Source organism: Actinobacillus lignieresii, from assembly GCF_900444945.1.
Taxonomy (GTDB): domain Bacteria; phylum Pseudomonadota; class Gammaproteobacteria; order Enterobacterales; family Pasteurellaceae; genus Actinobacillus; species Actinobacillus lignieresii.
Window position 1 is genome coordinate 1,527,501 of sequence record NZ_UFRM01000001.1, and the last position, 57,671, is coordinate 1,585,171.

General features: G+C 41.1%; 51 protein-coding genes, 1 rRNA gene and 1 pseudogene (1 of these 53 only partly in view). 34 read left to right on the top strand and 19 right to left on the bottom strand.

Annotated features, from left to right (window positions below; genetic code table 11):
- Nucleotides 1–381, bottom strand: a 16S ribosomal RNA gene (locus tag DY200_RS07070); it reaches 1,161 nt to the left of the window's first position.
- 483 nt (nt 382–864) lie between these two features.
- Here DY200_RS07070 and DY200_RS07075 point away from each other — a divergent pair.
- Nucleotides 865–1,698 (top strand): DUF5718 family protein, encoded by an 834-nt coding sequence (locus tag DY200_RS07075; protein ID WP_115587476.1) that lies wholly within the window; start codon nt 865–867, stop codon nt 1,696–1,698.
- Nucleotides 1,699–1,811: 113 nt separating this feature from the next.
- On the opposite strand, the gene DY200_RS07080 is transcribed toward DY200_RS07075, so the two are convergent.
- A complete protein-coding gene (locus DY200_RS07080) occupies nt 1,812–2,789 on the bottom strand; it encodes a LysR family transcriptional regulator (protein WP_115587477.1) in 978 nt (325 codons plus the stop codon).
- 230 nt (nt 2,790–3,019) lie between these two features.
- Here DY200_RS07080 and ttdA point away from each other — a divergent pair, with 230 nt between their 5' ends.
- The 13 genes from ttdA (at nt 3,020) to DY200_RS07145 (ending at nt 16,754) form a co-directional block, all read left to right on the top strand.
- Entirely contained in the window at nt 3,020–3,922 is a 903-nt protein-coding gene (gene ttdA / locus DY200_RS07085; RefSeq protein WP_197718021.1) for a L(+)-tartrate dehydratase subunit alpha, read from the top strand.
- Nucleotides 3,919–4,533, top strand: coding sequence for a L(+)-tartrate dehydratase subunit beta (ttdB, locus tag DY200_RS07090; RefSeq protein WP_115587478.1), 615 nt, complete (start codon nt 3,919–3,921; stop codon nt 4,531–4,533). The genes ttdA and ttdB overlap by 4 nt, the downstream gene beginning before the upstream one ends.
- Nucleotides 4,534–4,630: 97 nt before the next feature.
- Nucleotides 4,631–5,902, top strand: a complete 1,272-nt coding sequence (locus DY200_RS07095; protein ID WP_115587479.1) for an SLC13 family permease — start codon at nt 4,631–4,633, stop codon at nt 5,900–5,902.
- A gap of 184 nt (nt 5,903–6,086) precedes the next feature.
- Nucleotides 6,087–6,344: an oxaloacetate decarboxylase subunit gamma gene (locus DY200_RS07100; protein ID WP_005618986.1), complete on the top strand. Its 258-nt coding sequence runs from the start codon at nt 6,087–6,089 to the stop codon at nt 6,342–6,344.
- Nucleotides 6,345–6,359: 15 nt separating this feature from the next.
- On the top strand, nt 6,360–8,162 hold the full coding sequence (gene oadA / locus DY200_RS07105; RefSeq protein WP_115587480.1) for a sodium-extruding oxaloacetate decarboxylase subunit alpha: 1,803 nt from the start codon (nt 6,360–6,362) through the stop codon (nt 8,160–8,162).
- A 16-nt stretch (nt 8,163–8,178) separates the two neighbouring features.
- Nucleotides 8,179–9,483, top strand: coding sequence for a sodium ion-translocating decarboxylase subunit beta (locus DY200_RS07110; protein WP_005598530.1), 1,305 nt, complete (start codon nt 8,179–8,181; stop codon nt 9,481–9,483).
- Nucleotides 9,484–9,615: 132 nt separating this feature from the next.
- On the top strand, nt 9,616–9,939 hold the full coding sequence (locus DY200_RS07115; protein ID WP_005598532.1) for a zinc ribbon domain-containing protein YjdM: 324 nt from the start codon (nt 9,616–9,618) through the stop codon (nt 9,937–9,939).
- A gap of 171 nt (nt 9,940–10,110) precedes the next feature.
- Nucleotides 10,111–11,511 carry a cytochrome c peroxidase gene (locus tag DY200_RS07120; RefSeq protein WP_115587481.1) on the top strand — a complete coding sequence of 467 codons (1,401 nt, stop codon included), beginning with the start codon at nt 10,111–10,113 and terminating at the stop codon, nt 11,509–11,511.
- Between the two features lie 238 nt (nt 11,512–11,749).
- The gene (gene ugpB, locus DY200_RS07125) at nt 11,750–13,057 is read left to right on the top strand and encodes a sn-glycerol-3-phosphate ABC transporter substrate-binding protein UgpB (protein ID WP_115587482.1); all 1,308 of its coding nucleotides are present in this window, start codon (nt 11,750–11,752) and stop codon (nt 13,055–13,057) included.
- Between the two features lie 68 nt (nt 13,058–13,125).
- Nucleotides 13,126–14,001 (top strand): sn-glycerol-3-phosphate ABC transporter permease UgpA, encoded by an 876-nt coding sequence (gene ugpA / locus DY200_RS07130; protein WP_115587483.1) that lies wholly within the window; start codon nt 13,126–13,128, stop codon nt 13,999–14,001.
- 2 nt (nt 14,002–14,003) lie between these two features.
- Nucleotides 14,004–14,852 (top strand): sn-glycerol-3-phosphate ABC transporter permease UgpE, encoded by an 849-nt coding sequence (gene ugpE, locus DY200_RS07135; protein WP_115587484.1) that lies wholly within the window; start codon nt 14,004–14,006, stop codon nt 14,850–14,852.
- A 20-nt stretch (nt 14,853–14,872) separates the two neighbouring features.
- A complete protein-coding gene (locus DY200_RS07140; RefSeq protein WP_115587485.1) occupies nt 14,873–15,973 on the top strand; it encodes an ABC transporter ATP-binding protein in 1,101 nt (366 codons plus the stop codon).
- Between the two features lie 46 nt (nt 15,974–16,019).
- Nucleotides 16,020–16,754: a glycerophosphodiester phosphodiesterase family protein gene (locus DY200_RS07145; protein ID WP_115587486.1), complete on the top strand. Its 735-nt coding sequence runs from the start codon at nt 16,020–16,022 to the stop codon at nt 16,752–16,754.
- A gap of 38 nt (nt 16,755–16,792) precedes the next feature.
- Here the strand turns inward: DY200_RS07145 and yggU are convergent, their stop codons facing one another.
- From yggU to yceD, 8 genes are all read right to left on the bottom strand, one after another.
- Nucleotides 16,793–17,098: a DUF167 family protein YggU gene (yggU, locus tag DY200_RS07150; protein WP_115587487.1), complete on the bottom strand. Its 306-nt coding sequence runs from the start codon at nt 17,096–17,098 to the stop codon at nt 16,793–16,795.
- Nucleotide 17,099: 1 nt separating this feature from the next.
- Nucleotides 17,100–17,633, bottom strand: coding sequence for a YggT family protein (locus DY200_RS07155; RefSeq protein WP_115587488.1), 534 nt, complete (start codon nt 17,631–17,633; stop codon nt 17,100–17,102).
- A gap of 120 nt (nt 17,634–17,753) precedes the next feature.
- Nucleotides 17,754–18,095 (bottom strand): YggL family protein, encoded by a 342-nt coding sequence (locus DY200_RS07160; RefSeq protein WP_005598541.1) that lies wholly within the window; start codon nt 18,093–18,095, stop codon nt 17,754–17,756.
- Between the two features lie 55 nt (nt 18,096–18,150).
- Complete coding sequence (trmB, locus tag DY200_RS07165; RefSeq protein WP_005617860.1) at nt 18,151–18,903, bottom strand: tRNA (guanosine(46)-N7)-methyltransferase TrmB; 753 nt, start codon at nt 18,901–18,903, stop codon at nt 18,151–18,153.
- A gap of 31 nt (nt 18,904–18,934) precedes the next feature.
- A complete protein-coding gene (locus tag DY200_RS07170) occupies nt 18,935–19,885 on the bottom strand; it encodes a beta-ketoacyl-ACP synthase III (protein ID WP_115587489.1) in 951 nt (316 codons plus the stop codon).
- Between the two features lie 11 nt (nt 19,886–19,896).
- The gene (gene plsX, locus DY200_RS07175; RefSeq protein ID WP_115587490.1) at nt 19,897–20,931 is read right to left on the bottom strand and encodes a phosphate acyltransferase PlsX; all 1,035 of its coding nucleotides are present in this window, start codon (nt 20,929–20,931) and stop codon (nt 19,897–19,899) included.
- Between the two features lie 24 nt (nt 20,932–20,955).
- Entirely contained in the window at nt 20,956–21,126 is a 171-nt protein-coding gene (gene rpmF / locus DY200_RS07180) for a 50S ribosomal protein L32 (RefSeq protein ID WP_005598552.1), read from the bottom strand.
- A gap of 17 nt (nt 21,127–21,143) precedes the next feature.
- Nucleotides 21,144–21,668, bottom strand: coding sequence for a 23S rRNA accumulation protein YceD (gene yceD, locus DY200_RS07185; protein ID WP_005601997.1), 525 nt, complete (start codon nt 21,666–21,668; stop codon nt 21,144–21,146).
- A 212-nt stretch (nt 21,669–21,880) separates the two neighbouring features.
- On the opposite strand from yceD, the gene DY200_RS07190 reads away from it, so the two are divergent.
- The 10 genes from DY200_RS07190 to DY200_RS07235 all read left to right on the top strand — a co-directional run bounded on the left by DY200_RS07190 (nt 21,881) and on the right by DY200_RS07235 (nt 31,290).
- A complete protein-coding gene (locus tag DY200_RS07190) occupies nt 21,881–22,672 on the top strand; it encodes a cytochrome C assembly family protein (protein ID WP_115587491.1) in 792 nt (263 codons plus the stop codon).
- A gap of 95 nt (nt 22,673–22,767) precedes the next feature.
- Nucleotides 22,768–24,027: an HlyC/CorC family transporter gene (locus tag DY200_RS07195; RefSeq protein WP_115587492.1), complete on the top strand. Its 1,260-nt coding sequence runs from the start codon at nt 22,768–22,770 to the stop codon at nt 24,025–24,027.
- Between the two features lie 378 nt (nt 24,028–24,405).
- A complete protein-coding gene (locus DY200_RS07200; protein WP_115587493.1) occupies nt 24,406–25,920 on the top strand; it encodes a sodium-dependent transporter in 1,515 nt (504 codons plus the stop codon).
- A 12-nt stretch (nt 25,921–25,932) separates the two neighbouring features.
- Nucleotides 25,933–26,025, top strand: coding sequence for a methionine/alanine import family NSS transporter small subunit (locus DY200_RS07205; protein WP_115587494.1), 93 nt, complete (start codon nt 25,933–25,935; stop codon nt 26,023–26,025).
- 288 nt (nt 26,026–26,313) lie between these two features.
- The gene (manX, locus tag DY200_RS07210) at nt 26,314–27,291 is read left to right on the top strand and encodes a PTS mannose transporter subunit IIAB (protein WP_115587495.1); all 978 of its coding nucleotides are present in this window, start codon (nt 26,314–26,316) and stop codon (nt 27,289–27,291) included.
- A gap of 12 nt (nt 27,292–27,303) precedes the next feature.
- Nucleotides 27,304–28,104, top strand: a complete 801-nt coding sequence (locus tag DY200_RS07215; protein WP_005598566.1) for a PTS mannose/fructose/sorbose transporter subunit IIC — start codon at nt 27,304–27,306, stop codon at nt 28,102–28,104.
- 13 nt (nt 28,105–28,117) lie between these two features.
- Nucleotides 28,118–28,954 carry a PTS mannose transporter subunit IID gene (locus tag DY200_RS07220; RefSeq protein WP_005598569.1) on the top strand — a complete coding sequence of 279 codons (837 nt, stop codon included), beginning with the start codon at nt 28,118–28,120 and terminating at the stop codon, nt 28,952–28,954.
- A gap of 98 nt (nt 28,955–29,052) precedes the next feature.
- Nucleotides 29,053–29,511, top strand: coding sequence for a DUF986 family protein (locus DY200_RS07225; protein WP_005618984.1), 459 nt, complete (start codon nt 29,053–29,055; stop codon nt 29,509–29,511).
- Nucleotides 29,508–30,713: a mannose-6-phosphate isomerase, class I gene (gene manA, locus DY200_RS07230; RefSeq protein WP_115587496.1), complete on the top strand. Its 1,206-nt coding sequence runs from the start codon at nt 29,508–29,510 to the stop codon at nt 30,711–30,713. Before DY200_RS07225 ends, manA begins: the two co-directional genes overlap by 4 nt.
- A gap of 61 nt (nt 30,714–30,774) precedes the next feature.
- Nucleotides 30,775–31,290 (top strand): hypothetical protein, encoded by a 516-nt coding sequence (locus DY200_RS07235; protein ID WP_115587497.1) that lies wholly within the window; start codon nt 30,775–30,777, stop codon nt 31,288–31,290.
- 82 nt (nt 31,291–31,372) lie between these two features.
- Here the strand turns inward: DY200_RS07235 and apxID are convergent, their stop codons facing one another.
- From apxID to apxIC, 4 genes and pseudogenes are all read right to left on the bottom strand, one after another.
- On the bottom strand, nt 31,373–32,809 hold the full coding sequence (apxID, locus tag DY200_RS07240; RefSeq protein WP_115587498.1) for an RTX toxin T1SS ABC transporter adaptor subunit ApxID: 1,437 nt from the start codon (nt 32,807–32,809) through the stop codon (nt 31,373–31,375).
- Nucleotides 32,810–32,817: 8 nt separating this feature from the next.
- Nucleotides 32,818–34,941 carry an RTX toxin T1SS ABC transporter permease/ATPase subunit ApxIB gene (apxIB, locus tag DY200_RS07245; protein WP_115587499.1) on the bottom strand — a complete coding sequence of 708 codons (2,124 nt, stop codon included), beginning with the start codon at nt 34,939–34,941 and terminating at the stop codon, nt 32,818–32,820.
- A 77-nt stretch (nt 34,942–35,018) separates the two neighbouring features.
- Nucleotides 35,019–38,088, bottom strand: a pseudogene (locus DY200_RS07250) (RTX family hemolysin).
- A gap of 9 nt (nt 38,089–38,097) precedes the next feature.
- Nucleotides 38,098–38,616, bottom strand: a complete 519-nt coding sequence (apxIC, locus tag DY200_RS07255; protein ID WP_115587500.1) for an RTX toxin-activating lysine-acyltransferase ApxIC — start codon at nt 38,614–38,616, stop codon at nt 38,098–38,100.
- A 291-nt stretch (nt 38,617–38,907) separates the two neighbouring features.
- Between apxIC and DY200_RS07260 the strand changes: the two genes are divergently transcribed.
- The 3 genes from DY200_RS07260 (at nt 38,908) to fbpC (ending at nt 43,214) form a co-directional block, all read left to right on the top strand.
- Nucleotides 38,908–39,948, top strand: coding sequence for an ABC transporter substrate-binding protein (locus tag DY200_RS07260; RefSeq protein WP_115587501.1), 1,041 nt, complete (start codon nt 38,908–38,910; stop codon nt 39,946–39,948).
- Nucleotides 39,949–40,053: 105 nt separating this feature from the next.
- Nucleotides 40,054–42,117 carry an ABC transporter permease gene (locus DY200_RS07265; RefSeq protein WP_172539915.1) on the top strand — a complete coding sequence of 688 codons (2,064 nt, stop codon included), beginning with the start codon at nt 40,054–40,056 and terminating at the stop codon, nt 42,115–42,117.
- Nucleotides 42,118–42,167: 50 nt separating this feature from the next.
- Nucleotides 42,168–43,214 carry a ferric ABC transporter ATP-binding protein gene (gene fbpC, locus DY200_RS07270; RefSeq protein WP_115587502.1) on the top strand — a complete coding sequence of 349 codons (1,047 nt, stop codon included), beginning with the start codon at nt 42,168–42,170 and terminating at the stop codon, nt 43,212–43,214.
- Nucleotides 43,215–43,304: 90 nt separating this feature from the next.
- Here fbpC and mpl read toward each other — a convergent pair whose 3' ends face one another.
- Nucleotides 43,305–44,669: a UDP-N-acetylmuramate:L-alanyl-gamma-D-glutamyl-meso-diaminopimelate ligase gene (mpl, locus tag DY200_RS07275; protein ID WP_115587503.1), complete on the bottom strand. Its 1,365-nt coding sequence runs from the start codon at nt 44,667–44,669 to the stop codon at nt 43,305–43,307.
- Between the two features lie 122 nt (nt 44,670–44,791).
- Here mpl and fbp point away from each other — a divergent pair, with 122 nt between their 5' ends.
- A complete protein-coding gene (gene fbp / locus DY200_RS07280; protein WP_115587504.1) occupies nt 44,792–45,796 on the top strand; it encodes a class 1 fructose-bisphosphatase in 1,005 nt (334 codons plus the stop codon).
- A 72-nt stretch (nt 45,797–45,868) separates the two neighbouring features.
- On the opposite strand, the gene DY200_RS07285 is transcribed toward fbp, so the two are convergent.
- A complete protein-coding gene (locus tag DY200_RS07285) occupies nt 45,869–46,603 on the bottom strand; it encodes a glutathione peroxidase (RefSeq protein WP_115587505.1) in 735 nt (244 codons plus the stop codon).
- A gap of 125 nt (nt 46,604–46,728) precedes the next feature.
- On the opposite strand from DY200_RS07285, the gene oxyR reads away from it, so the two are divergent.
- The 6 genes from oxyR (at nt 46,729) to tyrS (ending at nt 53,294) form a co-directional block, all read left to right on the top strand.
- The gene (oxyR, locus tag DY200_RS07290; RefSeq protein ID WP_005598715.1) at nt 46,729–47,622 is read left to right on the top strand and encodes a DNA-binding transcriptional regulator OxyR; all 894 of its coding nucleotides are present in this window, start codon (nt 46,729–46,731) and stop codon (nt 47,620–47,622) included.
- Nucleotides 47,615–48,247: an HTH-type transcriptional repressor FabR gene (gene fabR, locus DY200_RS07295; RefSeq protein ID WP_005598713.1), complete on the top strand. Its 633-nt coding sequence runs from the start codon at nt 47,615–47,617 to the stop codon at nt 48,245–48,247. Before oxyR ends, fabR begins: the two co-directional genes overlap by 8 nt.
- A complete protein-coding gene (locus DY200_RS07300; RefSeq protein ID WP_005618991.1) occupies nt 48,247–48,762 on the top strand; it encodes a protein disulfide oxidoreductase in 516 nt (171 codons plus the stop codon). Before fabR ends, DY200_RS07300 begins: the two co-directional genes overlap by 1 nt.
- A gap of 67 nt (nt 48,763–48,829) precedes the next feature.
- Complete coding sequence (rnr, locus tag DY200_RS07305; RefSeq protein WP_115587506.1) at nt 48,830–51,181, top strand: ribonuclease R; 2,352 nt, start codon at nt 48,830–48,832, stop codon at nt 51,179–51,181.
- Nucleotides 51,182–51,294: 113 nt separating this feature from the next.
- Complete coding sequence (locus tag DY200_RS07310) at nt 51,295–51,759, top strand: hypothetical protein (RefSeq protein ID WP_115587507.1); 465 nt, start codon at nt 51,295–51,297, stop codon at nt 51,757–51,759.
- 344 nt (nt 51,760–52,103) lie between these two features.
- Entirely contained in the window at nt 52,104–53,294 is a 1,191-nt protein-coding gene (gene tyrS / locus DY200_RS07315; RefSeq protein WP_115587508.1) for a tyrosine--tRNA ligase, read from the top strand.
- 152 nt (nt 53,295–53,446) lie between these two features.
- Here tyrS and rpoD read toward each other — a convergent pair whose 3' ends face one another.
- The 3 genes from rpoD to rpsU form a co-directional block, all read right to left on the bottom strand.
- On the bottom strand, nt 53,447–55,309 hold the full coding sequence (rpoD, locus tag DY200_RS07320) for an RNA polymerase sigma factor RpoD (protein ID WP_280523266.1): 1,863 nt from the start codon (nt 55,307–55,309) through the stop codon (nt 53,447–53,449).
- A 101-nt stretch (nt 55,310–55,410) separates the two neighbouring features.
- Nucleotides 55,411–57,153, bottom strand: a complete 1,743-nt coding sequence (gene dnaG, locus DY200_RS07325) for a DNA primase (protein ID WP_115587510.1) — start codon at nt 57,151–57,153, stop codon at nt 55,411–55,413.
- A gap of 176 nt (nt 57,154–57,329) precedes the next feature.
- Nucleotides 57,330–57,545: a 30S ribosomal protein S21 gene (rpsU, locus tag DY200_RS07330; RefSeq protein ID WP_005598703.1), complete on the bottom strand. Its 216-nt coding sequence runs from the start codon at nt 57,543–57,545 to the stop codon at nt 57,330–57,332.
- Between the last annotated feature and the right edge of the window lie 126 nt (nt 57,546–57,671).

Below are 57,671 nucleotides of genomic sequence, written 5' to 3' on the forward strand. Positions count from 1 at the left end.
CCCCATTGTGCAATATTCCCCACTGCTGCCTCCCGTAGGAGTCTGGACCGTGTCTCAGTTCCAGTGTGGCTGGTCATCCTCTCAGACCAGCTAGAGATCGTCGGCTTGGTCAGCCTTTACCTAACCAACTACCTAATCCCACTTGGGCTCATCTTATGGCAGGTGGCCCGAAAGTCCCACCCTTTAATCCTAAGATATTACGCGGTATTAGCTACAGTTTCCCGTAGTTATCCCCCTCCATAAGCCAGATTCCCAAGCATTACTCACCCGTCCGCCACTCGTCGGCAAAGAAAGCAAGCTCCCTTCCCGTTACCGTTCGACTTGCATGTGTTAAGCCTGCCGCCAGCGTTCAATCTGAGCCATGATCAAACTCTTCAATTCAAAAAGTTTAATCGCTCAATATTCTGCTTAGCTAAGTTCACTTCCCTTACCTAACCAAGTTAAGCAAAAAGAAAAATATGAATTTCTAGTTTAAGCACCTATTAAGACTTCAAGTTTTAAATAATATTTTCAAAATCAAGTCAATCAACAAGTGCCCACACAGATTGTCTGATATATTGTTAAAGAGCAAAAAAGAACGACGCACCGCATTTACTTCTCGTTCACAACAGTGCGTCGTTGTGTGGGTGCATTATAGAGAAATCTAAATTCCTTGCAAGTACTTTTTTCAAAAAAATCTTGAAAAAGTGATTGAAAGAACAGATTTAATACAATTCGAGTGTTTTTTATTACTTTTCTGATAAAAAAGTAATAAATCTTATAAGTTAGCTAAAATAATTCTAGCTTACTTCGCATAAAATTCCCTTTCTTTTTCTTCTATTAATCGCTACATTTGTAGTACTTAATCATATAGAGGTAGATATTATGCAAAAAGAACATTTTATTGGTTTAGGTGTTGCTGGCAATTTTGCCGGTCATTTAGAGCAAGCGGGTGAAGAGGCGGATTTCTTACAGGTAAAAACAGAAGAAGCGATTCAGCCAAAAGCGATTTTTCCTTTCTATGTCCCAAGCCAAACCTTAACCCCAACGGAACAATTCCTTGCAACTTATCCCCTATCCCACGATACCATTACCTTTCCAAATGATGCTGACAATCTACAAATTGAACCGGAAGTTGCATTGATTTGCGAAATTGAATATCGAAACAATCAAGTCATTGCCCTTAAACCTACTCATTTTGCCGCTTATAACGACTGCTCTATTCGCCGTCCGAATGCACGTAAAATTTGTGAAAAGAAAAACTGGGGCAATGCGTCAAAAGGGATCTCTGAAACATTGATTCCTTTAGATCATTTCACACAAGGCAGTATTTTGGATAATTACAATATTGCTTGTTTCCATAAACGTGACGGTAAACTGAACGTATATGGCGAAGATAGCCCGGCGGTAAGCTATAGTTATTTTCATCAAAAATTATTGAACTGGATTGTAGATAAGATAAATAACCAACCGGATCAAGGACCGATGAACCATATTGCCGAATTACTTAAACAAGCGGATTACCCGACAAAAGCAGTAATCAGCATCGGTGCTACTCGCTATACTGAATTTGGCGAGCAAAACTTCTTACAAATTGGTGATACAAGTATTGTGGTGGTTTACAATGCTAAAAAGTATTCATTCGAACAAATTACGGAAATGGCTGAAGAGGAACAATTTTCAGCAGAAATCTCAGCATTAGTTCAAACTGTTCGCTAACCAATCTTAAGCGACAGCTATACAAGCGGTCTATTTTAGTAAAACCTTATTAAAATATGACCGCTTATCAATTTAATGAATAGATCTATACTTTTTATATTAACTTACATGAATTAATTATTATTGAAGACTAATTGCTTAGGGGAAACCTCATTTTGCCACATTTTTTCGGATGAAAACGGACATCGGGTTAATTCACGTAGTGACTGAATAAATGCACGCGTTGCACGTGATAAATAACTATTTTTACGATAAATGATTACAACTGTTCGACGTATATCTAGCTCTCCATAGCATGGTTCTTTATCAAAATGATTTTTTGACACTAATGTTTCAGGTAATAATGCTACACCTAACCCTGCTCCTGCTAACGCTTGAGCCGTAGTCATACTTTCTGTTTCCAATACAATTTCAGGTACATAACCGGCTAATTCACACTGCTTAATAAGCATCTCATGTAATTTGTGATTTTTATTCATTTTAATAAAACGGCTCTGTTTAAATTGTTCTAAACATACTCTTTGACTAAAAGAATGATCACCGGCTTTTAACCCCAGTTCTTTAGCAATTCTATGTTCCGGAGGGATCGCCAACAACATTCGTTCTTCAAATAATATTTCATAATCAAAATATTTTTCGTTAACGGGTAATAATGAAATAGCACAATCAACATACCCATGTGTAACCATTTCTTCTAAATTACGGGTACTATCTTCTTTTAAAAATATATCAATTTTTGGATATTGTTGGCTAAAAAGCGGCAACACTCTCGAAAGTAAGTAAGCACTACGGAATGGTGTACTACCGATCGTCACTCTTCCACGTTTGACATTCAAAATATCATCTACTTTTTGCTCAAATTGGTGTTGAAGATCCATCATTGCTTTAGCGTTTTCTACATAAAGCTCCCCGACGTAAGTTAATTTTAACGGTGAAACACTACGATCAAACAATGGTGCACCAACCTCTTCTTCCACTTTTTGAATAAATTGACTCAGTGATGGCTGAGAAATGAATAATTTTTTCGCTGCATTGGAAAAATTACGCTCTTCTGCTACTTTTAATACATATTTAAATTGCCGAAATTCCATCTTTTTTCCTCTTTTTTAGCTTACAAGCGGTTAAATTCCATCAAAGATTCTCAAAAAACTCATAAAATTCAACCATTTATCATTATATAGGTATTTACCTATACCCAGTATGTAAAAAATCGTATTGGACTTATTTTATACCTCTTCAGTACTATTCGCCATATCAAAGCTTTGTTTAATTTAGTGGGAAGCCGAAAGGCTAAACAAATCAAATCCAAATGGGGTGATCTATGATGACAAAAGAAGAAGGCATACGTTATCTAACTGATACCATTGCTAAATTTGTCGGTTTTACCGGTAAAGTATTACCTGACGACGTAATGGCAAAATTAGAAGAATTACGTAAGAAAGAGGAAGAACAATTACCAAAAATTATTTACGGTGCAATGTTCGATAACCAACGTTTAGCCAAAAAATTAAATCGTCCAAGTTGCCAAGACACTGGTGTAATTCAATTTTTTGTGAAATGCGGAGCTAATTTCCCTTACATTGGTGAGCTTGAAGCACTATTAAAAGAATCGGTTATTCAAGCGACTAAAACAGCTCCGTTACGCCATAACAGCGTGGAAACCTTTGATGAATATAATACCGGTTTGAACGTAGGTAAAGGCACACCAAGTGTATTTTGGGAAATTATACCGGACAGTGACAAACTGGAATTAGATACTTATATGGCAGGCGGTGGTTGCTCATTACCGGGACAAGCCAAAGTGCTTATGCCGGGTGAAGGCTACGAAGGTGTAACAAAATTTGTGTTAGACGTGATGACTAGTTACGGTTTGAATGCCTGTCCGCCATTATTAGTTGGCGTAGGAATTGCGACTTCCGTTGAAACTGCAGCAGTACAATCGAAAAAAGCATTATTCCGTCCGTTAGGTGAACGTAACCCAAATGAAAAAGCGGCTTATATGGAGAAATTGTTAGAGGACGGAATCAATAGCATCGGTTTAGGTCCACAAGGCTTAATGGGAAGAATGTCAGTGTTAGGGGTAAACATTGAAAATACCGCTCGCCATCCGTCAGTTATCGGTGTAAGTGTAAACGTGGGCTGTTGGGCACACCGCAAAGGACATATTATTTTCGATAAGGATCTCAACTATACCATTACTTCACATTCGGGGGTAACACTATGAGCGACAAAAAAATCTTGACCACTCCAATCAAAGCAGAAGACTTGGAAGATATCAACATTGGCGACATCATTTATTTGAACGGTTATATCGTCACTTGTCGTGATGTGGCACACCGTCGTTTAATCAATAACGGACGTGAATTGCCGGTGGATCTCAACGGTGGTGCAATATTCCATGCAGGTCCAATTATTCGACCACTTGGTGATGATAAATATGAAATGGTTTCGGTCGGTCCAACTACTTCAATGCGAATGGAAAAATTCGAGAAAGAATTTATCAAGCAAACCGGCGTGAAGGTAATCGTTGGTAAAGGCGGTATGGGGCAAGGTACAATGGAAGGCTGTCGCGATTATAAAGCATTACATTGTGTATTCCCTGCTGGCTGTGCAGTGTTGGCGGCAGAATGTGTAGAAGAAATTGTTGATGCACAATGGAAAGACCTCGGTATGCCCGAAACACTTTGGGTATGCAAAGTAAAAGAGTTCGGTCCGTTAATTGTGTCTATTGATACCCACGGTCGCAATATTTTTGAAGAAAATAAAGTTATCTTCAACGAACGCAAAGACAAAGCGATTGAAGAAATCTGTAAACACGTTGATTTCATCAAATAGTAAATAACGTCTTATCAAAAAAATCCCCCCATACATACACTTGTGTGTATGGGGTTTCTTATACCCAAAATTCAGAAATTCACTCTTGGAGGCAATTATGGCTGCAAGTACGATAACGCTACTCTTTTTACTTTTCGCCGTCGTGATGTTTGTATGGGAAAAATTACCTCTCGCTGTTACCGCAATGATTGTTTGTATTGGTTTAATTTTAACTGGTGTGCTGAGTCCGAAGGAAGCCTTTCTAGGTTTTATAGATAGTAACGTGATTTTATTTGTTGGAATGTTTGTCATTGGTGGAGCATTGTTTGAAACAGGTATGGCAAATAAAATCGGAGGTTTAGTTTCAAAATTTGCCAAAACAGAACGCCAACTCACTATTGTTTTAATGCTCGTTACAGGGCTAATGTCCGGTATATTATCCAATACCGGTACGGCAGCTATTCTAATTCCTGTTGTCGTAGGTATTGCTACCAAATCAGGTTTTGCCCGTTCACGCCTGTTAATGCCATTGGTTTTTGCTGCGGCAATGGGCGGTAACTTATCACTTATCGGCGCACCCGGTAACTTAATTGCACAAGGGATTTTAGAACAAGTAAATCTCAAATTCGGTTTTTTTGAATATGCCAAGGTAGGATTACCTATTCTTATCGTTGGGATTCTGTACTTCGTGCTGATAGGTTATCGTTTTTTACCTAATTCAGAAAATTTAAGTATTGAAAATTCTATATATAGCAATAAAAAAGAAACGGCAGATGTAGCTGTTTGGAAGCAGTGGCTTTCACTTGTCATCTTAGTCGGTACTTTATTAGCAATGGTACTTGAAGATGTTATAGGTATAAAACTCTATGTATCAGCTTGCGTAGGTGCATTATTATTGATCGTCACAGGAGTAATGAGCGAAAAACAAGCCTATGCATCGATTGACAGTCAAGTCATTTTCTTATTCGGTGGTACTTTAGCTCTTGCTACAGCATTAAACAACACTGGCGCAGGTAAAGATATTGCTAATTTTGTCATTGGTTTATTAGGTTCAAATCCAAGTCCGTTTGCATTATTGACTACCGTCTTTATCATTAGCTGTGTACTGACTAATTTTATGTCAAATACTGCGACCGTAGCACTACTCGCACCGATTTGTTTATCAATTGCGAGTTCTTTAGGAGCTGATCCACGAGCAGTATTAATGGCAACTGTTATCGGTAGTTCCTGTGCCTATGCAACACCAATCGGCATGCCGGCTAATACAATGGTATTATCAATTGGCGGTTATAAATTTATGGACTATGTTAAAGCAGGTTTACCACTCATTATCGTATCTACGATTGTAAGTTTGATTTTACTGCCTATTTTCTTCCCATTTTTTCCATAAGAGAAGATACAAGCGGTCATATTTGGAGTGAAATTTGCAAAAAAATTGTTAAATTTGACTATTTATTTTTCATCATGAGATAAAAAATGTGAGCCGCTTGGCATTTCTCGGCTAAATTATTTGCGCGACGATCATAATTTAGCTATCTTGAATAAGTTAATACAATAGACTTAAAGGTATGTTTATGACAAATGCAGAACTTTTTGGTGAAGGCATAAATTTGATGATTTCGGGAATGGGCTTCGTGCTGCTTTTCCTTATCGTATTAATTTATGCGATTAGCTTCATTTCTACGCTAATTAATAAATACTTCCCCGAACCTATCCCCGCTCCCGTAGCAAAACCAGTGCCAAGCGCTGTTCCAACTGATAATTTAGACCATTTACGCCCCGTGATTGCGGCTGCTATTGCCCATCATCGTCGTCAACAAGGATTAAAATAATAGAGGATTTTTATCATGACTATTCAAAATAAAAAAATTGCGATTACTGATGTTGTTTTACGTGATGCACACCAATCTTTGTTTGCGACACGACTACGTTTAGACGACATGTTACCGATTGCAGCTGAATTGGATAAAATCGGTTATTGGTCTTTAGAAGCTTGGGGCGGCGCAACTTTTGACAGTTGTATCCGTTTTTTAGGTGAAGATCCTTGGGTTCGTTTGCGTGAATTAAAAAAAGCGATTCCGAATACGCCGTTACAAATGTTACTACGCGGACAGAATTTATTAGGTTACCGCCATTATGCGGATGATGTGGTTGATCGTTTTGTAGAACGTTGCGTTAAAAACGGTATGGATGTATTCCGTGTATTTGATGCGTTAAATGACCCTCGTAATATGCAAGCTGCATTACAAGCGGTTAAAAAACACGGTGGTCATGCACAAGGTACGTTGAGCTATACCACCAGTCCGGTACACACCTTACAAACTTGGTTAGATGTTACCGAACAATTATTGGAAATTGGGGTAGATTCTCTCGTTATCAAAGATATGTCCGGTATTTTAACCCCAATGGCGGCTTATGAATTAGTCGGCGAAATCAAAAAACGTTATGACGTAGAACTTCACTTACACTGCCACTCAACTACCGGTATGGCGGAAATGGCGTTATTAAAAGCGATTGAAGCGGGTGTTGATGGCGTAGATACTTCAATTTCTTCAATGTCCGGTACTTACGGTCATCCAGCCACCGAATCTATCGTAGCAACCTTACAAGGCACACCTTACGATACCGGTTTAAATATCCCTCAACTTGAAAAAATCTCTGCTTACTTCCGTGATGTTCGTAAAAAATATGCGAAATTTGAAGGTCAATTACGTGGCGTAGATAGCCGAATTTTAGTCGCACAAGTGCCGGGCGGTATGCTAACCAACCTTGAAAGCCAACTAAAACAGCAAAATGCCAGTGATAAACTTGATCTTGTGTTACAAGAGATTCCGCGCGTCCGCGAAGATCTCGGTAATATCCCGCTTGTTACGCCAACCTCACAAATTGTCGGTACTCAAGCGGTAATGAACGTATTAATGGGTGAGCGTTATAAAACTATCGCCAAAGAAACCGCCGGTATTTTAAAAGGCGAGTACGGTCGTACACCTGCGCCGGTAAATAAAGCATTACAAGATCGTGTACTTGAAGGTGCTGCGCCGATTACCGATCGTCCGGCAAATCATATCGCTCCGGAAATTGATAAATTAGTGGCGGAAGTAACTGCACAAGCAAAAGAGAAAGGTATTACCCTTTCCGAAAATGCGATTGACGACGTATTAATCGTGGCGTTATTCCAACAAGTCGGTTGGAAATTCTTAGAAAACCGCAATAATCCGGCAGCTTTTGAACCTGCACCGACCGCAGAATCCGCTAAACCAGCGCCTGTTGCAGCACCAAAAGCACAACCTCAATCCGGTCCTGCAGTTTATACGGTAGAACTTGAAGGCAAAGCCTTTGTCGTGAAAGTGAGTGAAGGTGGCGATATTACTAATATTGCACCAACAGCACCAGCTACTGCACCACAAGTTGCGGCTCCGGTAGCAACTAATGCGAATGCTGAACCAGTCAAAGCACCGATGGCGGGTAATATTCTTAAAGTTGAAGTAACCGAAGGTCAGCAAGTAGCGGAAGGCGATGTGTTATTAATTCTTGAAGCAATGAAAATGGAAACACAAATTTGCGCACCAAAAGCCGGTAAAGTTCAAGGCGTTGCGGTAAAACAAGGTGATGTCGTTGCCGTTGATCAAGTCTTAATGAATCTTGCTTAAACGATAGGGAGTTAATATGGAAGGTATTATCGCTCTGTTTCAGGGTATGGGTATTATGCATATGGAGCTAGGGCAAGCGATTATGATTGCGGTCAGCCTGTTATTGCTCTGGCTTGCAATTGCCCGCGGCTTTGAACCACTCCTTTTATTACCAATCGGCTTTGGCGGTTTATTATCCAATATTCCGGAAGCCGGCTTGGCTATGACCGCTTTAGATAATCTGCTACATCACGGCACAACCGAACAGTTTGCGATTATTGCGGCAAAAGTTAATAGCACAAGCTTAGATCTTGAGAATATTAAAGCTGCGATTGCCTTAGCGGCACCTTCGGTACAAAACGAATTGGAAGTGATTGCCGGAGATATGGGTTATACTGCCGGTGTGTTAGCACTCTTCTATAAAGTGGCGATTGGCTACGGTGTTGCACCGTTAATCATCTTTATGGGAGTCGGTGCAATGACGGATTTTGGTCCGTTACTCGCAAACCCTCGTACACTCTTATTAGGTGCTGCGGCACAATTCGGTATTTTTGCAACCGTACTTGGCGCTTTAGGTTTGAACTGGTTAGGTATTATTGACTTTACCTTACCGCAAGCGGCGGCGATCGGTATTATCGGCGGTGCGGACGGTCCGACTGCTATCTATCTGGCAAGTAAACTTGCGCCGGAGTTACTCGGTGCGATTGCAGTGGCAGCTTACTCTTATATGGCGTTAGTGCCGTTAATTCAGCCGCCGATTATGAAAGCGTTAACCACAGATGCCGAACGTAAAATCCGTATGGTGCAATTACGCACGGTAAGCAATCGAGAAAAAATTCTATTCCCGATTCTCTTGCTCTTACTCGTGGCATTATTGTTGCCGGATGCGGCACCGTTACTCGGTATGTTCTGTTTCGGTAACTTAATGCGTGTCAGCGGTGTGGTGGAACGTTTAAATGATACGGCTCAAAACGCGCTGATCAATATCGTGACGATTTTCCTTGGCTTATCGGTCGGTGCGAAATTAGTTGCGGATAAATTCCTCCAACCGCAAACCCTCGGTATTTTAGTGTTAGGCGTAATCGCATTCTGTATCGGTACGGCAAGCGGTGTATTAATGGCGAAATTGATGAACAAGTTCAGCAAAAATAAAATCAACCCGCTTATCGGTTCTGCCGGTGTTTCTGCCGTGCCAATGGCAGCGCGTGTATCAAATAAAGTCGGTTTGGAATATGACAAACAGAACTTCTTATTAATGCACGCTATGGGACCGAACGTAGCCGGTGTAATCGGCTCCGCTATCGCAGCCGGCGTTATGTTGAAATATATTGCGGCAATGTAATCGCTATATTTACATTATTAAGCGGTCGTTTTTGAGGAAATTTTTGCAAATTTATCTTCAAAACCGACCGCTTACTTTTTATGGCGTTTCATTATAAAATAACGACCTTTTATAACCTTGAGGATTTATTTTATGACATACCCTGTTTGCCCTAAATGCAAGAGCGAAAATACTTATCACGATTCCATCCAATTCGTTTGTCCCGACTGCGCGTACGAATGGAACGGCGAAGAAATTGAAGAACAAGATGAAGACCAATTAATCGTTAAAGACAGCAACGGTAATTTATTAGCTGACGGTGACGATGTACTTTTAATTAAAGATTTGAAATTAAAAGGCTCGTCCGAAGTATTAAAAAAAGGCACTAAATTCAAAGGTATCCGCTTAGTAAACGGTGATCATAACGTAGATTGCGGTAAAATTATGCTTAAATCGGAATTCCTGAAAAAAGCCTGATTTACTCGTTATTTCGACTCATTTTAAACGCCCACTTCGGTGGGCGTTTTTCTTTCATTGCTTATACTTATCATTGAGATAGTTATTATAGATTAAAACTATTGACCAAGCTCAAAAAATATATCACTCTTTTTAGGGATAATGTAATCTCGATTTCAAGGAGATTTATTTATGAAAAAATATTTACTTTCGGCAATTGCCGCCGCCGGCGTCGGCTATTTTTCACTTGTGGGCTACGCCTATTGGTTTGATAAAGAGCAAGCGCCAAAATTATTAGCGTCCGCAGACTTACCCGAATCGCATAAAGCGGTCGCAGGAGTCATGTTTGAAAACGGCTGCCAATATTGCCACTCGGCTAATGCGGAATTACCGGCTTATGCCAAGTTACCAATCGCAGACCAAGTGATGGCTGAAGATATTGAAAAAGGTCTTAAGTTCTTCCGTCTTGATCATCTGATTGAAGGAATGAAAGATCCGAGCAAACTTTCAGAAGCCGATCTTGCTAAATTAGAACAAGTAATTCGCAATGACGAAATGCCGGTTGCTAAATATATTCATATCCACTGGGGTTCTCGTCCTGACGAAGCTCAGAAAAAAATTATCTTAGATTGGATTACCGCACAACGCCAAGCACACTTCTTACCAAAAGCGGAAGGTGCGGACGCTACTCGCTTGGTTCAGCCGATTCCTGATCAATTACCGACCGATCCGCATAAAGTAGCTTTAGGTGAAGGGCTTTATTTTGACGGACGTTTATCTGATGACGGTACGATTCAATGCCATACTTGCCACCAATTAGCGCAAGCCGGGGTCGATAACTTACCGGTATCGGAAGGGATTAACGGCTTAAAAGGCGGTATCAACGCGCCTACGGTGTTTAATGCGGCATTTAATAAATGGCAATTCTGGGACGGTCGTGAGAAAACCTTAGCGGATCAAGCGGGCGGCCCACCGGTAAACCCGGTTGAAATGGGTTCAAAAAACTGGGATGAAATTCTCGCCAGACTAAGCAAGGACGAAGAATTTATGAAACGTTTCCACGAGATTTACCCGACTCTTACGCAAGCGAACGTTACCGATGCAATCGGTGAATATGAAAAAACGCTTATTACGCCGAACAGTGCATTCGACCGCTTCTTAAAAGGCGAGCAAAATGCGCTAACCGACGTACAAAAACGCGGTTACGAGCATTTCAAAAATGCGAAATGCGATACTTGCCATACCGGTACGGCAATGGGCGGACAATCATTTGAATATATGGGCTTATATGCCGATTACTTCAAAGATCGCGGTACGGAATTAACCGAAGCGGATCAAGGACGTTACGCCTTTACGAAAGATCCGAGCGATATGCATCGTTTCAAAGTACCGACGTTACGTAACGTAGCCTTAACCGCACCATATATGCACGATGCGACTGCGAAAGACTTAAAAGAAGCGGTTCGCGTAATGGGTATTTACCAAAGTAATAAAAATTTCTCTGAAACCGAACTCAATGAGATCGTCGCTTTCTTAGAATCACTTACCGGTGAATTCAAAGGTAAATTACTCACCAATGAAAAAATGAAATAATTTCATATAAAAACAAGCGGTGGGATTTCTGTAAAATTTTGCAAAAATCCCACCACTTTTTCTTACTTTCTTTTCGATATTACATATCCGAAATTATTTATCCTAGTGAGAGCTAAAAACCTCGCACTTTACTTTTTTAATCTGTCATTAAGTTGCCATAATTCCTTGTTATCTTTGTTACGTGCCAATGCACATATGTGGATTTGAACTAACAGAATTAACGATAGCGAGGTAAAAAATGAAACGCTTATTCACCAAAACCGCATTAATCACCGCCGTTGCTTTAAGTACACCGGCTTACGCCGTAACAGAAATTCAGTGGTGGCACTCTATGGGAGGCGCATTAAACGAATGGGTCAATGATTTAGCCCAGCAGTTTAATGAGAGCCAACAGGAATATAAAGTTGTTCCGGTTTTCAAAGGTGAATACCTCGAATCTATGGCCGCCGGTATTGCCGCAGTAAGAGCAGGTAATGCCCCGGACATTTTACAAGTATATGAAGTGGGTACGGCTTCTATGATTTATGCGAAAAATGTAACGAAGTCCGTATCTCAAATCATGAAAAATGCCGGTGTGAAATTTAGCCCGTCCGATTATATCCCCGCTGTTAGCAGCTACTACACCGCCCCTAGCGGTGAAATGTTATCTCTTCCATTCAACAGTTCCACGACCGTTCTCTACTACAATAAAGATAGTTTCAAAAAAGCCGGTTTAGATCCTGAAAAAGCCCCCAAAACTTGGAAAGATGTACGTGATGTGGCAGAACAATTGAAAAAATCAGGGAATTCTTGTCCGCTTACCGTTTCTTGGACAGGCTGGACACAATTAGAAAGTTTTTCAGCATGGCACGATGTGCCCTTTGCAACTAAAAATAACGGTTTCGACGGCTTAGATACCGAATTGGCTTTCAATTCTCCATTGCACGTTCGTCATATTGATAATTTAGCAGATATGGCGAAAAGCGGACTATTTATTTATAAAGGTCGTGAAAGTGCTTCACAACCAGCTTTCGTATCAGGTGAATGTGCGATTTTCATCGGTTCGTCAGGTTCTTATTCCGGAATTAAGCGTGATGCTAAATTTACTTTCGGGGAATCGACGTTACCTTATTACGAGGATGTGAAAGGTGCGCCGCAAAATACGATCATCGGCGGTGCAAGCTTATGGGTACTCGCCGGTAAACCCGAATCTCACTATAAAGGTATTGCACAATTCTTCGATTTCCTTTCTCAGCCTCAAGTTCAAGCCAATAGCCATATGCGTACCGGATATTTACCGGTTACGTTAAAAGCCTATGAAATCACGGAACAATCCGGTTTCTATAAACAAAATCCGGGAACGGATGTACCGGTAGAGCAAATGGTACGCAAAACAACCGAACGTACGCGCGGTATTCGCTTAGGTAATATGCCTCAAATTCGTACGATTGTAGATGAAGAACTGGAACAAGTTTGGAGCGGCAAAAAAACTGCACAACAGGCTTTGGACAGTGCGGTAAAACGCGGTAATGAATTACTGGAACGTTTTAGAACCGTTAATAAATAATCTACCTATACTCTCCCATTTGGTGCTTATCCGAATGGGAGATATTGCTTTTATATGTAGGAAAAAATATGACTCGATATACAGGATACCGCTTTCTGCCTTGGTTATTATTGATGCCCCAATTGCTGATTATCGGTATTTTTTTCTATTGGCCGGCGATACAAGCGTTGTATCAATCATTTCAAATGCAAGATATATTCGGTACCACGACTTATTGGGTAGGATTGGATAATTTTAAACGTCTTTGGCATGATCCAACGTATTGGGATTCAATTTATACCACCCTTTATTTTTCCTTATGGGTAACTTTGCTTTCCTTGGTACTCTCTTTACTGACTGCATTCTTTATGTACAGAGTGGTAAAAGGTGCTGTCTATTACCGTACATTTTTAATTTTACCTTATGCCATATCGCCAATTATCGTAGGCGTTTTATGGGCATTTATGTTTTCTCCTTCTTTCGGTGTAATAGCTTATCTCTTAAAACATATCGGCATTGACTGGAACCATCAAATGAACGACTCACAAGCGATGTGGTTAGTCATTCTCGCATCCGTTTGGAAACAAATTTCTTATAATTTTCTATTTTTCTACGCTGGGTTACAGGCAATTCCCAAATCGCTTATTGAAGCCGCAGCCATTGATGGCGCCGGACCGTGGAAACGTTTTTTTACGATTCAATTACCGCTGTTATGGCCAACGACATTCTTTCTCTGCGTAATTAATATCGTCTATGCCTTTTTTGATACCTTCGCCATTATCGATTCACTGACCAAAGGCGGACCGGGCAAATCGACATCGACCTTAGTTTATCGTATTTATGTAGAAGGCTTTATGTCTATGGATTACGGCAGTTCTGCGGCGCAATCCGTCATCTTAATGGCGGCAGTATTACTACTTACTCTCATTCAATTCCGCTATATGGATCAAAAAGGAGAGCATTAATTATGGTTGAAAATCGCCCTTGGTTAAATTTTTTCTCCCATTGCAGTCTATGGCTTGCTATTTTACTGATCTGTTTCCCGATCTATTTGGCTTTTATCGCTTCTACCCATACGGCAACAGACGTTGTAGCCGTACCGATATCGCTATTGCCCGGTGATCAACTGATACAAAATTATACCACTGCGCTTGTCGGCAATGATTCCTCAGCCGGTGCATTATCCGTATCTCGTATGTTATGGGTGACATTTACCATGACGCTCTTAATCGCAATAGGCAAAATCAGTATTTCTTTATTATCCGCCTTTGCCATTGTGTATTTCCGCTTTCCGCTACGAGGGATTGTTTTCGGACTCATATTCGTAACTTTAATGTTACCGGTTGAAGTTCGGATTATTCCTACTTATGAAGTCGTAGTAAACCTAGGTATGATCAATAGCTATGCCGGATTAACCATTCCGCTCATAGCCTCCGCTACAGCTACATTCTTATTTCGCCAATTCTTCGCCACCGTGCCGCAAGAATTGTTGGAAGCGTCAAAAATGGACGGCGCAAAAGCAATGACATTTTTTAAAGATATTCTCGTACCGCTTTCTATACCTAGTATTGCGGCATTATTTGTCATTCAGTTTATCTATGGTTGGAACCAATACCTATGGCCCTTGCTAATGACTACAAGTGAAGAGATGTTTTCGCTCGGTATCGGTTTACGTCAAATGATAGATTCTGGCGGTGGACCAATTAATTGGAATATTGTGATGGCAAGCGTCATTTTAATGCTGATTCCTCCGACGGTCGTGATTTTATTGATGCAAAAATGGCTTGTTAAAGGGCTTATTGATTCGGAAAAATAATTATTCAAGAAAATAATGTTATGGCAACACTAGTGTTAAAAAATATCACGAAACATTACGGCACAACGAAAAAACCTCAAGATTTAATTTTAAAAGGCATTGATATACAAGTTAAACTGGGGGAATTTATTGTGGTCGTCGGACCGTCCGGCTGCGGTAAATCCACCTTATTAAGGATTGTTGCAGGCTTAGAAACGCCGACAAGCGGTGAAATTATCATCGGAAATTGTAATGTGACCGAATTAGAGCCGTCACAACGTAACATTGCCATGGTTTTTCAAAATTACGCGCTCTATCCGCACATGACGGTACGTGAAAATATGTCTTACGGAATAAAGTTAGCGAAAATGCCGGCGGAAGAAATTGAGCAACGTATTGCCGAAGCTGCCAAAATGTTAGATATAGAAGCTCATTTAGATAAAAAACCGAAAGAATTATCGGGCGGACAGCGGCAACGTGTTGCGATGGGTAGAGCCATTGTACGTAAACCACAATTATTTCTGTTTGATGAACCACTCTCAAATCTAGATGCAAAATTACGTACATCGACACGCTTAGAAATTCGCCGCCGTCATAATAAAATCGGCGTAACTTCACTCTACGTTACCCATGATCAAACGGAAGCAATGACTCTGGCGGATCGTATCATTGTGATGAATAAAGGGAAAATCGAACAATTTGATACGCCGGAGAATATTTTTTCTTATCCGGCATCGACATTTGTCGCAAACTTCATCGGTTTACCTGCCATGAATCTATTAAAAGTCCAAGTGAAACAGCATAAAGTTTATTGTGACGGGCAACTATTAAGAGGCGTACCCGTACCGATAAGCATACAAGTACAAGATGAGAGTGACTGGATCTTAGGTATTCGACCCGAGCATATCCGCCTTTTGGATCAAGCAAACGAAACCAGCTGGGAAAGCCATATTTCTACCAGTGAATTACTTGGTTCGGAACAACTCATTTATGCCGAATTGGGGCAACAGCCGATCATTATTCGCCATAACCGAATCCGCTCAGAACTGTTACATCATGCTACTGCCGGTGTATTTCATATTGAAGCAGATTTCTCTCAACTACATTGGTTTAATGCGACGACAAATTTACGTCAGGCATAATATAAGAAATTAACGAATTGATATAAAAAGAAAATAAGGATTAACAATGCAATATCCATATCCAAAATTTATCGCCCACCGCGGCGGCGGAAATCAAGCTCCGGAAAATACATTGGCGGCATTTCAGCTAGGTATTCAACGAGGATACCGAATGTTTGAATGTGATGCCAAACTTTCTGCCGATGATCTGCTGTTTTTATTACATGATGATACGCTTGAACGCACAACATCAGGACAAGGTAGCGCGAGAATCAATTGGGAACAATTGAACCGACTTGATGCCGGTAGTTGGTTCGGCACAAACTTTACTCAAGAACCCATTCCACTATTAGAAAGCATTGTACGTCTTGTACTGGATAATCATGCTTTTCTCAATGTAGAAATTAAACCAAACCTGGGACAAGACTATAGAACGGGGATGCAATGTGCGAAATTCTTACAACGATTTATCACCTCGGAAGGTATTTGCCCGTTTCTTCTCTCTTCATTTAGTGAAGAAGCTTTACAGGGAGCTTACGATGCGGAAACTACTATCCCTCGCGCATTATTACTGGATAAATGGCGTGATTCGGCTTGGGAAAGCATCAGTGCTTTGGAATGTAGCGGCTTTGTACTGAATTATAAAATCGCCACTCCAGAACTTGTTACCAAATGCCATGCAATTAAACGATTTGTTATGGTTTATACCGCAAATAACGAACAGGATATTAAAACTCTATTTGATAACGGAGTGGACGGCATCATTACTGATAATATGAACCTAGCGAATAGCTTTAATTAATAAACATAGTTCACTAAACATAGTAACGTTTCAGTGAACTATGTTCCTTTATTAAACAAAGTTTCAATTTCCTTTGGAATTAATTTCGGCTCCGGCACAAACAATTGTTTATGTCGTTGTAATTCGCCTTTTTCCAACACAATACTGCTTTTAGGCACTTTAAATAACTTACTCAAATATTTCAGCAAATGTGCATTCGCTGCGCCATCGACCGGCGGTGCAGTAATCGCAATTTTGAGTTCGTTATCGTGTAAGCCGACAATTTGATCACGACTTGCCTTCGGCTGTAAAAAAATCCGCAGGCGGATACCGTACGGATTTTCAATACGTTCTACCGCTTCCATATTAAGCGATGGCCCAAAGTACGCCGAATATGCGATAGAAAAGGTTATTGAGCAGAATTAAGCCGAAACCGAGTACCATCACCGAAAAATCTAACATACCGGTACGCGGTAATAATTTACGGATAAAGCCTAATACCGGCTCGGTAATTTGCGCCACCATATAATCTAACGGATGATCGCCACGGGTAACCCAACTCATTAAAGCACGAATTAAGGTGGTGAAAAACAAAATCTGACCGAAGGTTTTTACCACACCCAATAAGCCGGCTAATACAGCCATGGCAACCGGTACGCCTAAAATAAATTTCTCTAATGCAAGTAACAACAATGCAATCAGTAAGGCGGCAAAATTAATGTTTTTTACGGTCGGAATCACTTTACCGACCGGATTCACTAGAGGTGAAGTAAGACGTAAAAGCGATTGGGATAACGGCATATAAGGATCGACTCGGCAGAATTGCAGCCAAGTACGCAAAATTAATACGAAGCTAAAAAAGCCGATAATGATTGAAAGAACAGGGGCTAGAAATTCCATCTATCTTCCTCTTATAAATATCTCTATAAACTATTCGGGCGGGAATACCCCGCCCTCATGATAGAAAGCGGTCGGATTTTACAATTTTTTTGCAAAATTTAACCGCTTGTTGCTAAAACATTAGCCTTGAACCGGGTAGTCCCACCAAATGTCGAATAAATCGCTGACTTCAACTTGAGTTAAGCCATTGTTTTCTAACCAAGTTTTTACTAATTGTTGGTGAGATTCATCACATTTGCCTAATTTTTCTAAGCAAACTAAACCTTCCCAATGTAAGTAACCGCTGCCTTCATAAGCTAAACCGTTCGGCTTAATCACTTCTGCGATGAAACGATCAACTGTTAAATCAATTTGATCAATGCCTGTGTTTTCTGCGAATTGGAATTTTACTAAGAAGCCTAATTCTTGGAATTCTGCCAAGTGCATTTTTTTACGCTGACGCGCATTACGTTGAATAGCCATTTTTATCTCCCCTTATTTAATGAGAATGGATAGTTAAAATCAATCGTTAAACCGATTATGCTTGTTTAACGAAATATAAGTCCCACACACCGTGTCCAAGGCGATGACCACGTTCTTCAAACTTGGTTAAAGGACGGAAATCCGGGCGTGGAATAAAATCGTTAGTTTCTGAAGTATTGCGTAGTTCTTTATCGAATTGACGTAACACTTCCAACATATGTTCTGCGTAGTTTTCCCAGTCGGTTGCGAAATGGATAAAACCGTTATCGCCTAATTTAGTGAGTACTCGAGTGATAAATTCCGGCTGTACGATCCGGCGTTTATGGTGTTTCGCTTTTTGCCACGGATCCGGGAAATAAAGTTGTAAACCGCCAAGTGAACCGTCAGCAATCGCATCACGTAAAATTTCCGTTGCGTCATGGCAAATCACACGTAAGTTTTTTACGCCTTTTTCCAATGCATAAGCGATACAAGCGCCGACACCCGGCGTATGTACTTCAATCCCGATGTAGTTACGATCCGGATTTTGCTTCGCCATTTCAACTAACGAACGCCCCATACCAAAGCCGATTTCTAACACTACCGGATTGTTGTTACCGAAGATCTGCTCAAAATTAAACGGCGTGTTTTGATAATCCAAACCGAGATTCGCCCAGTTATTATTCATCATATCACGTTGGTAATCGCTCAAACGTCCGGTACGCAATACGAAACTACGTACTTTACGAAGATAGCGACCGTCTTCGGTGAATTCGGCTTGTTCTACCGTTTTACGTTTTTTATCTGCAAAAGTTTGTTTTTCTGACATTTGTAAAAATTCTATCTTTTTTGACCGCTTGTTAAAAACGAACAAGAGCGGAACCCCAAGTCCAGCCGCCGCCAAAGGCTTCAAGCAGCAATAATTGACCGCGTTGAATACGTCCGTCACGTACCGCTTCATCTAATGCAACAGGCACGGTCGCCGCACTGTTATTACCGTATTTCTCGACGGTAAGCACCACTTGCGACATATCCATTTCAAGTTTTTTCGCGGTTGCCGCAATAATACGGATATTCGCTTGATGCGGCACCAACCAGTCTAAATCCGATTTTTGTAAGTTATTCTCTTCAAGAGTTTCTTCCACCACGCTTGAGAGCTGTCCTACCGCAAGTTTAAAGGTTGCATTGCCTTGCATTTGAATAAAGCCGGATCGCTCGTCACCACGTTTTTGTGCCGGTAAAGCAAGCATATACTCACTATCGGAAGACGAATGTAAATGCGTTGAAATAATACCTTGTTCTTCGCTGGCTTCAAGAACGACCGCACCGGCTCCGTCACCGAATAACACAACGGTACTGCGATCGGTTTCATCCAATGCGCGAGAATTTAAATCCGAACCGATGACCAACGCTTTTTTTACTTTGCCGCTACGTACAAACTGATCGGCAACACTTAACGCATACACAAAACCGGTACAAGCGGCGGCAACGTCAAACGCAATCGCATCTTGGATATCTAACATACCTTGAATTTGGCAAGCCGCACTCGGATAGGCGTGAGAGTTGGTTGTAGTTCCCACAACAATCAGATCAATTTCATTGTGATCGATATTCGCTATTTCCAGTGCATTTTTAGCCGCTTGCGCGCCCATTGTCGCAACCGTTTCATCTGCGGCGGCAATACGACGCTCTTTCATACCGGAACGAGTAAAAATCCACTCATCGCTAGTATCGACCATTTTTTCTAAATCAGCATTAGTACGAATTTGAGCGGGTAAATAACTACCCGTTGCTAGAATTTTGCTGTACATATTTCGATTCTCTATAAATTTTGATGTAATCTGTTTAAACCTTGTGAAATTTTATCAGGAATTCCGCTCCGAATCTGCCCGATTGCGTGATCTATCGCATAAAAATATGCATTTACCCCTGCTCCGCCATGGCTTTTTACCACAACCGAAGATAATCCGAGTAAAGTTGCGCCGTTATGACGATCCGGATTGATTTGCTGTAATTTTCGGTAATAACGATAGAAAATCGCACGTAATAAATAACGTTTGGCCGTTTGGCAAAGATGAGAATCGGGCGTCGGCTTTTTTAATAACGAAAGAATATTTTTAGCCGCACCTTCCAAAGCTTTTAAGGCGATATTACCGCTAAAACCGTCACAAATAATCACATCCGCAAAATGATTCATCAACTTATCGCTTTCAATAAAGCCGATATAGTTTAAATCATACCGTTGCTTAAGCAGCTGATGCGTATCACGAATAATTTGATTACCTTTATTCTCTTCGGTACCGATATTTAATAATGCCAAGCGAGGATGAACCAAATCCAACATCACTTCGGCAAAAATATTACCCATTTCCGCAAATTGACATAATAATTGACTGTCAGCTTCCACATTGGCACCGAGATCCAACATCACGCTCGATTTGCCGTTCATACTGGGAATTAAGGTTGTCAATGCGGGACGTTCAATATTCGGCAAAGGCTTTATCAGTAATTTAGCTAAGCCCATCAATGCTCCGGTATTTCCTCCGCTTACACAACCTTGCACCTCTCCTCTCGCTACGGCTTCTAACGCCAGTCTCATAGAACTGCCTTTACTCTGACGTAACGCTTGCGTAAAAGGAATATCCGCCGCGATAATACGAGAAGTATGCACAAAAGTAATTCGTTGTTGCTGTGTTGCCGGAAGAGAATTAAGTAATGGGGAACATTGGCTCTGATCGCCGAATAGAACAAAAGATAACATTGGATTCTTTTCCAATGCTAAAGATAATGCCGGGATAGTAATACGGGGACCAAAGTCCCCGCCCATCACATCTAACGCAAGGGTTAGACGATTCAACTGATACCTCGAAACTAACCGAGATTATTTGTTGATTACTTTACGACCACGGTAGTAACCGTCAGCAGTTACATGGTGACGTAAGTGAGTTTCACCAGTTGTTTTATCTACTGAAACTGCTGCTGTTGTTAATGCATCATGTGAACGACGCATATCACGACGTGAACGAGATTTTTTATTTTGTTGAACAGCCATTGGCTATACTCCTAGATCTAGTTTTTCTTTAAATTAGCTAATACAGCGAACGGGTTAGGTTTTTTCGCCAATTCTTCAGGCAATTCGCCAAACACCTGTTCACTCACGGACACTTCACAGTGTTCTTCACTATGCATCGGGACTAGAGGCAATTCGATGATAAATTCATCTTCAATCATATCTAGTAAATTTACTTCACCGAACTCGTTTACTTCGATTGGTTCATAAATTTCGGGCAAATTGTCCGCCTGATCCATATTGGACACTGGACTGAAACAAAACGAACAGTCAAGCGTTTGTGTAAACGGGTTACCGCATCGTTGGCAATCGAATTCCACTTCCACTGTCGCCGTACCTTTAATAACGGTTAAGCGTTGCGGATCGATATATAACGAGAGAGTAACTTGTGCATCGCTTAGCACATTGCTCACAGATTCACCCAAACGATTAAGCAGACTACGTGAGATGTAGCCTTCGTAATCCATTCGACGCTGAGCGTCTTTATATGGGTCAATGGTGAGGGGTAGTTTTACCTTTTGCATAGGGTGTGCATATTACAGATAGAAAGCAAAATAGTCAAAGAGAAAATCGGATTTTTAAAAAATATCTCATAAGCTAAACTAAATAAACCGAACCGGTTTGATATAAGGTAAACTTATAGAAATTTTTCACGTCTAACCATAGCAAAAAAGCGATAAAACTGGTAATTTGACTACGTATCTGAAAACTATTCTTATTTTTAAACGGGATGACAATGTTATTTGCGATTTTAGCAATGCTGGCTTATGCTGCCGCATTATTATGGGTTACCCCCACACTCGCCAATTTAGAAAACCAAACCGGTGATAAAAAACCGAATCTTAAAGCGGTTTTTGGATTCGGCTTACTTGCCGTATTCTTTCACGCAATCAATTTATCGCAAGAATTGGTGCTGAGCGAGGGCGGTCAGAATTTCTCACTTTCTAACGTAAACTCAATGATGAGCTTATTGCTGACGGCTGTCGCAACACTTGCCTTACCGCGTTGGAAAACCATTTGGTTTCCGTTAATGGTGGTTTATACCTTCGGCATTTGTAGCGTAGCGGCATCCGCCTTTGCCAGCGGTAACTTTATTAAAAATATTGCGCAAAATACCGGTCTGATTTTCCATTTAGGTATTGCGATTTTTTCCTACGCACTCTTTTTCTTAGCGTTAATTTATGCGTTCCAATTAAAATGGTTGGATAATAAACTGAAAAGCAAAAAAGCCGTGTTTTGCAGTATGTTACCGCCGTTAATGACGGTAGAACGCCACTTTTTTACGCTGACGTTAGCCGCTCAAGCGTTATTAACGATAACCCTGATTTCGGGAATGATTTATTTACATAACTTTTTCGCACCGGAACAAATCCATAAGGCAATATTTTCTTTCCTTGCTTGGATTGTTTACAACATCCAACTTTTAGGGCAATGGAAATTCCGTTGGCGTGGAAATCGGGTGCTAATTTATTCGATTTTAGGTACAATGTTATTGACCGTCGGTTATTTCGGTAGTCATATGATCTAAATATCACCTTAGGAAGCGGTTGGATTTTCAGCGTTTTTTGCAAATTTTTATTCAAATCCGACCGCTTAATTATCCACTTACATAGGACATTTATTTTGGACAGTATTCCCCTGAGTACTCTTTTTATTTCACTCGCAATTCTCTTATTCCTTTCTGCGTTTTTCTCAAGTTCCGAAACGGGACTAATGTCGCTCAACCGCTATAAAATGCGCCACCTTGCCGAAAGCGGTCATAAAGGGGCGAAACTTGCGGAGAAACTCCTTAACAAAACGGATGTTTTACTTAGTCTTATCCTTATTTGTAATAACTTAGTCAATATCGCCGCCTCCGCGATTGCTACCATGATCGGTATGCGTTTAGCCGGCGATGCCGGTGTGGCGATTGCCACCGGTGCGCTGACTTTTGTGATGCTGGTTTTCTCGGAAATTCTGCCTAAAACCATTGCGGCGATTTATCCGGAAAAAATCGGCTTTTTCGCCAGTTATATCTTAACGCCGTTAAAAAAATTATTAATGCCGCTTGTGTTCTTGATGAATTTAATCATCAGCGGCTTAATGAAATTATTACGCGTTAAAAAAGATGAAAATAAAGGACTGAGTGCGGAAGAATTACGCGGTGTGGTTTTAGAAGCCGGAAAATTTATTCCGACCGGGCACCAAGAAATGCTAATTTCCATTTTAGATATGGAGAAAGTGACGGTTGAAGATATTATGGTGCCGCGTAACGATATCGGTAGCATTGATATTGATGACGATTGGAAATCGATTATGCGCCAACTTAACCACGCCGCTCACGCCCGAGTCGTGCTTTATAAAGGTAATATGGATAAAAACATCATCGGTATGCTGCGCGTACGAGAGGCGTTCCGTTTACTTTTAGAAAAAGACGAGCCGAGTAAAGAAACGCTGATTCGAGCGGTTGATGAAGTTTATTTCATTCCCGAAGGGACACCTTTAACCACCCAATTAATGAATTTCAAAAGTAATAAAGAACGTATCGGTTTAGTGGTGGACGAATACGGGGATATTAAAGGCTTAGTCACCTTGGAAGACATTCTTGAAGAAATCGTCGGCGAATTTACTACCTCGACCGCACCGACGATAGAAGAAGTCAAACCGCAGTCCGACGGTTCGGTGATTATTGAAGGTTCGGCAAATTTACGCGATCTGAATAAGCTATTTGATTGGAATCTGCCCGTTGATGAAGCCAGAACCTTTAACGGATTGATTCTGGAACATTTAGAGAAAATTCCGGACGAAGATACTCAGTTTAGCTTATATAACCTGAAAATAACGATTCTTGAAGTGAGCGATAATATGGTTAAACAAGCGAAAGTCGAGCCTATGCAAGATTAATCCTCGCCTTATACAAGCGGTGGAATTTGCAAAAAATGTTGTAAATTCCACCGCTTTTTTATTAACCAGAAACGATTAAAGCATATTTTTTAATCAAACAAGTTTAACGCGATTATGCTAATTTAATTAAACGGCATTGATACAAGAAACTACTTAACAGATAAAAATAGTTTTTTAAACTAAATTATCAACATAAATATAGAATAAAATTCTATTAACACCTCTATAAAAGCCTCCTTAATTTTATTTTTCTCTATTTACTTCCCAATAAATCTTAGGCATATTCACACCGTATTAACCTATTCTTGATGACATATTTTCATTTCGAATAACTCTTACAAATTTAGATAAAATAAAATTATATTTGAGGTATATCTCATGTCTTCCAACACTACATCTACCGTAAAACGCGCTACATTTTCCGGTCGAAACGCCTTTATCATTGCCGCAATCGGATCTGCGGTCGGCTTAGGTAATATTTGGCGATTCCCCTACACGACTTATGAAAACGGCGGCGGTGCATTTATTATTCCTTATATCGTTGCGCTTTTAACCGCCGGTATTCCGTTATTATTTTTAGATTTTGCAATTGGGCATCGCCATCGTGCGGCGGCTCCGCTTTCTTTCCGCCGCTTAAATCAACACTTTGAAGTTTTCGGCTGGTGGCAAGTTTTAGTCAATGTCATCATCGGTATTTACTATGCCGTCGTCCTTGGTTGGGCAGCGGTTTACACCTATTTCTCTCTTACAAAAGCTTGGGGAGATAAACCGGTTGATTTCTTTGTCGGCGAATTTCTTAAAATGGGGGATATTGCTAACGGTATCAGCTTTGATTTTGTCGGTATGGTTGTCGGCCCGCTTATCGCCGTATGGATTATCGCCTTAATCGTATTGGCGTTAGGGGTGGAAAAAGGAATTGCGAAAACATCAAGTATTTTAATGCCGGTTTTAGTCGTGATGTTTATTATCTTGGTGATTTCATCCTTATTCTTACCGGGAGCGACCAAAGGTCTGGATGCACTATTTACTCCGAATTGGGAAAAATTAGCGGATCCTAGCGTATGGATTGCCGCATACGGTCAGATCTTCTTTTCGCTCTCCATTTGCTTCGGTATTATGATTACTTATTCATCTTACTTGAAAAAGGACTCTGATCTTACCGGCACCGGTATGGTGGTAGGGTTTGCCAACTCCAGTTTTGAGGTATTGGCAGGAATCGGGGTATTCGCCGCTTTAGGCTTTATGGCGTCCGCATCCGGTCAAGAAGTTAGTGAAGTCGCAAAAGGCGGTATCGGCTTGGCCTTCTTCGCCTTCCCGACTATCATCAACGAAGCGCCAATGGGAACCTTACTCGGCGTATTATTCTTCGGTTCATTAACTTTTGCCGCTTTAACCTCATTTATCTCGGTAATTGAAGTGATTATTGCAGCGGTTCAAGATAAATTAAAATTAGGACGTATTGCTTCAACCTTTACGGTCGGTTTACCTATGATGTTGGTGTCCGTTATCTTGTTCGGTACCACAACGGGGTTACCGATGTTGGATGTAATGGATAAATTCGTGAACAACTTCGGGATCGTAGCGGTTGCATTCGTTTCGTTAGTGGCAATTATTGCCAAAGGTAAGCTAAGTACGCTCGGACATCATATTAATAAAACCTCTTCGCTCAAAGTCGGCACACTATGGCGTTTATGCGTCATTATCACTACCGGTGTATTGGCATTTATGTTATTCAGCGAAATTATTAAAGTCGTTCATGAGGGCTATGAAGGCTATCCGAGCTGGTTTATTAATATTTTCGGTTGGGGAATGGCAATCAGCTTAGTCCTAGTCGCCTTCTTACTCTCTCGGTTAAAATGGAAAAATGAAGCCGAATTTAAATTAGAACAATAAGAGGAAAATAAAATGAGTACTTCAGCAATTATTATGATGTGCATCGCACTAATCATCATCTGGGGCGGATTGGTTCTCGCCGTAAAACGACTACCGAAAGAATAACTTTCTCTACGCCTTAAAACGAATGCCGTTATCTTATACAAAGATAACGGCATTTTTTATGGAATTTATTCTCTGTTTTTTGCCGATATAGATAATTATTTTTATACATAAAGTTAATAAATTGTATGGATTTGGTTATCCGGTGTACGGATATTTTGTTTAAATGAGATACAGATCACAATTTAATAAATTCACAATTGTATTGTGTAAATTTTCGTCTAGAATTTACTCCGATTTTCACTCTATTTGAAAAAACAGTTTCTAAAAAATCCCATTAAGGAGTAAATAATGAGTATTGCTATTATCATAGCAACCCACGGCATAGCCGCCGAACAGCTGCTTAAAACTACCGAGATGCTGATTGGCGAGCAATCCGATGTTGCCTATATTGACTTTGTCCCCGGAGAAAATGCGGAAACCATTATGGGGAAATATCAAGCTAAACTCGCTAACGAGCTGGCGCATTGCGATGAAGTATTGTTTTTAGTCGATACTTGGGGCGGCAGTCCGTTTAATGCGGCGAATCGTACAATCGACGGTAAACAAAATATGAATATTGTTACCGGTGTAAATGTGCCGATGTTAGTCGAAACCTTTATGGCGCGTGATGACGGTCCGTCTTTAGATGAGTTAGTAGAAATCGCTTTAGAAGCCGGTCGTTTAGGCGTACGTGCATTAAAAGAGCAAGAGAAAGAAGAAACGGTTGCGGAACCGGCAGTTAAACCGACACCCGTCGCTCAGCCGACAACGGTACAAAATAACGGCGTCGGACATTTAACTATCGGCTTGGCACGTATCGACGACCGCTTAATTCACGGGCAAGTCGCCACACGTTGGACAAAAGAAAGCCGAGTTACCCGTATTGTTGTCGTCAATGATGATGTTGCTAAAGATACGGTACGTTCAACCATGTTGAAAAGCGTTGCGCCTCCCGGCGTTACCGCACACGTAGTGCCGGTCGATAAAATGATTCGGGTTTATAACAATCCGGAATACGCCGGCGAACGTATGATGCTGCTTTTCACCAACCCGACCGATGTCGTACGTTTGTCGGATGCCGGTGTTACGTTCGAATCGATCAATATCGGCGGTATGGCGTATAAAGACGGTAAAAAAATGATAACTTCCGCAGTGGCGGTGGATGATCAAGACATTGACGCCTTCAAAACATTAGACGCTAAAGGCATTGAGCTGGATGTGCGTAAAGTGTCAAATGACGCTCGTCAGTATATGATGGATTTATTAAAGAAAAACAGCTTAATCTAAAAGGAAACTAAAATGGAAATTTCAACTTTACAAGTCATTCTTGTCTTCCTCGTGTCCTGTATTTGCGGTGCGGGCTCTATTCTTGACGAATTCCAAACGCATCGTCCGTTAATCGCTTGTACCTTAATCGGTTTGGTATTAGGTGATGTAAAAACCGGCGTTATCGTCGGCGGTTCTCTTGAATTATTAGCCTTAGGCTGGATGAATATCGGTGCGGCATTAGCACCGGATGCAGCACTCGCATCGGTTATCTCAACCATCTTAGTCATTGTCGGCGGACAAGATATCGCAACCGGTATCGCCGTCGCCATTCCGTTAGCGGCAGCCGGTCAAGTTTTAACGTATGTGGTTCGCGCCATTACCGTCGGTTTCCAACACGCCGCCGATAAGTCGGTATTAGACGGTAATCTTAATCGCTTAGACTGGATTCACTTCGGTGCATTAATGTTACAAGCGATGCGTATCGCTATCCCTGCGTTAATCGTTGCATTAACCGCCGGTACCGATGTCGTACAAACCATGTTAAATGCCATTCCGGAAGTTGTTACCACCGGTCTGAAAATTGCAGGCGGATTTATTGCGGTCGTCGGTTACGCCATGGTTATCAATATGATGCGTGCCGGTCATTTAATGCCGTTCTTTTATGCAGGATTCGTTATCGCGGCATTTACAGATTTCAACCTAGTTGCGCTCGGCGTACTCGGTACGATTATGGCAGTCCTCTATATTCAAATTCACCCTAAATATAACAAAAGCCAACAAGTCGTCGTTGCGGCAAACCAAGATAACGACCTTGATAACAGATTAGATTAATGGAGAAAATAAAATGACAAACGAAATTAAAAAAGTAACGCAAAGCGATTTAAATGCAGTTGTTCTCCGTTCTAACCTGTTCCAAGGTTCATGGAACTTTGAACGTATGCAGGCACTTGGTTTTATGTATTCCATCTCACCGGTGATCAAACGTTTATATCCGGATCCGAATTCGCAAGAGCGTAAAGATGCGATTAAACGCCATCTCGAATTCTTTAATACTCAGCCTTTCGTTGCCGCGCCGGTATTAGGGGTGACCATTGCAATGGAAGAAGAACGAGCTAACGGTAAAGCGATTGATGATGCAGCGATTAACGGTATCAAAGTCGGCCTTATGGGGCCGTTAGCCGGTGTAGGCGACCCGATTTATTGGGGAACCGCTCGTCCGGTATTTGCCGCACTCGGTGCGGGTATTGCCTTAACCGGTAGTATTTTAGGCCCGATTCTATTCTTTGTACTCTTTAACCTTGTCCGTTTGGCAACCCGTTATTACGGCGTGACTTACGGCTATAAAAAAGGTTTGGATGTCGTACAAGATATGAGCGGCGGCTTATTACAGAAATTAACCGAAGGGGCTTCTATACTAGGTTTATTTATTATGGGTGCGCTTGTTCAGAAATGGACGAGTATAAATGTTCCGCTTGTCGTATCCACCATTAAAATGCAAGACGGTGTCGAACAAACCACGACAATCCAGCAAATCCTAGATAGCTTAATGCCGGGATTATTACCGTTACTTCTAACGTTCGCTTGTATGTGGTTATTACGTAACCGTGTAAACGCACTTTGGATTATCCTCGGATTCTTTGTCATCGGTATCTTAGGCGCAGCGACAGGCGCATTAGCTTAATAAATATCTAAACCACTAAGCGGTCATATTTTTATCAAATTTTGCAAATTTTTGACGAAAAATGACCGCTTGTTTCTTTTTATTTTCGGATCGCACAAATGACAAATTTTATTCTTTTGGTGGGTATTATTGCCGTGATACTGTTCGCTATCTACGATCAAAGTATTATGCCTAAGTTAAAAGGTGAAACCAAACTTGCCGTACGCTTACAAAAACAAGTTAAAGCAGATGCATGGATCCTAATCGGTTTGATTATCTTGCCGATCATTTACGGTATTCAAAACGGGATTGAAGCATTAACCATTTACTTGTTAGCCTTTTCGATTATACTCTGTATCTATACTGCCTTTTTACGTTCGCCTTATTTGCTATTAAAAGAGAGCGGCTTCTTCTTCGGCAATATCTTTTTCGAGTATAAAAATATCGTACAAATTAATCTGGCTGACAATAATATCTTAGTCATCGATTTAAAAAGCGGTAGACGTTTACTCGTGCGTATTCAAGAGAAAGAAGATATTGAAAAAGTCGTGAACTTCTTTGGAGGATATAAACAATGATTTTTAAACTAAAAGGGAAATTTCAGCATTATGTTTGGGGAGGTATGAACTTTATCCCGAATTTCCTTAAGTTATCCGATCCCGATGACAAACCTTATGCCGAATATTGGCTGGGTGCGCATCCCGTTGCCCCTTCCGAAATCCTGTTTGAACAAAATTGGCTTCCTCTGGATAAAGTGATTGAAACGACACCCGAATTACTCGGGGAAAAAATTCGCACCCAATTCGGCGACACATTGCCTTATCTATTGAAAATTTTAGATATAAAACAACCGCTTTCCATTCAAGTTCATCCGACTAAAAATGAAGCCGAGTACGGATTCGAACAAGAAAATCTGCGTAATATTCCGCTTAACGCACCGAATCGAATTTATAAAGACGCCAATCATAAACCTGAAATGATGATCGCATTATCGGATGTCTGGGCGTTGCACGGCTTCAAACTGATTATCGATATTCAAGCCGCGCTTCAAGTACACGACTCGCTCAAACCTATTGCTCAAGCCTTGGAAGAAAAAGGGCTGCCGCTTGTGTATGCGGATATTATGCAAGCCGATAAACAGCAACTTGCTCAATGGATTTTACCGGTCGTCGAAGCCAAACGAGAAGAATATCAAGCGGATAAACTGAAGTTGGATAATCCCGATTACTGGGTTTGTTATATTGTCGAAAATATGCAATCGCCGATTGAAGAAATCGACGGCGGTTTAATTTGTTTCTATTTCTTCAATATCGTGCATATGAAAAAAGGCGAAGGTTTATATCAAGGAGCCGGTTTACCGCACGCTTATTTGCGCGGGCAAAATATTGAATTAATGGCAAATTCGGATAACGTTATCCGCGGCGGCTTAACTCCGAAATATATTGATGTGCCGGCGTTATTACATTCGATAGATTATCGCCCGATTACCCCGAAGATTATTCCGCCTTATCAAGAAAACGACGGTTTCATTCATCTTTATCCGACGCCTGAAGCGAAAGATTTTGCATTGCAACATATGCAATTCAACGCATTTGACGAAGAAAACTTTACGGCCGACTGTGCAAGTATCTTATTGGTGATGAAAGGCAGTATCTATATCGACCTCGGTGAAGAGTCCATTTATCTCCAACAAGGCGAAGCGATTTTCATTGCGGCGGAAAGCCAAGTCGAGATTATTGCCGAATCGGACGGTTATGCGGTCATTGCAACTGTGCCGTAAATCTGACAATATATAGCGTAATATATCAAGTCGGCTTTTAGCTCTCATTACGAGGTGAATTATGAAACACATTAAATTACTTAGCACGGCGGTAGCATCATTCTTTTTAGCGTTTAATGCTCAAGCTGAAGGCAATAAAATTCAACCGACGGTTGAACATAAATCAGTAACTAAAAATGCACCTCTTTCGGCTAAAGAAAAACGCCTTAAACAATTTAATGACAGTATCGGGTTACGTTTTTTCGGTTATGAATTGGCTAAAAATAAAGAAGGGCAGCCGATGGTTAGCTTTAAATACAGTATTGAAAATAAAACCAAACGCAATATTCGTATCGTTCAATGGGCGATAAACTATGTTTACAATGATAAAGTTATCCTCACGCAAGATGCGCCCGTTACCTTTAAAGATAACTTAAAACGCCAAACCACGGCGGAACTTGCCTTTGCCGTACCGGTTTCAGACTTACCGCAAGAAGCACAAGCCGTATTTCTAAACCCGCAAGCACAGCTAACCGCGCAATTTGAAGCACGCCAAATCGTATTTTCCAACGGTGCTAAAATTATTGTAAATAAATAGTCTTTAACAAACGGCAAGCGGTCATATTTCATACGTTTTTTTGCAAAAAAGTAAGAAAATATGACCGCTTGTTTTATCTGCTTTAGCGTTCTCTTAAACTCTCCGAGATTGATTCTTCCAAAGGGCTGAGTAAATAACTAATAACGCTACGTTCTCCAGTTTTAATTTCCGCCGTCACACTCATACCTGATCCAAGTTCAATTTCTTTGCCGTCTTTGCCGGATAAAGTTTTTCTGTCAATAGAAATAATCGAGTTAAAAACTAGACCGAGTTGCGGATGTTCGATGGCTTCCAGCGTGATATTTTTTACTTTACCCATTAAATAGCCGTAACGAGTATAAGGAAAAGTTTCTACTTTGATCACCGCATCCTGACCGACCTCGATAAAACCGATATCCTTATTTTGAATTAACGCCGTTACCTCTAAAACATCATCTTCCGGAGCAATTACCATCAAGGTTTCGGCAGTCGTCACGACGCCGCCTACCGTATGGGTTTTAAGTTGCTGAACCGTACCGGAAACCGGCGCACGAATCACCGAAGCAATTTGACGCTGCTCATTTTTTTCTAATTCGAGCGAAAGCTGTTTCTCCGCTTCAACATTTTGTTTCAACTTCTCCAGAATATCGGCTCTAAACAACTGAGTTATTAAATGTATTTCCTCTTTGGCTTGACGTAAGTCACTTTCCACTTCATTCAACCGAGATTTATACACCGCCAACTCATTTACCGCTTCGATATAACGATTTTCTTGGGTCAATACATCATGTTTAGAAGTCGATTTCGAATTAAATAATTTTTTAAGATCTTTTAATCTTTCATTTTCAACTCGACTGATTCCCTCATATTTACGAATATTGGCTAAAACCGTTTGTTTTTCTGCTTCTCTACGTTGCAAAGCTAATTCTTTTTGATACTTTTGCTTTTGCCAAGCTTCAAATTGCTCGGTGATCAAATAGCGAATTCTGGTTTTATCTTCTTCCGTAGCATGTTTAAATTCATCCTTTGTCAGTTCAATGAGCGGCAACCTATCCGCCGCAACCGCCTCTAATAAAATTTCATAACGATAACGTTCCAATTTAGTCAGCGATAACGAACTTTTGATTTTTTGTTGATCCGCATCGGCTCCCAATGCGGTCAAGTGTAACAGCAACTGATCTTTCTCAACAAATTGTCCGTCTTGCACAAAGATTTCTTTAACCAAGGCGTTTTCAATCGGCTTAATTTCTTTGCTACGTCCGCTAAACGCTAATTTGCCCGTTGCGGTCGCCACAATTTCTACGTGACTGACAATTGAAATAACTAATGCCAAAAATAGGAACAGCATAATTAAATAAGCGATCAATCTCGGTTTTTTTGACACCGGTGTTTCAATCAGCTCTAAGTGTGCAGGTAAAAATTCATTTTCATCCTTTTCTCGATCCGGCGTATCCAATTGATGACGAATTTTCCAGATCTCCGTCCAAACCGTTTTATAGCGTTGGAAAAACTCATATAAACCCATTAGCCATGTTTTCATAAGTCCTCCTATTCCGATTGTAATTGGTGTAAGTAGTGATATAAGCCGTTCGGATCGGCAAGCAGCTCTTTATGCTTACCTTGTTCCACAATCTGACCTTTTTCCATCACAATAATACGGTCGGCATTTTTTACCGTAGATAAACGGTGTGCAATGATAATTACCGTTCTCCCTTTACAAATCTGGTGCATATTGCGCATGATAATATGCTCGGATTCATAATCTAATGCGCTGGTCGCTTCATCAAAAATTAAGATTTTCGGGTTATTCACCAAAGCGCGTGCAATCGCAATACGTTGGCGTTGCCCGCCCGATAGCCCCGCACCTTGCTCACCGACAATCGTGTTATATCCCTCGCGCAATTCGGAAATAAATTCATGTGCGCCGGCTAATTTTGCCGCATGGACAATTTTTTCCATCAACATCCCCGGATCCGCTAAGGCAATATTATCTCGAATACTACGATTTAATAGTACGTTATCTTGTAATACTACTCCGACTTGACGGCGTAACCAATTCGGATCCGCCAATGCCAAATCATGCCCATCTATTAATACCTGACCGTTTTCCGGAATATAAAAACGTTGAATTAGTTTCGTTAAGGTGCTCTTCCCTGAACCTGAACGTCCTACGATACCGATCACTTCACCTTGCTGAATCGATAAATTCACATCATTTAAAATCACCGGCGCATCCGGTTTGTAGCGGAAGCGTATATTACGGAAGGTAATATCGCCTTTAATTTCCGGTAACGCCAATTTTCCTTGATAGCTCTCGGTCGGAGAGTTTAAAACATCACCTAAACGCGTTACCGAAATTCCCACTTGTTGGAAATCTTGCCAAAGTTGCGCCAAACGAATCACCGGTGCAATCACTTGACCGGATAGCATATTAAATGCGATTAATTGCCCAATACTTAAATCGCCTGAAATCACTAAATGTGCGCCTAGCCATAAGGTAATAACCATCACGACTTTTTGAATAAATTGCACGCCTTGCTGTCCGATAGTGGCTAATGTGGTTACACGGAATCCCGCCGATACATAGCTGGCTAATTGCTTATCCCAGATATTAGTCATTTGAGGGGTAACCGCCAACGCTTTAATCGTATTGATTGCAGTCACCGATTCCACCAAAAATGACTGATTGTCCGCACCACGTGCGAATTTTTCATCTAAACGGTGGCGTAAAATAGGGCTGATAAAAATCGACCACCCCATATAAAACGGTAACGAGCCTAAAATCACAAGAGTGAGTTTAGGGCTGTAATACCACATCACTGCAAAGAAGATAAAGGAAAACATTAAATCCAATACGGAAGTGAGTGCTTGCCCGGTTAAGAAGTTGCGGATTTGATCAAGCTCCCGTACACGCGCCACCGTATCGCCGACCCGACGATTTTCAAAATAAGAGATGGGTAACGCCAACAAATGTCTAAATAACCTTGCTCCTAATTCCACGTCAATACGGCTGGTACTATGCGCAAAAATATAAGTACGTAAACCGCTCAATACGATTTCGAACAATACGACTATCGCTAATGCGACCGTGATTACGTTTAAAGTTGAAAAACCGCGATGTACCAAGACCTTATCCATCACGACTTGGAAGAAAAGCGGTGTAATTAAGGCAAAAATTTGCAAAAAAATTGAAACAATTAATGTTTCAACAAAAATCTTACGATATTTAATCACGGCGGGAATAAACCATGTAAAGTCAAACTTCGCCAGCTTGCCTACCATAGATGCGCGAGATGCAATTAAAATCAGTTTACCTTGATATAGGCTTTCAAACTCCGTTTGTTCCAAAATACGAGGATTATGCGTTTCCAAATCAAAGATTAAATACTTTTTTGCTTCGTTATCAATTTTAGTCAGAATGAAATGTTTACCGTCCTCGCGCCATACCAATGCCGGTAACGCAATAAATGCCAAGCGATCAATTGATTTCTTTACTTGTTTTGCCTTAAGTTCTAATGATTTTGCGGCTAATAGCCAAGCGGTTAAATCTAAGCCTTTTCCTTCAATATCGAATTTATGTTTTAGTTCTTCCGGATTTACCGCTATATTGTGATACTGCGCTAAAATCGTGAGCGCATATAATCCGTAATCTTCTTCCTGATGAAAATCCATTTGCTCCTCCGTAAAAAAATAGCAACCCTACACACCTAATATATAGGATTGCTATTTATCATCTAAAAATAACTATCTTAAGCCGCTTGTGCCAAAGAATAACTCAAAGAATTTGTTACATTATTAGCTGAGTTGTTATAGACTAAAGGTCCGCCGGAGCCTACAGAAACTTTTCCGTGATCACCGGTAAATGCGCCTGTAGATGAAATAATTTTTTCTATTTCATTACTAATTGACGTTAATTTATCTTTACCTTGTCTATAGTAATAGTTAGAGGTTAAGTAATATTCATTTTTTCTATGAGTATAATCATCAATGTATTTCTCAAGAAGCTCCGCTGTGAAAACATTTCCGTCTTTATCAATAATCTCCTCAATTTTGCTATTTGAACGACTTAAACCGTCATGTTTTCTAAATTCTTTGAACCAATTTTTGAGAGCAATTTTTGATTCCGCATATTCAAGATTAACATTACCCGGAGCTAAAACGATATCATCACCAATTCGATAATATGCAAGTGAGTCAAAACTAATATCTGCTAAGAATAGTTTATCAACATCTTGCGCACGACCTTGCTCTTCATTGATGGTATGGATACCATAACCGGAACGATAAACATAGAAATCACTACCTGCACTACCTTCAAGATAATCGTTTCCTTCACCGCCTTCTAGGTAATCATTACCTGTACCGCTATAAAGTTTATCGTTACCCTTGCCGCCTAGCAGTACATTATTTGTATCTACGTCGATAGCTTGTAACTCATCATCACCGTCACCACCACTTAAGAAATTATTTCCTCGGTTACCGTATAATTTATCATTGCCGTTTCCGCCATAGATATGGTCATTACCGTCACCGCCTGTAATCGTATCGTTACCGTCATCACCATATAAAATATCGTGACCACCTTTACCTTCGATTTCATAATCGCCATTACTGCCGTGGAAAATATCTGTGAAGTTACTACCAAAGAATTTATCTTTACAGTTACTACCGATAATTTCTTCAACCGAATGTAGCTCGTCTTTAGCAATAAAATTATGATTCAGATGCCCTAATTCATAATCACGATATTCCAATTTTTCACTACGTTTACCGACTGAAGCTTCTTGCGTTTTAGTAACTTCTTTAAGTACTTTTACATCTCCACCTACAACTCTTGAAACGATATATTCACCTCGTTGAGTAGCTTTTGTTCCATCAATCGTTAAATAGCCTGTATCTGTTTTATCGTAGTACACCACATCATGTCCGTTACCCGCATGTATAATTGATGAACCGGATGCAAGATATATACGATCATTTTTCTCACCTAGATGAGATTCGATAGTTACATGTCTTTGAGTACCATTTTTCTCAACTGCAAATTGGATAAGATTCGTATAGTCATAAATCGCATTATGTGACTGCACACCGGTTACCACCCATTTTTCTTTACCTTTAACGAATAATTCGGTCATATATTCGTATTTACCGGTTTGCTTACGCTCACGAATCTCTTCACCTACGGTAAAGACCGGCGTAACAAATTTCAATAAAGTGGTTTTGTTAATTGAAGAAAGGTCGATTTTACCTTCAAGCGGATCAAACACTTTTTTATCAAAACGATCCGGATCTTTCTCTAACAATTTTCCTTCTTCAAAGAAATCGACATAAGCCTTACCGCTTTTCGCATCCGCACCTTTACGGGTGATACCGGCAAGTTCACCTATATTCACATCCCAACGTTGTTGCGTGATTGCCACCACTCGTTCTACCGAATACTCTTTATTGTATTGTGATAACAACTCAAAGGTATCTTCTAAGAATGCGGAATGGCGAGCGTCATAACCGTTTTCAAAATAGTTCTTACCGTGTTTTTTCTCCCATTCATCAATCTTATTCGCTAATTTCGTTGCCACTCTCTCAAAGATTGCTTGCTTAGAAGCGTCTAAAATACCTGAAATGATACCGGTAATTGCACTGACTAAAGCGGCTACCGGCGCACCGACTAATGAACCGGTTGCAGCGGCACCGACACCTGCGGAAGCTGCACTTAATACGCTGTTAATCGTGGTTAATGCCGCCTCAATCGCACCGGTTTCACGGTAGAATGACGCTAATAAACTATCGCCTTCATAACCGAATTTTTTAAAACGTTCGGAATATTGTTCAAGCTGTTTCGCACGCTCAAATTTATCCGCCACGTTTAAGAATGAAAGCGGGCTAATCGCTAATGCAACCACCGAACCGATTAAACCGCCGGTTGCCGCCGTGGTGGATAAACCTGCCGCCACACGCTGCGCAATAATATATTGAGAAACAGCTTTACCTATATTTCCTAAAATTTTGGTTGAGATTTCAATCCCTGCCGCCGCTTTCGTACCTGCATCCGCATCTTTATTACTTAAAATGAATGAAGCGGAAACGACCGATAAGATACCCGATACGGCATCGAATCCCGGACCGGCAAGACTTAAATCCGGAAGGTTATTTAACTTACTTGCCAAACCGCTTAAGCGAGTGTTAGATAAGGCACTGCCCAATTTACCTAATTGTTCGGCAAACGCATCTACCGTACCCGTTGCACTTGCAATGTTATCGACTAACTGAGCGGCTAGATCCCCGCTTTAGCTAATTCCGAACTACTAACGTCTTCACCGTTTCTACGACGACGAAGCAGGCTGTCAAGATCCATACCCGCAATAGCCGTACCTAAAAAACTTTGTAAAGCGGAAAGTGCTGTTTGCGTTTTATTTAAACGTTGCCCTAATGCTTCCGATGAACCGCCAAGCGATTTACTTAATTTTTGGTTCTTATTCAGTAACTTATCTAACTGAGGTGCAAATAATGCGATGCCTCGTTCCGAGAAACCTAACAGTTTTCAGTCGTACCGAATAATTCTTTCGCTAATGCGGTACCGTCTTTTTCCGAGCGATGTACTTCGATCCCTAAAGCCTCCGCTGCTTTCACTAAATCATTAAGACTTGAGCCGGTACTAGCTTGATAATCTTTCGGAATATATAAAATTAATTTCTGCCCTGCTTGCTTTGCCTGCCCCAAACCATTTTTTAATGCGCCGGCACCTGATTTAGCTGCACTTTTTGTATGTTGATTAAGTGAATCAATCAATCCTTTGACTCTATCGAGCTGAGAGTTACTCATATTGTCTCCTTAGCTATTTACTAATGAAAATTTAAAATTTTGTTTATTTTTTAGTTCACTCATTAATTCAAAGTGATATTGTTGAAAAATTTTACTTGCCAGTTTCTTATCAATTTTTCCTCCATGAAATTCTGAAATTTTCCCTACTCGAGAGTCCGGATCAACTCGAATAGCCCTAAACAGCTCATTCGGGAAGTTATCTCGCATATGTTTGTATAATGCGTCACTATCTCCGAACGGTGCTATCCAATCTATAAACCATCGACGATCGCCGGAAGTCCAATCATCCGCAACTAGCGAGGCAACATCATCAAGGTATTTAATTTCATTTTCTAAATTCAAATTTGCCCAGCTACAAAATGCAATAGGAAAACCGTCACGCTTTAACAAAACATATTGATTACTCTCAATTGCGGGTAGCACATTAATTGCTAACAAAGAAAGCGGCCACTTTCGATGTAAAGGGGAACTTGCCCATAACCATGCAACCTCGCCTAACACTTCAAACCCATTAATTTTTTTAGTCATTCATTCCCCCCAGATTAGATAACGGTATTGTCGTTCGTCTAACCCAAATGTAAAAATTTACTGATAAATATTTAAAAGTGTAAACTTTTTAATATTTATGAAAATTATAAATATATAAAAACAAATCTTACATTGTTGTTTTTTATAAAATATCGGCAATTAATCTTATATTTTGTGAACTGCTTCACGGTATTTTTTATTCAATTACGGTAAATTAGTTTTAATAAGAAGAATGCGGATGATTAAATTCACCGCATTTTGTTGATTTATGCTCAATATAAGGCTTTGATTATGAAATTTGGAAAACTTTCTTTAGCGGTTTCAACCGCATTACTCGGTGCGGGTCTAATGTTTAGTTCTGCGGCACAAGCAAAAGGGCGTTTAGTGATTTACTGTAGTGCGACCAATGTGATGCGTGAGAATGCGGCAAAAACATTCGAACAAAAATATGATGTGAAAACCTCTTTTATCCGAAACGGTTCCGGAAGTACTTTTGCAAAAATTGAAGCGGAAAAAAATAATCCGCAAGCGGACGTTTGGTACGGCGGTACTTTAGACCCGCAATCGCAAGCAGGCGAATTAGGTTTATTGGAAGCATACCGTTCGCCGAATATCGACCAAATTATGCCGAAGTTCCAAGATCCGGCAAAAGTAAAAGGTAACTTAAGTTCGGCGGTATATATCGGCATTTTAGGCTTTGCGGTAAATACCGAACGTTTGAAAAAATTAGGCATTGAAAAGATTCCGCAATGCTGGAACGATTTAACCGATCCTAAATTGAAAGGCGAAATTCAAATTGCCGATCCGCAAAGTTCAGGCACAGCCTATACCGCTATCGCAACTTTCGCTCAACTTTGGGGCGAAGATAAAGCGTTCGATTACTTCAAACATCTCCATCCGAATATTTCTCAATATACCAAATCGGGTATCACACCGGCACGTAATGCCGCTCGTGGCGAAACTACGGTCGGTATCGGCTTCTTACACGACTATGCGTTAGAAAAAGAGCAGGGCGCACCACTTGAAATGGTTGTGCCGTGCGAAGGTACCGGCTATGAATTAGGCGGTGTGAGTATCTTAAAAGGTGCGAGAAACTTAGATAACGCTAAATTATTCGTTGATTTCGCGCTTTCTAAAGAAGGTCAGGAAACCGCATGGAAAAAAGGTCAAGCTTTACAAACGCTAACCAATACCACGGCTGAACAATCGCCGCTTGCTTTTGATCTTACTAAACTCAAACTGATCGATTACGATTTTGAAAAATACGGTGCAAGTGACGAACGTAAACGCTTAATCAATAAATGGGTTGATGAAGTAAAATTAGCGAAATAATTATTCGCCTTTGATAAGCGGTCGTTTTTCGTAAAAAATTTGCAAAAAATCAGCGAAAAACGACCGCTTGCTTTTCAATATTTTTATTAGTTGTTGTGAGGCTATATGGATTCTATTACAAATAAAAGATCGCTGTTTGAATCTAGCCACTTTTGGATTCTGCTCTCACTTATTGCATTTATTGCTCTCCCGTCCAAAGCACTGGATTACGGCTTATTGGAGAGTACCGCAGATGAATTTCTCGATGCGATGGGTTGGTCTTCCGTTAATCTGACGATACTTTGGTTTCTACCTTTAATCGGTTTTTGGCTACTGCCTTCTTTAAAACTTTCGAGCGAAACGCAAGCAAAAGTAGAATTAGGTTTAATTTCTTTCATACTATTATTCGCCTTTATTTCGGCAACGATTTATAAGGTCAGTATGGGCTATTCGGTTATCGTATTAATTGCTACCTTAACCGCACTTGCCACCTTTGCTTTTGCTAAACTCAAAATGATGCAAGGCGATAAATTTATTATTGCCGCATTGCTCAGTATCATCTTGCTGATTTTCTTCTTTATCGTTTATCCGACCGTTGCGATTTTTATTTCGATGTTTTATGACGGCGAAACGTTCGCACCGGAACAAGTAGTCAGAATTTTAGGGCAGGGTTATATTGTTCGAGTAATCAGTAACTCTTTATTCCTTTCCGGCTTTGTCGGCATTGTTTCAACCGTTTTCGGTTTAGCGTTTGCGCTTTATACCACTCGTATCGCTCGCCGTACCGCCTTTATCGGGAAAATTTTCTCAATCCTACCGATTGTGACACCGCCGTTTGTGGTGGGTCTTGGCGTAACTTTAATGCTTGGTCGTTCGGGCTATGTGACCGAATTTTTAGATACCTATTTCGGCTTTAAAGATCATAACTGGCTGTATGGTTTTAACGGGATTGCGATCGCACAGATTCTCGCTTTTGCACCTATTTCATTTATGATTTTAGACGGTGCGTTGAAATCAATTCACCCATCGATTGAAGAAGCGTCTTATACGTTACGAGCAAACCGCTATCAAACTTTCTACAACATTATTTTCCCGTTATTACGTCCGGCATTGGCGAACTCATTTTTAATCGTGTTTATCCAATCGCTCGCCGACTTCAGTAACCCGTTGGTTTTGGGCGGTAGCTTTGACGTAATCGCTACTCAAATTTATTTCTATATTGCCGGCTCACAATTAGATTATGCTTCGGCAAGTACCTTAGGTTCGATGTTGCTGATTTTCTCATTACTGATCTTTATCGTTCAGTATATGTGGATTGGTAATCGCTCTTATGTGACCGTTTCAGGGAAATCTTATCGCGGCGATGTACAAGACCTACCAAGCGGTTTGAAATATACCATTATTGCAATGTTAGGTTTCTGGGTCGTCTTTAACTTTGCGTTATACGGCAGCATTTTCTACGGTAGCTTCACAGTAAACTGGGGGGTAGATTACACCCTAACCTTAAATAACTATGCAATGTTATTCGGACAAGGTTTAAGTGACGGGGCTTGGCCGTCTTTAATCAATACCATGATTTACGCCGGTATTGCCGCACCGCTCACCGCATTATTCGGTTTATTAATCGCTTATATTGTGGTGCGTAAAGATTTCCAAGGTAAGAAAACCCTTGAGTTCTTAACCATGCTTTGCTTTGCCGTACCGGGTACGGTTGCCGGTGTGTCTTACATTCTCGCCTTTAATGATGCACCGATGTATATTACCGGCACTGGTATTATCATTATCATCTCAATGGTAATGCGAGATTTACCGATCGGTATGCGTGCGGCGATTGCCGGACTTGGACAGTTGGATAAATCATTGGATGAAGCCTCATTATCATTAAAAGGCAGTTCGTTAAAAACCATTTGGTTTATCGTCTTCCCATTATTGAAACCGGCATTGTTATCCGCATTAGTGACCAGTTTCGTACGTGCGATGACAACCGTGAGTGCGATTGTGTTCCTTGTGACCGCAGATACTCGTGTTGCAACCGCTTATATATTAAATCGTGTTGAAGACGGTGAATACGGGGTGGCTATCGCATACGGTTCAATCTTAATTGTCGTGATGATGGCGATTATTTTATTCTTCGACTGGATTGTCGGGGACACTCGTATCGCAAAATCAAAAGCGAAAAAAGCAGATTAATTCGTCCACGGGCGGTATGATGACCGCTCGTATATAAAAGGCAAAATATTATGAACAACGATTTCTTAGTACTGAAAAATATTACCAAATCTTTCGGTAAAGCAACGGTAATTGATAATTTAGATTTAGTGATTAAACGTGGCACGATGGTCACTTTATTAGGTCCTTCCGGCTGCGGTAAAACCACCGTATTACGCTTAGTGGCAGGGCTTGAGAACCCGACAAGCGGTCAAATTTTTATTGATGGCGAAGATGTGACCAAATCTTCGATTCAAAACCGAGATATTTGTATCGTGTTTCAATCTTATGCACTATTCCCGCATATGTCGATTGGCGATAACGTCGGTTATGGTTTACGTATGCAAGGCGTGAGTAATGAAGAACGTAAACAGCGTGTGAAAGAAGCCTTAGAGTTAGTAGATTTAGCCGGCTTTGAAGATCGTTTTGTTGATCAAATTTCAGGTGGTCAACAACAACGTGTTGCATTAGCCCGTGCCTTAGTGCTAAAACCGAAAGTGTTACTATTCGATGAGCCGTTAAGTAACTTGGATGCCAACTTACGCCGTTCGATGCGTGAAAAAATTCGTGAATTGCAACAGCGTTTAGGCATTACTTCGCTTTATGTTACGCACGACCAAACCGAAGCGTTTGCGGTTTCGGATGAAGTTATCGTGATGAACAAAGGCAAAATTATGCAAAAAGCACCGGCAAAAGATCTGTATTTACGACCGAATTCTTTATTCCTTGCGAATTTTATGGGCGAATCAACCATTTTTGACGGTAACTTAAATCAAGGTACGATTTCTATCGGAGATTACTGTTTCCCACTTCATAATGCTGCGGATTTTGGTGTATCGGACGGAGAATGTTTAGTTGGGGTACGCCCAGAAGCAATCAGACTCACCGCCACAGGCGAGGCTAGCCAACGTTGCCAAATCAAGAGTGCGGTTTATATGGGTAATCACTGGGAAATTGTGGCGAATTGGGGTGGTAAAGACGTATTAATTAATGCGAATCCGGATCAATTTAATCCCGATACCAAAGAAGCATTTATCCACTTTACCGAGCAAGGTATTTTCTTACTGAACAAAGAGTAAGTAACAGGAAAACAAGCGGTTATTTTTGCGAAAATTTTTGCAATGACACCACTTTAAGATATTGTAGGGCGAGAATATCCGCCCTACTTGTTAAGCTTTCAATACTTGTAGCAATTTCTGATGAATTCCACCAAACGCACCGTTACTCATCACTAAAATATGATCCGTCGGTTTCGCTTCTTCCACAATCATTTTTACCAATTCATCTAAATCCGCCGACCATTTGGCAGGTTGAGTTAAATTATCCGTAATCACTGAAACCGCCCACGGAATCGTATCCGGTTGATAAACGAATACCGCATTCGCATCGGCTAAACTCGGTGCGATCTCTTCTTTATGCACCCCCATTTTCATCGTATTGGAACGAGGTTCAAGCACCGCTAAAATACGCTGTTCTTTACCCACTTTGCCACGTAAAGCGTCAATTGTTGCGGCAATTGCGGTCGGATGGTGAGCAAAGTCATCATAGACGGTAATACCATTCACTTCGCCTTTTACTTCTAAACGGCGGTTTGCATTAATGAATGAAGCGAGCGCATCGCAAGCACCTGCTACCGATACGCCGGCGTGATGTGCCGCGGCAATCGCCATTAGTGCATTATGCATATTATGCGCCCCGATAATATTCCATTTGACTTCGCCGGCTTTTTCACCTTTGTGGAATACTTCAAAATGCGAACAATCGGCAGAAATCGGTTTGGCAAACCACTGTTTATCTTCACCGATAAATTGCAGCTCGCTGTAACTACCCATTTTTAGCGTATTTTGTACATTCTCATCCGCTATTGCAGAAAGAATGCAACCGCTGTTCGGCATGGTACGTACTAGGTGATGGAATTGACGTTGAATCGCTTTTAAATCATCAAAAATATCCGCATGGTCAAATTCAATATTGTTGATAATTAACGTTTTTGGTGTGTAATGTACAAATTTAGACCGCTTGTCAAAGAACGCCGAATCATACTCGTCCGCTTCAATTACAAAGAATTTGCTTGAGCCGGCACGCGCCGAAATCCCGAAATTACCGGCAACCCCGCCGATTAAGAAACCGGCATCAAGATTATTTTGATCTAAAATCCACGCTAACATACCGGTAGTAGTGGTTTTACCGTGCGTACCGGATACGGCTAACACCCAGCGATCTTTTAACAGATGATCATGTAACCATTGCGGACCTGAAGTGTAATTTAGCTGATTATCCAATACATATTCTACGCAAGGATTGCCCCGGCTCATTGCATTCCCAATTACCACTAAATCCGGTGCAGGTTGCAACTGTGCGACATCGTAATTCGGGATAATATCAATACCGTGGCTTTCTAAAAATGTACTCATCGGCGGATAAACGTTAGTGTCCGAACCCGTTACTTTATAGCCGAGTTCTCGAGCAATCATTGCGACACCACCCATAAATGTTCCGCAGATTCCCAAGATATGAATATGTTTTTGTCTCATAAATTCACCTTCATGTAAAAAATATGTGATCAATGTCACAAAATTGTTGTACCTTATTAGAGGTAACATCGGTTTATCTCTATAATATTACTTACTATTCTAGCATAGCCCAAGGAGAAATTATGAAAACACTCGGCGAATTTATTATTGAAAAACAAGCGGAGTACCCAGAAGCGAAAGGCGAATTAAGCGGTATTTTATCGTCTATTCGACTTGCTGCTAAAATTATTCACCGAGAAATTAACCGCGCCGGTTTAAGCCAAGATATTTTAGGCGTAGCCGGTTCGGAGAATATTCAAGGCGAAGCGCAAATGAAATTAGACGTATTCGCTAACGAAACGATGAAAAAAGCGTTATTGGCTCGTGAAGAAGTTGCCGGTTTTGCATCCGAAGAAGACGATAATTTTGTCGCATTTGAAAATGATCGCGCTAAAAACGCTAAATATATTCTGATGACCGATCCGTTGGACGGTTCTTCCAATATTGACGTAAACGTTTCGGTCGGTACGATTTTCTCTATTTATAAACGCGTCTCGCCGATCGGCTCGCCGGTGACAATGGAAGATTTTTTACAAGAAGGACGTAAACAGGTTGCCGCAGGCTATGTGACTTACGGTTCATCAACGATGTTGGTTTATACCACCGGTAACGGTGTAAACGGCTTTACCTATGATCCGTCACTCGGTTTATTTATTCTTTCTCATCCGGATATGAAAATGCCGACGGAAGGAAAATACTATTCGATTAACGAAGGTCAGTACGTTACGTTCCCGATGGGAGTGAAAAAATTCATTAAATATTGCCAAGAAAGTGACGAAGCGACTAAACGTCCGTATTCATCACGTTATATCGGTTCGTTAGTATCGGATTTCCACCGCAACCTTTTAAAAGGCGGTATCTATATTTATCCGACTTCAACCGTTTATCCGAAAGGTAAATTACGTTTATTGTATGAAGGTAATCCGATGGCATTCTTAGCCGAACAAGCCGGCGGTATGGCAACAGACGGTTTTAATCCGATTTTGGATATTAAACCGAGCGAACTGCATCAGCGCGTGCCGTTCTTTGTCGGTTCGACCTCAATGGTTAAGCAAGCGGATAAATTTATGCAGGAATGTGCGGAATAATACCGAGATAAACAAAAAACCGAACGCTTTAAAACGTTCGGTTTTTTTATATTAAGCGGTTAATTTTGCCGATTATTTTGCAAAATATGCGACTAAATCGTCGCTACCGCCGATGTATTTACCGCCGATGAATACTTGCGGAACCGATGTTTTACCGGTAATCGCACGTACGGAAATTGTTGAAGCGTCGCGACCTAATACGATTTCTTCAAAAGTATAACCTTTCTCTTTTAATAACGCTTTGGCTTTCGCGCAGAAAGGACAGCCCGGTTTAGTGATGATTGATACCGATTCTTTCGGCGCCCAACCTTGGACTAAATATTTCATCATGGTATCCGCATCGGATACTTTGAACGGATCGCCCGGTTCTTGCGGCTCGATGAACATTTTTTCAACTACGCCGTTTTTCACGAGCATAGAATAACGCCATGAACGTTTACCGAAACCTAAGTCTTCTTTACCGACCAACATACCCATGCCTTCGGTAAATTCACCGTTACCGTCCGGAATTACCGTAACGTTTTCAGATTCTTGGTCCGCTTTCCATGCGTTCATTACGAATGTATCATTAACAGACATACAGATAATGTTATCGACACCCGCCGCTTTAAATTCGCACGCTAATTCGTTATAACGCGGTAAGTGAGTTGATGAACAAGTCGGGGTAAATGCGCCCGGAAGCGAGAAAACGATAACGGTTTTATTATCGAATAATTCCGCTGTGGTTACATCGACCCAAGCATCGCCTTGACGTGTGTGGAAGGTTACGTTAGGTACTTTTTGACCCGTCATATCTTTTAAAGACATAAAAATTCTCCTATTTTACATAATGTTTTTCAAAAACCGCACGCATTCTACACCTAAATATGCCATAATTCATCCTATTTAATTAATAGGAAAACGGTCATCCTTTGATCTCATGAGGAGTAGTTGTGAATATTAGAGATTTAGAATATTTAATCGCTTTAGCAGACTATAAACATTTCCGCCGAGCGGCGGACGCCTGTAACGTCAGCCAACCGACACTAAGCGGTCAAATTCGCAAACTAGAGGACGAATTAGGTACGGTATTACTTGAACGTACCAGCCGTAAGGTATTATTTACCCAAGCCGGTTTAACTCTTGTCGAACAAGCGAAAGCCGTCTTACGTGAAGTAAAAGTGCTAAAAGAGATGGCAAGTAACCAAGGGAAAGAAATGTCTGGACCGCTGCATGTCGGCATTATTCCGACCCTTGGTCCGTACCTTTTACCACTTGTATTGCCGGCATTGAAATCGACATTCCCCGAGTTGGAACTCTATATTTATGAGCTGCAAACCACGCAACTGGTTGATCAACTTGAATCCGGACAACTGGATTGCGGAATTTTAGCTTTTGTCAAAGAAAGCGAACCCTTTATCGAAGTGCCTATTTTTAACGAACAAATGCTTTTAGCGGTTTCAGATAAACATGAGTGGTCGCATAAAAGTAAGATGGATATTTCATACTTAAAAGATAAAGAATTACTCTTTTTAGACGACGGGCATTGCCTACGTACGCAAACGCTTGATTATTGCTTATCCGTCGGTGCCAAAGAAAGCACGCATTTTAAAGCGACCAATCTTGAAACGTTACGTAATATGGTGGCGGCGAACGTCGGGATGTCACTTATTCCGGAATTAGCGGCGAAGCCTTGCGAGGGGCTGAATTACCTCACATTTGATGAACCTAAACCTTATCGCACCGTCGGCTTAATTTATCGTCCGGGTTCACCGCTACGTATTCGTTACGAACGTCTTGCAAAAGAAGTTTCCAAGATTATGAAACAAGAGAAAATTCATGAGTAATATCGGTATCCGCGCCCAACAAAAAGAGAAAACGCGTCGTGCATTGGTGGATGCGGCTTTTAACCAATTAAGTGCGGAAAAAAGTTTTTCTAACTTGAGTTTACGCGAAGTGTCCAGAGAAGCCGGTATTGCGCCGACTTCATTCTATCGCCATTTTAAAGATATGGACGAATTAGGGTTGGCGATGGTGGACGAATCGGGATTACTCTTACGTCAATTAATGCGCCAAGCGCGCAAGCGTATTGCGACCGGCGGAAGCGTAGTCGCCGTTTCGACCGATACTTTCTTCGAGTTGATTGCCGATCGCCCGAATGTGTTCCGCTTACTGCTACGAGAAAGTTCCGGTACTTCGCAAGCGTTTCGTACCGCGGCATCGCGCGAGATTCAACATTTTATTGCCGAGCTGACCGATTATATTATGGCGAAAGATCCGAACAGCAGCCGTGAAATCGCCTATATCCAAGCCGAAGGCTTAGTGACTATCGTATTTACCGCCGGCTCTTATGCGCTTGATATGAATACGCAAGAGCGAGAAAAATTAAAAAAACGCGTGATTATGCAATTAAGAATGTTAGCTAGAGGAGCGGCTTCTTATACTTATAGCCACGACAAGGAACACCAATAATGCAGAACAAATACGCTATGCTTTCACGTTTCGGTAAAAACATTTTTTTCTACGGATTAATGTTTATCGTGCTAAGTACCGTGATTGATTGGTATCGTAAACCGAGTGCGCCGAACCAATTTGCGCAACAAGTTTTATATGATTTACAGCACCAGCCGAAAATGATCGCCCAACTTAGTCACGACCGACCAATGTTACTGTACTTTTGGGGCAGTTGGTGTACCTATTGCAAATTCACTTCGCCGGCAATTCAACAATTTGCCGATGAGAATGTTCCCGTTTTAAGCGTTGCACTTAAATCCGGTACGCCGCAAGATGTCGTCGATTACCTCAAACAAGAAGATTACCGCTTCCCCGTTATCAATGATCCTGACGGCGTAATCTCCAAAAGCTGGGATATTCAAGCGACTCCGACGGTTCTCATCATTAAAGACGGCGAAATCGTTCAACATACGACAGGGCTTACGAGTTATTGGGGACTTAAAGTCCGCCTTTGGCTCAGTAACTTAACTTAATTCGAGCGGTCTGATTTGTAAATTTTTCTGCAAATCAGACCGCTTTAACATATATAAAGAGTACATTATGATAATTGATCCGAATTACCAACAAGAAAGCGAAAAGTACGAAAATCCCGTACCGAGCAGAGAATTTATTTTACAAACCATTCGAGCATTCGATGCGCCGATGAGTCGTGAAGAATTACTCGAAGCTTTCCATATTTATGATGAAGAACGTATCGAAGGCGTTCGCCGTCGCTTACGAGCGATGGAAAACGACGGGCAATTAATTTTTACCAAAGGTAAACGTTATGCGTTACCGGAAAAAATGGATTTGCTGAAAGGTACGGTTATCGGTCATCGTGACGGCTACGGTTTTCTGCAAGTGGAAGGCGGCGAAAAAAGTGACGATTGGTTTATTCCGAATAGCCAAATGACACGCGTGATGCACGGTGACTTCGTGCTTGCCCAACCGAACGGCACCGATCGCCGAGGTCGCCGTGAAGTACGAATCGTTCGCGTATTGGAAGTACGTAAAAAACAAATTGTCGGTCGTTTCTTCCTTGAAAGCGGTATCGGCTTCGTAGTACCGGACGATAGCCGTATCAGCCAAGATATTTTAATTCCCGACGAACACCGTATGGGTGCAAGAATGGGACAAGTGGTTGTGGTCGAACTGCAAGAACGTAAAGCCGGTTTTACTCGTCCGGTCGGCTTTATTACCGAAATCTTAGGCGATAATCTTGCACCGGGGATGGAAATCGAAATCGCTCTACGTAACCACGACATTCCGCACGTTTGGCCGGAAGGCGTAGAAAAACAAATTCGCCAATTCAGCGAAGAAGTGCCGGAAGAAGCGAAAGCTGGCCGTGTAGATCTGCGTGATTTACCGTTAATAACGATTGACGGGGAAGACGCACGAGATTTTGACGACGCCGTCTTTGCCAGAAAAGAAGGCGACGGTTGGCGTTTATGGGTAGCGATTGCCGATGTGAGTTATTACGTTCGTCCGAAAACCGCACTGGATTTGGAAGCGGCGAATCGCGGCAATTCGGTTTACTTCCCGAATCGAGTGATCCCGATGTTACCGGAAATTCTGTCAAACGGTTTATGTTCATTAAATCCGCAAGTGGACAGATTATGTTTGGTGGTGGAAATGACCGTATCGAAAAAAGGCGAACTGACCGGCTATCAATTCTATCAAGCGGTAATGAACTCGCACGCCCGCTTAACTTATACTAAAGTTTGGAAAATATTAGAAGGTGACGAAGCGTTACGTGAGCGTTATGCAACACTGGTACCGCATTTGGAAACTTTAAATGAGATGTTTAAAGTGTTGCAAAACACTCGTCGTCATCGAGGTGCGATTGAATTTGAAACGATTGAAAACCAATTTATTTTCAATCCGCAAGGCAGAATCGAACGTATCGAGCCGCTAATTCGTAACGATGCGCACAAAATCATCGAAGAATGTATGATTTTAGCGAATATTGCCGCCGCTCGTCTTGTCGAAAAAGCCAATGAACCGGCGTTATTCCGTATTCACGATAAACCGAGCGAAGAAAAGCTCACTAGTTTTAAATCCTTTATTAAAGAATGCGGGCTCACTTGGGACGTTGGGCTTGATCCGACACCAAAGGATTACGCCGTATTACTCGAACAACTTGCCGAACGTCCGGATCGCGAATTGATTCAAACTATGTTACTGCGCTCGCTCAAACAAGCGGTCTATTCAGCGGATAACGTCGGACATTTCGGTTTGGCTTTAACCGAATACGCCCACTTTACTTCACCGATTCGCCGTTATCCTGATTTGCTGTTACACCGTGCAATTAAATACTTGATTAAAAAGGGAAAAGGCAATACCAGACACTATACCGATTGCGGCGGTTATCACTATAAATTGGACGATATCGACCAATTCGGCGAGAAATGTTCGGCAGCAGAACGTCGGGCGGACGAAGCGACCCGTGAAGTGGCGGATTGGTTGAAATGCGAATTTATGCAAGATCATCTCGGCGAAGAGTTTGAAGGTGTGATTTCAAGCGTAACCGGTTTCGGTTTATTCGTTAAAATCAACGAGTTATTGATCGACGGCTTGGTGCATATTTCAACATTAGACAATGATTACTATCATTATGATGCGGACAGACAACGTTTAGTCGGCGGCAGCGGTGTGATTTACCGCTTAGGTGATCCGGTTAAAGTGAAAGTAATCAATGTGAATTTAGACGATAAGAAAATTGACTTTGCTTTAATCGATAATCTGCGTAAAGGCATTGCCGTCGTTAAAACCGCCAAACAAAAAGCAAAGAAAAATGCCGGCGATAAACTGATTTTTAAAGAGCCTAAAACAATCAAATCGGCAAAAGGTAAATCTAAGGGAAAAGCGGCCAAAACAGCCAAGAAATCGTCCGGCCGCCAACGTAAAAAATAGCGAATAAGCGGTCAAATTTGCAAAACTTCTTACAAATTCTACCGCTTATCAAATTCTCTGTTTAAACTAATATAGCCTATTCTTTTAGGCTATTTTTATCGGGATTTCATCATATGATTAAATTTAAATTGATTTTATTAACATCAACACTAACGTTTTTATTTGCCTGCACATCTTCCGTGTCGAAGAAAAAAGCAAGAGCCGATTACTTAAAAGACAATATCAGTCAAGCGGAATTATCTAACGGTACTCACTATAAACGTTATTTCTACACTTGCAGTAACCTTGAAACCGGTGCAAATTCTCATTTATCCACGTATTTTCCGCTTTCAGAAGAAAGTCGTATGAAAGATAACTTCGGTTTCTATTTTCAATTGGACGGCGGCAAAGTCGAGCCGTTTGATCACCTTGAAAATAAAACGCTGAACGCCCGCGGCACTCGTTTTGAAGTCACTTATAATTCATATTATCCGATTCAAGGAAATTATGTGGATTTAGTCGCTCGCGAACAAGGTTCGACTTATTATAAAAATATCAACGGCATACGTGTTCCATGGTTAGCTTGTCGAGAAAGTTAAGATTACAAAATATGTGCTCAAAGCTATCGTATGTAACTTTTTCATCTATCTTAGACTTTTTAGTGCTTGCCTGAACTTTTCAAAAGGCTTATTATTTTAACCATTCAAATGATAAAGATTCTCATTTGTAAGAAATTGTAAAGACTATTGCTTAACCAGATGAGAATTATTATCATTAACTCACTTCAAAAATAATAGGTAATCACTCCAACTCTTACGCCTCATTCCCCCACAAAATGAGGCGTTTTTTTTCGTCTATTGCCGATTAAGCCTTATCAATTCCAATGTATCCCGTTATAATAGAAGTTATTTTCATATTTAAGACAAGATATAAGGAATCATAAATGGCTCAATCTATTGAAGCGACATTAGCCGAATTGAAACGCGGTGTTGAAAATATTTATTCTGAAGAAGATTTAATTGAAAAGTTAAAGGAAAATCGTCCGTTACGCATTAAATTAGGCGCAGACCCTACAGCACCCGATATTCACTTAGGTCATACCGTTGTTTTAAATAAGCTCCGCCAATTCCAACAACTTGGTCATGAAGTGATTTTCTTAATCGGTGATTTTACCGGGATGGTCGGCGATCCGTCGGGCAAAAACTCAACTCGCCCGCCGCTCACTCGTGAAGACGTGTTACGCAATGCGGAAACCTATAAACAACAATTATTCAAAATCTTAGATCCGAATAAAACGCGTGTGGTCTTCAACTCCGAATGGTTGGGTAAATTAGGGACGGAAGGTATGATTCGCCTTGCCTCTAATTACACGGTTGCCCGTATGCTTGAGCGTGACGATTTCAAAAAACGTTTTACCAATAATCAATCTATTGCAATCCACGAATTTATTTATCCGTTACTCCAAGGTCATGATTCTGTTGCGTTAGAAGCGGATATTGAGTTAGGCGGTACCGATCAAACCTTTAACTTATTAGTCGGTCGTGAGTTACAAAAATCAGCAGGTCAAAAACCGCAGGTAGCAATGACATTACCGTTACTTGTCGGCTTAGACGGCGAGAAAAAAATGTCGAAATCACTCGGTAACTATATCGGTGTAACCGATGCGCCGAGCGATATGTTCGGTAAAGTGATGTCAATTTCAGACGAGTTAATGTGGGATTGGTACAACTTACTTTCATTCCGTCCGTTAGACGAAATCGCTCAATTGAAAGCGGACGTTGCGGCAGGTAAAAACCCGCGTGATGTGAAGATTCTTTTAGCGAAAGAGTTAATTGCTCGTTTCCACGATCAAGCGGCGGCGGATGCGGCGGAACAAGAGTTCATCAACCGTTTCCAAAAAGGCGCAATCCCGGATGAAATGCCAGAATTTACCTTTGAAGGCGAAATCGGTTTAGCGACTTTATTAAAAGAAGCCGGTTTAGTCGCATCAACTTCCGAGGCGATTCGTTCCGCACAACAAGGCGGGGTAAAAATCGACGGCGAAAAAGTAGAAGACGTTCGTCAAAACGCACAACAGGGTACGTTCGTTTACCAAGTCGGTAAACGTAAATTCGCCCGTGTAACGGTTAAATAAGTCTTAGATATAAACGAAAAGGAAGCCTAGGCTTCCTTTTTTATGCTTTGGACAAGCGGTTAAATTTGTTAATTTTTTTGCAAATTCGACCGCTTGTCATAGAAATAAAAATGCCCAAGTTTAACTCGCTTGGGCATTTTTCTGACTCTATTCTAGTCGTCTAAGAAACTACGTAAAGTTTCCGAACGGCTTGGGTGACGAAGTTTGCGTAACGCTTTCGCTTCAATCTGACGAATACGTTCACGCGTTACGTCAAACTGTTTACCGACTTCCTCAAGCGTGTGGTCTGTGTTCATATCAATACCGAAACGCATACGCAATACTTTTGCTTCACGCGGCGTTAAGCCTTCCAACACTTCATTCGTTGCTAAACGTAAACTTTCCGCAGTTGCCGAATCTAACGGTAATTCAAGGCTTTCGTCTTGAATGAAATCACCTAAATGCGAATCGTCGTCATCGCCAATCGGCGTTTCCATTGAAATCGGCTCTTTGGCAATCTTCAACACTTTACGAATCTTATCTTCCGGCATTCCCATACGTTCCGCTAACTCTTCCGGCGTCGCTTCACGTCCCATTTCTTGTAAACATTGACGAGAAATACGGTTCAGTTTATTGATGGTTTCGATCATATGTACCGGAATACGGATGGTACGTGCTTGGTCGGCGATTGAACGGGTAATCGCCTGACGAATCCACCAAGTCGCATAAGTAGAGAACTTATAACCGCGACGATATTCGAATTTATCGACCGCTTTCATCAAGCCGATGTTACCTTCCTGAATTAAATCTAGGAATTGTAAACCGCGGTTGGTATATTTTTTCGCAATCGAGATTACTAAACGTAAGTTCGCTTCCACCATCTCTTTTTTCGCACGGCGAGCTTTTAATTCACCGTTTGCGATACGGCCGCCGATTTCACGAATTTGTGCGATAGTCAGACCGGTCGTTTGCTCCATACGTTGTAAATTATCGATATTTACGCGAATTTGGTCGATATAGTTCGCCAATTTAGGCGCGGCGCCTTTTTTCGCATTAATTGCTTTTTCAATCCATTCTTCCGACGTTTCGTTACCTTGGAACAATTTTAAGAAGTCAGCCTTTTTCATTTGTGCATATTCAACCGCATAACGTTGAATTTGGCGTTCTTCCGAACGTACTTGTTTCATCATTTTTTGCATCGATTCGACAAGTAAATCAAATTGTTTCGGTACTAAACGGAACTCACGGAAAATATCCGAAAGCGCTTGGATCTGCTCTCTTGATTTTTTATGGCTACGACCGTGTTTTTGAATCGCTTGTAAGGCTTTTTCGTGTTGCTCGCGTAACGCATAGAATTTTTCGCGAGCAAGTTCAGGATCGATTGAATTGTCATCACCGGTATCCGCACTGCCGTCGCTTTCTTCCTCTTCGCTCTCGTCATCTACATCCGCAACATCTTCCGCTTCTTCTTCGTCATCAAGATCTACGTCCAAATCTTCCAACGCTTCGTCCGCTTGGATATTCGGATCAACGAAAGCGGTAACAAGATCCGATAAACGCATCGCACCTTCTTCAACTTGCGCATAGAAACCGATTAATTCGGTTAAGGCTTCCGGATATTCTGCAACCGCACATTGCACTTCATTGATACCTTCTTCAATACGTTTCGCAATATCAATTTCGCCTTCACGGGTAAGCAATTCCACCGTACCCATTTCACGCATATACATACGTACCGGATCGGTCGTTCTACCTAACTCGGATTCTACCGTCGAAAGCACTTTAGTCGCTTCTTCCACGACATCTTCATCAGCGATATTTTCCGCGAGCATTAACTCGTCGGTATCCGGGGCGGTTTCTAAAACTTTAATCCCCATATCGTTGATCATTTGAATAATATCTTCGATCTGCTCCGCATCAACCAACTCTTCCGGTAAGTGGTCGTGCACTTCCGAAATGGTTAAATAACCTTGTTCACGCCCTTGGGCAATCAGAAGTTCTAATTGAGATTGCTGTTCTAATTGTTGTTCCATAATTGTATCCGTTTTGTGTGCGCGCAAAAATAGTATTGGATTATACCATTAATTAAAATTTTCTTGATAGTTTTGCAAAAAATTTCTCAAAAATGACCGCTTAATCATTGTGCAATCAACATGACCAACTCTTGCTTTTCTTCCGCGCTTAGTCCTAGGCTGCGATCTTTGGCAATTAATACTTCGATTCGCTTTTCCACCAATTTCGCATAAAGAAAATCAAGCGTTTCAATAAAAGTCGTTTCGATGTTTTCCGATGTGACCAAATGTTCCCAATCGGCTAACAGTTCAAGAGTGCGGTAATTCGGTTTATCTCGCCAATGTTCGAGTAATGCGCCCATTGAGACACCGACTTTTTGCCGGCAAACCTCAACCAGCTCAAGTAATAATTCAAAGCCCGGTTCTTCCAGCGTTTTAAGCGCGGAAATATCCGGCACGAATTTAACCAATTCGGGGTTTTGCAATAATAAGGCGATTAATAAACGCATCGGCGTTCGCTTAATTTGCGGTGTTTGGGCCTTAGTTTTTTGTGTGGATTGCACTCGGCTTGGTAACATCGCCTCTAGTTGCGCCGGATCTAAAATCCCTAATTTTTGCCCGAGAATATTGCGTAAATAAACACGTAACATCTCGCCCGGAATACGGTTAATTAACGGTATAGCTAATGCCGCCAATTTTGATTTCCCTTCTTTACTGGAGAGATCCACTTGCGCAATCAAGGAATCAAACAAGAAATCACTAAGTGACAGCGCATTTTGCAAGTAGGCTTCAAAGCCTTGCTTGCCCTGTGCGCGTACAAAACTGTCCGGATCTTCGCCGTCCGGCAAGAAAATAAATTTCAGCTGCCGTCCGTCATGCAAATACGGTAATGCGTTCTCAAACGCCCGCCATGCCGCCTCTCGCCCCGCTCTATCGCCGTCATAGCAACAGATCACTTGCTCGGTGACACGGAACATTTGCTGAATCTGTTCGCCGGTGGTCGCCGTACCGAGTGACGCCACCACGTTATCCACCCCGAATTGCGCCAATGCGACCACATCCATATACCCTTCGACCACAACGAGTGAGGTAGGGTTTTCATTCTGTTGCAACGCTTGAAATAAACCGTACAGTTCATTACCTTTATGATAAGTCGCCGATTCCGGTGAATTCAGATATTTAGGTCGTTCATCGCCCATTACTCGCCCGCCGAAAGCAATCACTCGTCCGCGTTTATCCCGAATCGGAAACATTACTCGATTGCGAAATTTATCGTAAATTCGACCGCTATCGTTTTGCGTAACCATCCCCGTATCAAGTAGTTTCTGCACTTCGTCACGACTAGTACCAAACTTACGTAGCACCGAATCCATTGAATTATGTGCAAAGCCAATCTCAAAGCGATCAATAATTTCCGGTGAAAGCCCACGGCTTTGTAAATAACTTTGGCTAGGGATATCTTGGATTAAGTTTTGTTGATAAAAGTGACTAATTGTTTCTAACAGCTCATATAGATTACGTTTAGTTTTATAACTTGCCTGAGGCTTACCATCACGATTTATCACATTCTCGCGAGGGACTTCCAAACCTTGCATCGCCGCCAATTCTTCAATCGCTTCCGGAAATTCCAGCTTATCGTAATCCATTAAAAAACTGATGGCGTTACCGTGTGCACCGCAACCGAAACAATGATAAAACTGCTTGGATTGACTGACAGTAAAAGAGGGGCTTTTTTCGTGATGGAAAGGGCAACAGGCTTGATAATCTCGCCCTGCTTTTTTGAGTTTGACTCGGCTATTGATAAGCTCAACAATATCGGTACGAGCAACAAGATCATCAATAAACGAACGAGGGATAGAGCCTTTCATTGATTCTCCTTGTCATAATGGCAAGCGGTTGGATTTGCGTGAAATTTTGCAAAATTTATTGAAATTTGACCGCTTATTTTACTATAGGTTACATAGGGGTTCGCTAGAAACACTAAAACCGTGATTCCAAAAGGTTTCACGGTTTTAGTTAATTTAAGCTAAATAGCAATTGCTAATTAGTATAAACGAGTGTTACGTGCATTTTCACGTGCATTACGTTTAGCGTGACGTTTAGCTAAAGATGCTTTTTCACGTTTACGAATTGTAGTTGGTTTTTCATAGAATTCACGAGCACGAACTTCTGCTAATAAACCTGCTTTTTCGCAAGAGCGTTTGAAACGACGTAATGCAACGTCAAATGATTCATTTTCACGAACTTTAATTACTGGCATATGCCATCACCTCAGGAAATATATGTTTAAATAAAGTCGCACACAATTTTGGCGACATAGAACTAAAAAAGGTAGCACATTCTACCGCAACTGATAGTTAAAGTAAAGGGTAAATTCAGTGAGAAT

Bases quoted from the DNA above. Each gene is read 5' to 3' on its own strand.
- DY200_RS07310 (WP_115587507.1), top strand. From the start codon at position 51,295: ATGATTAAATTTAAATTGATTTTATTAACATCAACACTAACGTTTTTA.
- DY200_RS07215 (WP_005598566.1), top strand. From the start codon at position 27,304: ATGGAAATTTCAACTTTACAAGTCATTCTTGTCTTCCTCGTGTCCTGT.
- DY200_RS07200 (WP_115587493.1), top strand. From the start codon at position 24,406: ATGTCTTCCAACACTACATCTACCGTAAAACGCGCTACATTTTCCGGT.
- DY200_RS07220 (WP_005598569.1), top strand. From the start codon at position 28,118: ATGACAAACGAAATTAAAAAAGTAACGCAAAGCGATTTAAATGCAGTT.
- dnaG (WP_115587510.1), bottom strand. From the start codon at position 57,153: ATGAAAGGCTCTATCCCTCGTTCGTTTATTGATGATCTTGTTGCTCGT.
- DY200_RS07080 (WP_115587477.1), bottom strand. From the start codon at position 2,789: ATGGAATTTCGGCAATTTAAATATGTATTAAAAGTAGCAGAAGAGCGT.
- fabR (WP_005598713.1), top strand. From the start codon at position 47,615: ATGAGTAATATCGGTATCCGCGCCCAACAAAAAGAGAAAACGCGTCGT.
- tyrS (WP_115587508.1), top strand. From the start codon at position 52,104: ATGGCTCAATCTATTGAAGCGACATTAGCCGAATTGAAACGCGGTGTT.
- trmB (WP_005617860.1), bottom strand. From the start codon at position 18,903: ATGTCAGAAAAACAAACTTTTGCAGATAAAAAACGTAAAACGGTAGAA.
- DY200_RS07285 (WP_115587505.1), bottom strand. From the start codon at position 46,603: ATGTCTTTAAAAGATATGACGGGTCAAAAAGTACCTAACGTAACCTTC.
- ttdB (WP_115587478.1), top strand. From the start codon at position 3,919: ATGAGCGACAAAAAAATCTTGACCACTCCAATCAAAGCAGAAGACTTG.
- ugpA (WP_115587483.1), top strand. From the start codon at position 13,126: ATGACTCGATATACAGGATACCGCTTTCTGCCTTGGTTATTATTGATG.
- rpsU (WP_005598703.1), bottom strand. From the start codon at position 57,545: ATGCCAGTAATTAAAGTTCGTGAAAATGAATCATTTGACGTTGCATTA.
- DY200_RS07235 (WP_115587497.1), top strand. From the start codon at position 30,775: ATGAAACACATTAAATTACTTAGCACGGCGGTAGCATCATTCTTTTTA.
- DY200_RS07170 (WP_115587489.1), bottom strand. From the start codon at position 19,885: ATGTACAGCAAAATTCTAGCAACGGGTAGTTATTTACCCGCTCAAATT.
- DY200_RS07110 (WP_005598530.1), top strand. From the start codon at position 8,179: ATGGAAGGTATTATCGCTCTGTTTCAGGGTATGGGTATTATGCATATG.
- ugpB (WP_115587482.1), top strand. From the start codon at position 11,750: ATGAAACGCTTATTCACCAAAACCGCATTAATCACCGCCGTTGCTTTA.
- DY200_RS07260 (WP_115587501.1), top strand. From the start codon at position 38,908: ATGAAATTTGGAAAACTTTCTTTAGCGGTTTCAACCGCATTACTCGGT.
- oadA (WP_115587480.1), top strand. From the start codon at position 6,360: ATGACTATTCAAAATAAAAAAATTGCGATTACTGATGTTGTTTTACGT.
- ugpE (WP_115587484.1), top strand. From the start codon at position 14,004: ATGGTTGAAAATCGCCCTTGGTTAAATTTTTTCTCCCATTGCAGTCTA.
- DY200_RS07095 (WP_115587479.1), top strand. From the start codon at position 4,631: ATGGCTGCAAGTACGATAACGCTACTCTTTTTACTTTTCGCCGTCGTG.
- DY200_RS07100 (WP_005618986.1), top strand. From the start codon at position 6,087: ATGACAAATGCAGAACTTTTTGGTGAAGGCATAAATTTGATGATTTCG.
- yceD (WP_005601997.1), bottom strand. From the start codon at position 21,668: ATGCAAAAGGTAAAACTACCCCTCACCATTGACCCATATAAAGACGCT.
- fbp (WP_115587504.1), top strand. From the start codon at position 44,792: ATGAAAACACTCGGCGAATTTATTATTGAAAAACAAGCGGAGTACCCA.
- apxIC (WP_115587500.1), bottom strand. From the start codon at position 38,616: ATGACTAAAAAAATTAATGGGTTTGAAGTGTTAGGCGAGGTTGCATGG.
- DY200_RS07160 (WP_005598541.1), bottom strand. From the start codon at position 18,095: ATGGCTATTCAACGTAATGCGCGTCAGCGTAAAAAAATGCACTTGGCA.
- rnr (WP_115587506.1), top strand. From the start codon at position 48,830: ATGATAATTGATCCGAATTACCAACAAGAAAGCGAAAAGTACGAAAAT.
- DY200_RS07190 (WP_115587491.1), top strand. From the start codon at position 21,881: ATGTTATTTGCGATTTTAGCAATGCTGGCTTATGCTGCCGCATTATTA.
- DY200_RS07265 (WP_172539915.1), top strand. From the start codon at position 40,054: ATGGATTCTATTACAAATAAAAGATCGCTGTTTGAATCTAGCCACTTT.
- ttdA (WP_197718021.1), top strand. From the start codon at position 3,020: ATGATGACAAAAGAAGAAGGCATACGTTATCTAACTGATACCATTGCT.
- DY200_RS07300 (WP_005618991.1), top strand. From the start codon at position 48,247: ATGCAGAACAAATACGCTATGCTTTCACGTTTCGGTAAAAACATTTTT.
- DY200_RS07140 (WP_115587485.1), top strand. From the start codon at position 14,873: ATGGCAACACTAGTGTTAAAAAATATCACGAAACATTACGGCACAACG.
- apxID (WP_115587498.1), bottom strand. From the start codon at position 32,809: ATGAAAACATGGCTAATGGGTTTATATGAGTTTTTCCAACGCTATAAA.
- rpmF (WP_005598552.1), bottom strand. From the start codon at position 21,126: ATGGCTGTTCAACAAAATAAAAAATCTCGTTCACGTCGTGATATGCGT.
- DY200_RS07225 (WP_005618984.1), top strand. From the start codon at position 29,053: ATGACAAATTTTATTCTTTTGGTGGGTATTATTGCCGTGATACTGTTC.
- DY200_RS07115 (WP_005598532.1), top strand. From the start codon at position 9,616: ATGACATACCCTGTTTGCCCTAAATGCAAGAGCGAAAATACTTATCAC.
- DY200_RS07120 (WP_115587481.1), top strand. From the start codon at position 10,111: ATGAAAAAATATTTACTTTCGGCAATTGCCGCCGCCGGCGTCGGCTAT.
- manX (WP_115587495.1), top strand. From the start codon at position 26,314: ATGAGTATTGCTATTATCATAGCAACCCACGGCATAGCCGCCGAACAG.
- DY200_RS07145 (WP_115587486.1), top strand. From the start codon at position 16,020: ATGCAATATCCATATCCAAAATTTATCGCCCACCGCGGCGGCGGAAAT.
- DY200_RS07155 (WP_115587488.1), bottom strand. From the start codon at position 17,633: ATGGAATTTCTAGCCCCTGTTCTTTCAATCATTATCGGCTTTTTTAGC.
- mpl (WP_115587503.1), bottom strand. From the start codon at position 44,669: ATGAGACAAAAACATATTCATATCTTGGGAATCTGCGGAACATTTATG.
- DY200_RS07075 (WP_115587476.1), top strand. From the start codon at position 865: ATGCAAAAAGAACATTTTATTGGTTTAGGTGTTGCTGGCAATTTTGCC.
- manA (WP_115587496.1), top strand. From the start codon at position 29,508: ATGATTTTTAAACTAAAAGGGAAATTTCAGCATTATGTTTGGGGAGGT.
- DY200_RS07205 (WP_115587494.1), top strand. From the start codon at position 25,933: ATGAGTACTTCAGCAATTATTATGATGTGCATCGCACTAATCATCATC.
- apxIB (WP_115587499.1), bottom strand. From the start codon at position 34,941: ATGGATTTTCATCAGGAAGAAGATTACGGATTATATGCGCTCACGATT.
- fbpC (WP_115587502.1), top strand. From the start codon at position 42,168: ATGAACAACGATTTCTTAGTACTGAAAAATATTACCAAATCTTTCGGT.
- yggU (WP_115587487.1), bottom strand. From the start codon at position 17,098: ATGGAAGCGGTAGAACGTATTGAAAATCCGTACGGTATCCGCCTGCGG.